We start from the raw sequence: 55,267 nt of genomic DNA, 5'->3' as shown, positions 1-55,267 counted from the left end.
GCCGGTCCTGCAGCGTTTCGACGACCAGCCGGAGCGCTGGATCGACGTGCGCTGGGATCTGGATGAGGCCAACAAGTCCCGCTTCACCGCCCGCATCCTGATCAACGCGTTGAACGAGCCGGGTACGCTCGCCAAGGTCGCGCAGACGGTCGCCGATATCGACGTCAACATCCGTCTCCTCAATACGGTGCGCGTTGCCGCCGACTTTACGGAGATGGCGCTGGATGTCGAAGTCTGGGATTTGCGCCAGCTCAATCAGCTTCTGGTGCAGCTCAAGGAACTTGATTGCATCGCCACCGTGAAGCGACTTTACGAATAGTTAGCTTTTCGGGCGTCAATCGCAGCCGATTGCATAGTTTATGATCATTTTGTGATCGAATTTGCCCAAATTTGGATGAAGGCATGCGTCATATGCATGGCTGCCTCTATTTAAGAGCTGTGGTAATTAACTTTTGTCATGCCTATCTTCTGGTCATCGAAGAAACGAAACAGAGATGAGAGAAGACAATGTTTGGTCCGATCAAGAAAGTCGCCCGCGCCTTGCGCGTTCCGAGTGCTGAAGAACGTGAAATGGCCTATCTAAATGGCTCGCACGACCGTTTTGACCTTGAATATCGTCAGCGTCAGGTCGATCGCGGCTTGTTCCGTCAGCGTTAATCGCTGACAATACTTCCGAAATGGGAAGGGCGTGCCTACTGCCGCGCCCTTGGAGCATCCCGCCGAAAGCAGACAGGATGTTCCGCGTCAGATAAAGCCAGAGCGGCCTATTCCTGTTCGTTGAACATGTGGCACTCTGGAGAGTGCCGGCGTTAAGGTCGGATAATCGATGCATGATGTGCTTGGCCGCCCTTGTCATGACGGCGTTCCCTGCACTAGATAAGCCGCATGTTATTTCGCCGCCGAAAACCACTGACCTTGAAGGAAAAACTGCGGGAGCACCTTTGGCCACGCAAGGGTTTCGTTCGTTCGTTCCAATATTTTGGAAAACGCCTGGTGCGTCTTGCTGCTTCGCCGCATTCGGTGGCGGCGGGCTTTGCCGCAGGGATCGTCGTGTCCTGGACACCGTTTATCGGCGTGCACTTCATCATGGCGATCATCATCGCCTATGCCGTCGGCGGCAACGTGATTGCGGCCGCACTCGGCTGCCTGGCTGCCGGCAATCCCATCACCTATCCCTTCATCTGGGGTCTCACCTGGGAAATCGGTCATCTGATCCTGGCGCGCGACAGCAGCGGCCAAAGCGGTGGCGTCGATCTGCCGGCGCTGTGGCATAAGGGCGATCTCCTGCAGCTCTGGGACCCGATCCTGAAGCCGATGCTGATCGGTGGCATTCCGCCGGCAATCGTCACCGGTGTCGTCGTCTATGCATTGACCTATTACGGCGTGAAGAGCTTCAAGAGCCGCCGCAAGGCCCGGCTCATGGAACGGGCGCGCGAACGGCTCGCCCTTGCCGAAAACGCATCGAGCGTTTGACGGACGCAACGTCGTAGCGGCCGGCTGGAGGGCCTTCTCATGATCATCGGGATAGGCAGCGACCTCATCGACATCCGCCGTATCGAAAAATCGATCGAACGCTTCGGCACACGGTTCACCGACCGCTGCTTCACCGATATCGAGCGCGCTAAATCCGAAGGACGCAAGAACAAGGCTGCGTCATACGCCAAGCGCTTTGCCGCCAAGGAGGCCTGCTCCAAGGCGCTTGGCACCGGTCTGGCGCAAGGCGTTTTCTGGCGCGATATGGGTGTCGTCAACCTGCCGAGCGGCAAGCCGACGATGCAGTTGACGGGCGGTGCCGCCAAAAGATTGGCCGCAATGCTGCCGGAAAATCATCGCGCCGCCATTCATTTGACGATAACCGATGATTTCCCTCTCGCTCAAGCCTTTGTGATCATCGAAGCGCTGCCGATTGCGGGCTAATGACGACTGTGTGTCGCTTTTAATACCTGCACCATTGCCGCCGTGGTATGAAGCGGATAGAGAGTGCCTGAAAGTGAAGTGCGCCGGTGGGGTGCGAAAAAGGAATAAGACTGCGTGTCCGAGAAAGCCGAAAAACAGCAGAATGTCCTGTGGGAAAACATAAAGGTCATCGTACAGGCTCTGGTCCTGGCCATGATCATCCGCACGGTACTATTTCAACCCTTCACCATTCCGTCCGGCTCGATGATGCCTACGCTTCTTGTTGGCGACTATATCTTCGTCAATAAGTTTGCCTACGGTTATTCCAAATATTCCCTGCCTTTTTCGCCGGATCTGTTCAGCGGCCGCATCTTCGGTAGCGAACCGAAGCGGGGCGATGTCGTGGTCTTCCGTTTCCCGCCGAATCCGGATGTCGATTATATCAAGCGCGTCATCGGCCTGCCGGGCGACCGTATTCAGGTGAAGAACGATATTCTCTACATCAACGGCCAGGCTGTTCCGCGTGAGCCGCACGGAACCTTCGCCTCGGACTACAGCCAGGAGCCGGGTGACGACATTCCCGTTTACAGCGAGCGCCTGCCGGATACCGGCAAGGTCTACGACACGCTGGACCTGTCGCAGACGTCGCGCGGTGACAATACGCAGGAATATGTCGTGCCTCCGGGCAGTTATTTCATGATGGGCGACAACCGCGATAATTCCGACGACAGCCGTTTCGACGTCGGTTATGTGCCGGCTGAGAACCTGATCGGCCGCGCCAGCGTCATCTTCTTCTCGCTCGGCCACGACACCTCGTTCCGCGAAATCTGGAAATGGCCGACCAACATGCGTTGGGACCGTCTCTTCAAGGTTGTCGAATGACGAAGACGCAGGCGCTCCCGCAGGCGGATCGTGTCAGGCTTGAAGCCGCAATAGGCCACGAATTCGCCGAGAAGGGGCGCCTCGAATGGGCTCTGACGCATGCCAGTGCCCGCACGCACAAGGCCGGCAACTACGAGCGGCTGGAATTTCTCGGCGACCGGGTTCTCGGCCTGTGCATCGCCGAACTCCTTTTTCGAACCTTCGGCACGGCGACCGAGGGCGAGCTCTCGGTGCGCCTCAATCAGCTTGTCAGCGCCGAGACCTGCGCCGAAGTCGCCGACGAGATGCAACTGCATCTCTTCATCCGCACGGGCGCCGATGTGAAGAAGCTGACTGGCAAGCGCATGCTGAACGTGCGCGCCGATGTCGTGGAAAGCCTGATTGCGGCGCTTTATCTCGATGGCGGCCTCGAAGTGGCGCGCAAATTCATTCTGCGTTATTGGGAGCGCCGCGCCATCCGTCCCGATGGCGCAAGACGCGATGCCAAGACGGAATTGCAGGAGTGGGCGCACGCGAAATTCGGCGTCACGCCCGTTTACAGGGTTGATGACCGAAGCGGACCGGATCATGATCCTCGTTTCACGGTAACGGTAGAAGTGACGGGAACCGCGCCCGAGACTGGTATAGAGCGCTCCAAGCGCGCCGCCGAGCAGGTGGCTGCGACGCGGATTTTGGAGCGCGAAGGTGTATGGCAGCCCCAGCCTGTTCAGAAATGAAAATGACTGCCTAGAAATGACGGAAAAAATGACCAATCAGGAAGACCTGGCCGGCGAAGGTGCGGCTGAAAATATCGGCCCCACGCATTCGGGTTTCGTGGCCCTTATCGGCCCGACCAATGCGGGCAAGTCGACGCTCGTCAACCGCCTCGTCGGCGCCAAAGTATCGATCGTCAGCCACAAGGTGCAGACGACGCGCGCCATCGTGCGCGGCATCGCCATCCATGACAATGCGCAGATCGTTTTCATGGATACGCCCGGCATCTTCAAGCCGCGCCGGCGCCTCGACCGGGCGATGGTGACGACCGCCTGGGGCGGCGCCAAGGATGCGGATCTCATCATGCTTCTGATCGACAGCGAGCGCGGAATACGCGGCGATGCCGAAGCCATTCTCGAAGGGCTGAAGGAGGTTTCCCAGCCGAAAATCCTCGTGTTGAACAAGATCGATCGCGTTCGCCGCGAGGACCTGCTGGCGCTTGCCGCCGCCGCCAACGAGAAAATTACCTTCGAGCAGACCTTCATGATTTCGGCCGAAAACGGTTCTGGCTGCGACGATGTCATGGACTATCTGGCAAAGACCCTGCCGGAAGGTCCGTGGTATTATCCCGAAGACCAGATTTCGGACCTGCCGATGCGCCAGCTCGCCGCGGAAATCACGCGCGAAAAGCTGTTTCTGCGCCTGCATCAGGAGCTTCCCTACTCTTCGCATGTCGAAACGGAAAAATGGGAAGAGCGCAAGGACGGTTCGGTTCGCATCGAGCAAGTGATCTATGTCGAGCGCGAAAGTCAGAAGAAGATCGCCCTTGGCAAATCGGGCGAGACGATCAAGTCGATCTCGACGGCCTCGCGCAAGGAGCTGTCCGAAATCCTCGAACAGCCGGTGCACCTTTTCCTGTTCGTCAAAGTGCGTGAGAATTGGGGCGACGATCCGGAACGGTTCCGCGAAATGGGGCTGGAGTTTCCGCGCTGACGGAACAATTTCCCGTTGAGTGTCTTACCTCACGACAGACGTCGGACAGATCGCTTCCGCAGGCGCGATCGAAGAGGCGCGAATGGTCAAGACCACGACGATCCACAGGGAGAAGACGCCGTGCCAACTCTGTCCGCTGCGGCGATTGCCACATTTTCGCGAATTTAGTCGCGAGGAACTGAGTTTCGTCGCGAATTTCAAGAAGGGTGAACTCGTCGTCGATCCCGGTGCGACGATCTTCCTGGAGGGTGCCCACAGCGCTCACCTCTTCACGATTCTGTCCGGCTGGGGCTTTCGCTATAAGACCCTCGAAGATGGGCGCCGGCAGATTCTCAACTATGTGATGCCCGGCGACCTCATTGGCCTGCAAGGCTCGATCATGGGCGAGATGCAGCATTCGACCGAGGCTTTGTCGCCGGTCTCTCTCTGTGTTTTCGAGCGTGCGGAACTGATGGCGCTCTATAACAAGCACCCGTCGCTCGCCTTCGATCTCACTTGGATCGCCGCGCGCGAAGAACGCATTTTGGACGAGCATCTGTTAAGCATCGGCCGCCGGTCCGCGCAGGAACGAGCCGCCTATCTGCTCGCCTACCTGCATCAACGGGCGAGGGCCCTGCATCTCTTCGATGGCAGCAATGTCATTCCCATTACGCAGCAGCACATTGCCGATACGCTCGGCCTTTCCATCGTTCATACGAACAAGACATTGAAAAAGCTGTCCGAACGCGGATTGATCCGCTGGCAGGAGCGCGGCTGCGACGTGTTGAACGGCAAGGGCCTTGCCGCTCTCGCCGAATGGGAAGGGTTGGATAGAGGCAGGCGGCCGTTCATCTGACAGGCAGCATCGACGTGGCTGCTACATGTCTTTTTTAAATGGTTATGGCGGGTGTATCAGCATAGACTACATTTTCGTCACTTTTCGACCAGTTTCACCTTTTACTAACCGCGGCGGCAAATGCGATTGGAGCATGATGACGAGCCCATAGTCCCGCGGGATAAAAAGTGCGAAGCGGGTCGGGGCAAGGTCATGTCACATGAGATCTAGCCAACACGGATGGGGGAATGCCATCCATTCAACACGGGCCGATGATCGGCGCCGGAGGGATAGATGTGGGAATGTTTACGGGGCTCGGCGCCGCTTGGCGCGCGCACGCGGGGATGGCGCTGATATGACGGCTCAGCGCGTTCTCATTTTGGAAGACAATCTGATCATTGCCATGGAGGCGGAGGAAATTCTTCGTCTCATCGGGGTCAAGGAGGTGGAAATCGCCTCCAATCTGGAGCAGGCGGTTAACGCCATTCATACAGATCGTTATGATTTCGCAATGCTGGACGTCAATCTGGGGGAGTCGATGAGTTTCGGCTTTGCCCGGTTGCTGGCAGAGCGCGGCATCGCCTTCGGTTTTGTCAGCGGCTATCCTGATACGCTCGATTTTCCACCGGACCTGCGGCATGTGCCGTTGCTCAACAAGCCTTTCGACGAGGCGGCGATGTGGGCATTCGTCGACAGGCTGATATCGGTAAGCGATCCCTCGAGCAGCCCGCCCTAAAGCCTGTCGCGCAAAAGTGTGTAGCGGTCTTGCGACAACGACAGGCGCAAGATCAACAATCTAGAGCGCACTGAGCGAATCCCGAAGGTCGCGACGCTTTAGGCGCATCGGCCAACATGTGACAGCGGCTGTCGTTTGTCCTAAACTCGAATCACGACATTCTGCGGAACGAACCAGCCGATGCAGTGGCAGGATCAGGCGATCATCTTGGGCGTCAAGCGCCTTGGCGAGACCAGTGTCATTGCCGAGGTGATGACGCGTGATCGTGGCCGGCACATGGGATTGGTGCGCTCTGGGCGGTCGCGCGCCATGCAGCCGGTGCTGCAGGCGGGCAATCTGGTCGAAGTGACCTGGCGGGCGCGGCTGCATGAGCACCTCGGCGAATTCCGCATGGAGCCGGTGCGGTTGCGGGCGGCAAGGCTGATGGAGACGGCGACCGCCGTCTATGGCGTGCAGGCCATGGGCGCGCTGCTGCGTCTGCTGCCTGAGCGCGACCCGCATCCGCATCTCTATGATGCGCTGAATGTCATTCTCGAAAACCTGCAGAACCCCATGGACGCCGGCGAGCTTTTCGTCCGCTTCGAGTTGGCGGTGCTCAATGATCTCGGCTACGGCCTCGATCTGACCGAATGCGCGGCAACGGGTGCGCGCGACGATCTCGCCTTCGTTTCGCCGAAGACGGGACGCGCCGTCTGCCGTGCCGCCGGCCTGCCCTGGGCCGACAAGATGCTGGCGCTGCCGCCCTTCCTTACCGCCGGCGCTGTCGAAGCGGCGGATGGCGAAAGCCTCGCTGCCGCCTTCCGCCTGACCGGCTTCTTCCTGTATCGCCATGTCTACGAACCGCGCGGCATAGAGATCGCCGCGGCGCGCGACGGTTTCATCCAAGCAGCATTGAAAGCGCTGAACGCGGCGTTGGAAACGCCGCAGGAGCGGCCGGCCGTCGCCGCCAAAAGATAGAGCATGATCCCGAAAGTGCGCAGCGGACGGGATCATGCCGAAGGTGTGATTCGGAGCTAAAAGTCCGCTCGCGTCAAACAGCCATATTCGACGCGGCCGACATCACCTCCCGCGGAGCGGGAATGCCGAACATATGGCGGCCGGCCTCTTCGACTTCCGTGAAGGACCAGCGAATGACGCCATCCCGATCGAGCAGGAATTCGCCGACAAGCTGGCCTTCGCCGGTGGCAATCATCCGCTTGTCATCCTCGGTGAATTCATAGCCGTCCGCCTTGTCGAGGAATTCCATAGCCGCGATCGGGTTCATGGGTTCCGGAAGTTCGCCCGGCATATCGATGCGCATCGACATCACAGCATCCATGCTGACCTTGTGCGGCCAGTTATTCTCCGCTTCGGTGAACTGAATATTCGGCAGACCGAAGGCCTTGTGCGATACCCGCTCCGGGTCCGATGCCGCCAGCAGATTGGGAAGCGGATGGTATCGGAAGTAGAGGCGGGCGCGCTCGATCGGCGTGTTGACGACGGTCAGGCTATCTATGCCTTTTTCCTGTAGCGCATCGGTGAGTTCGGCCATGGCGGCGATCTGCCGGCGACAGAAGGGACAATGCAGTCCGCGGAACAACCCGACAAACACCGGCCTCTGGCCGCGAAAATCGTCGATGGCGACCTTGCCCTGGCGGGTGATCGCATCCAACACGACATTCGGTGCCCGATCTCCAGGCTGCAATGGTCTTTCGGCCTGATTCTCCTGCATCTTCCTTCCTCCCTCTATGTGACTAGATTCTCCCAATGGATCCCCGACGAAGACAGTCAGTCGAGAAACGGCAATACGATGAGCGTACCTGGATCGAGGTTGTGACGAATGCACACATCCTGCGCCAGCGTGAAATACCGTTCCGCCTCGTCCATGTCGTCATGCTCAAGGCTCAGAGTTGCCAAGCCATCATAGCACGGAAAGAGCAGTTGCGGCTCGTCAATTTCCTTTGCTACCTCAAGGGCTTCCTCGTAATACTTACGGGCTAGCTTCGGCTGCCCGTGGCATTGATGAATCTGGCCAAGGACGATCAGGGGCACGGAAAGATGGTCGCGCTGATCGAGGGCCCGGTCGATTTCCACCGCCTTCTCCGCTGCCGGTACACCCTCGGCGGCGCAGCGGTCGGTGAAGGTACAGCAGGAAACGGCGAGGTTGGCGAGAAGGCGCGCCTGGAAGCCGAGATCGCCGATACGGGTCGCGACCTCCAGTCCGCGCCGGCAGATCTTGATGGCATGGGCAGGATCCACAATGGTGTAGAGCACGCCGAGGTTGGAATAGGCGCGACAGGCGGCACTTTGCAGATCGGCCTTTTCGGCAACCGTCAGGCTGCGCTCCACTTCCTGCACGGCATCGCGGCGGCGGCCGAGCCGCGCAAGTGCCGCGCCCTTGGTGTTCAGCGCCTCCGCCATCGCGCGCGCCGCCTCTCGTCCGGCTTCCGTCGTTCCGTCGATGGGAAGCGTTTGCAGCCGTTGCAGGGCCTGCGTCGCCCATTCGGCGGCAGCGGCCTGATCGCCCATGCGGAAGGCCAGATGGCCGCGTTCCTGCAGGAGATGCGCGTGTTCGACCGGCGCATCGATCGTCGCAATCATGGTTTCGGCCTCGGCGCAATGCGCCTCCGCCTGATCGCGGCGCCCCGCCTCGAGATACAGTCGGCCGATTTTGCGCAATATCCTCGCTGCCGCGATCCGATCGTCCCCGGTGCGATGGATCATCAGCGCTCGTTGATAATGGCTCAAGGCGGCCTCGCGGCGACCGGCAGGGCCGCAGAGATCGGCGAGACGCTCCAGGAGCGCCAATTGCTCCGGTCCTACCTCCGGCTCGTTCGCGAAGGTGGCCAATGCCTGGCGATAAAGGCGCATCGCATCGTCATTGGCGTAGGTCTTGCGCGCCAGATCGCCGGCGGCCATCAGATAGCCGGCTCCTTTCGCCTTCTCGGTGGTCAGGCTGAAGTGATGGCCGAGCTGGGCCAAATGCTCGGGCCGGTCGGGCGCCGAACCATATTGGCGTTCCAAAACCCGACCGATCCGACGATGAAGTTCCATGCGCCGTTGCAGCAGGAGATTATGGTAGATGACATCGTGCAGCAGGGACTGGCTGAAGCGATAGGTGGGAGAAGCGCCGGCATCCGGCCCGCGCAATTCCTCGATAATATTGGCATCGCAGAGATAATCCAACCCGGCATCGATGGCGGCGGGGTCAGTGGCGACGGTGCGGAGCAGCGCAGTGTCGAACTTCGGTCCGACCACCGCCGCCTCCTGCGCCAGCCGTCTAATCTCCTGCGGCAGACGATCGACACGGGCAAGCAACAGGGCCTGCAGATTGACCGGAATATCGACATCCGTGTCTTCCGCTGCAACTTGCCACCGTTCGCCGTCATTGTGCAGTCTGCCCATGTCGATCAATCCCCGAAGGATCTCTTCGATGAAGAGCGGATTGCCGCCGGCGCGATCGAGAATGCGCTTGCGCATCGCGACCGGTAGCTTGCCATGACTCTCGCCGAAAAAAGCCGCGAGGAGCTTCTGACCGTCGGCTGCATTAAGCGGGCCAAGGCGCTGAACGGTGACGCTGACGCGATTGGAGTCCAGCGGATCGATCTGCGATGTCGGCCGGTAAATCGCAAGCAGCATCAGCCGGCTGCGTTCCAGCCGATCCATCATGAAGCGGAGCACTTCCAGCGAGGCGGCATCCGCCCAATGCAGGTCCTCGATGACGAGCAGCAGGGGACCCTGCGCCAGACGCCGCTCGAAGACGGTACGGACTGCATAGAAGATCTGCCGCCGCAATTGCTCCGGCTCTATGTGCCGCAGCTCTCCGCTGAGATCACCGAGGCCGAGGACATGCAGAAAGAGCGGCAAAAGTCCCTCGACATCCTCTTGCGTGAGATCGAGCGCGCGGAATCCCGTTGCCAGCAATTGTCGGGTCCTGTCGAGATCATCCCGTTCGCCGATGCCGTAGGCGCTGCGCACGACCGCGGCAAGCGTACCATAAGATTGTTCGCCAAGAGGCGAGCAGGTTGCTTTGCGGATGGCGAGGCCCTGAAAGCGGGCGGCATTACCGGCGATGTCGATAAATTCGTTGACCAGCCGCGATTTGCCGATACCTGCTTCGCCGATGAGGCGGACAAGTTGCGCCGCACCGCCGCAGGCAAGGTCGAGGCAGGTCAGCAGCCGCGACAATTCCGTATCCCGTCCGATCATCGGCGCCTGAAGGCCGAAACTTTCGAGCCCGCGTGCCGTATGCGGCGCTTCGAGCGGTCCCGTCAGCCGATGGACGAGCACGTTGCCGCTCTTGCCGCGCAATGTTTGGGCGCCGAGGCTGTCGAAGGCGAAGGCATGGCGGGTGAGGCGATAGGTCAGCGGCCCGACGAGGATATCGTTTTCGCCTGCCATGGATTGCAGGCGTTGGGCGGTATTCACCGTATCGCCGGTGACGGAATAGGATTTGGTGCTGACGGCGCCGAAGCCGCCGGTGACGACGGGGCCGCTGTTGATGCCGATATGCAGACGCAGCGGCACGCCCGCGCGCGTTTGCCAGCGCTCGCCCACCTGCGTCGCACGATCGATCATGTTGAGTGCGGCATTGAGCGCCCTTACCGGATCATCCTCATGAGCAACCGGCGCGCCGAACAGCGCCAGCAGCGCATCGCCGACAAACTTGTCGACGAAGCCGCCATAGGCCTCGACCGCCTGCGTCATCTCTTCGAACAATTCGTTCTGCAGTACCCGCATGACCTCGGGGTCGATCTGCTCGCTGAGGGTCGTGAAGCCGCAGAGATCCGCAAAAAGCACCGTGACCGGCCGCCGGTCGGCATCATCCTCGGATTTTGTCGGTGCCGCCTCGATGATCGGCTTGGCAACAGGTTGGGCTTTGTCGGAAATTGCGGCGCCGCATTTGGGGCAGAAGGCAAAATCAGGCTGGCAGGGAAAGCCGCAGGCAGCGCAGGAGATAGGTTGCTTTGCGCCGCATCGCGGACAGAAAGCAAAGCCGCTCTGAATATCGAAACCGCAGCCCGCGCACTCCATCGCACGCACCTCGCGAAAGCCCGGTGCGCCACGGCTGCTTCAGCCGCAACTGACGGGTTCAAAATGAGCGCTCAGCATGCACCTGCTGCCTCGGCCCCGCAAGCGCTAAACAAGCGGCGAAACGGCTATCGCCGCTTGAATTCCCAGCCCTCCGGCCGTTCCTCGACCACAGTCACCGTATCGCCGATCTTCACCGAGCCTTCGCCGCGCGGCGCGGCATTCCAGCCGAACAGCGGACCGGGCACGCGGCGGTCGGCGGACATGCGGACGCGGCCCATGGCGGGCATCGGATTCGGAACATCGCGCGAGCCGGTCTTCTGGTCCTGCGTTGTCATGATGCAGCGGGCACAGGGCTTGACGAGATCGAGGCGAATGCCGCCAATCTCGATTGCCGCCCAGCGGTCCTCCGGCCATTCCTCATCGATATCGATGACGATGTTCGGGCGGAAACGGTCCATGCCGACCGCGCCCTCGCCATGGCTGGCAAGATTGGCGTTGAGCGCCTTCAGCGAGCCGGTTGTGGTGACGAGAACAGGGTATCCGTCGACGAAGGTGACCGGCGTTTCGCCGCCGGCCCATTCCGGATTGGCGCTGCGCTTGGCGAACCTGTCGAAGAAGACCATTTTGACATCGCGCGCGAGCCAGGCGGACAGAGCCTTGTTGGTTTCTTCATCGGCAACGGAGGCGCTGACCGTCGATTTCCAGACGACGACGTCCATGCGGTTGTCAGGCTGCGGCGGCGGCACGATGATGTCGGCCTTGCCGTCCATTTTCAGGCGCAGATAGGAGGGGCCGGGCTGGATGTCGATGCGGGCAAGATCCTGCACTTCGCGCTGCGTGATGAAATCGCCCGATGGTTCGACCAGCATGGCGCGACGATCGCCGATCAGGCCGAAAGCGTCGATCGAGGCAGATGGAATGGCAATGCCGCGCGCGCTCTTGAGCGGATAGATGAAGAGATCGCTGACCTGCATGATAGCCCTCAGATTTCGTCGATGAACATTGCCATGATCGTCTTCAACCGGTCATGCCGCTCGCCAGCAAACCTCCGGCCGGTATCGGTCTGGAACCCATCCGCCAGTTTGAACAGCTTTGTCTCGAAATGGTCAATGGCGAAGCGCTTGTCGTCCAGCGGCCGCTCCGTGGCGAGTGGGTCGAAAGGATCGTAGAGGCCGGAGCCCAGGCGACCCGCAATATAGAAACAACGGGCAGCGCCGACCATGCCGATCGCATCCAGCCGGTCGGCATCCTGCAGCATTTTCGCCTCCAGCGTTTCCGGCGGAATATTGGCGGAAAAGCTGTGTGTGATGATTGCATGCGCTACGGCGGCGATATCTTCGCGGGGCCATCCAAGCTCCTTGAGGATACCCGAAGCCTTCTCGGCCGCGAGCCTTGATGCCTGTGCACGATGCGGCGAATTCTTCTCCACAGAGACGCAGTCATGCAGCAACACGGCGGCCGCCAGAATGCGGGCATCGCCGCCTTCTTCGGCCTGGATGGACATGGCATTCTTGAAGACGCGCAGGATATGGGCGACGTCGTGCGAGCCGTCGTCGCCATCGGCCGCATGGGGAATAAGCTGGGCGGCCAGTGTCTCGAACGGGGCAAAGGCCCGCGCCATCTTGTTGATATCCATCTTCGGCCCCATGTTCGGAATGATGTGTCGGAATGATCTTGTGCGTTCCTACCGAGCGTAGAGATTCGCCGCAATCATTCCGTCGCTTTTCTCCCCGTCAGGACCTTCTGATAGAACAGGCCGATACCGATCAGCACTGCGCCGAGGCCGATGAAGGATAGGGCCCGCAAGAAGCCTTCGAGATTTGCCATGTCGATCAGAAAGACTTTCACGACAGCGACGAACACGAGCGCGGCCGAAGCAATACGCAGGCTGCGAGCGTCAAAACGCGCGCCAAGCCAGAGAAGGGCAATGCCGATCAGCAGCCAGACGACCGAATAGGAATAGACTTCCCCCTGGATGAAGTCGTTCCAGAACGGAATGTATTCGCCCTGCCAGAAGCGGCGCACTGACAGAGTCGCCCATGCAAAGGCCATGACCGCGCCGGCCACGGCCAACATCGTCACATAAAGCAGGGGCCGTTTGCCCCGCGCGTAAAGCGCCAGCCCGCCATAGGCAATCGCCGGCAGCAGATAGCCGAGCAGCAGCAGGTTGAAGAAGGGAATTCGGCCCGTGCTTTCGCCTGTCAGGAAGGGATTGAGCCCGAGCAGATGCAGCGTCAGGATCGAAATGACGGAGAGGACGCCCAGCGCCATGCCTCCATAACGAAACACAAGGCTCGATGCGCTGAGATCAAGCGCCATCAGCGTCGCGGAGGCGCCGATTGCCAGTAATGTGTAGATCGATTGTTCACCGAGCGCCGGAACGTTTGAATTCAAGACACCGCCGTTCATTGCATGGCGCACCAGGATGGCAATCGTCAGCAATACCAGGAAGCTCGCAAGCGCCTGCAGAGCGTTGCGCAGCCTGAGGTCCGGCGAATGGCGGAGCTTGAACGCGGCCCAGCCGGCGAGCGCCGCCGGGATGCCGTACCCGGCAAGCAGCATGTTGAAGATAGGCGTCGTGCCGAGCTGACCCGGATCGACGATGGTCGGTTGCCAGGCGATGCGCCCAAGAGTGATGATCAGCGCCGCGACCATCGTCCATGGCAGCGCCGGCCAGGTGCGGGCGCGCCCGGCTAGCAGAAAGGCCATGCCGAGCACCGGCAGCAACACCGTCGGAACGGCGTCATGGGCGAGCGTATGCAGGGCGAAGACAAGGGCGGCGAAGGAGCCGGCCGCGAGGATATTGGTCGGCAAGGCAAGATCCGTCGGAGATCGACGATGCTGCAATTCGGCGAGCACCAACAGCACAGCGGCAAGCACGATGCCATAGACCCCATGCAGCCAGTCACGCGTCCAGTTGCCGAAGGTGACATAGCTGATCACGGCGATCGTCAGCGGCGTGGCGACCATGATCACGCTCCACAGCGCCGCAAAGGGCTTCTCGCTTTCGCCAAAACGCCTGAGAAAGAAGAAGCCGAGGATGACGAAGGCCGCGCCGAGCCCGAGGCCGTCATAGACGACGAGACGGGACAACGCCGGAACGATCTGCGCTATATTCAGCTCCGCACCGATCTCCGGCTGCATCAGAGCGACGAACATGCCGAAGCCGGCGGCCAGCGCCGACAGGATTGCCGCCCAGGCCGCATATACGCGGCTGGCTCCGAAGGCGGCGATAGTTGCGACGATCACGGCAAAGAGAAGCGATGCGTCCGGCAGCGGATACCCGTACCTGAGGCTGTAACCAAGGAAGGCCATGGCTACCGTGGCGCCGCCGATGGATGCTGTCAGCGTCATGCCAAGCGGTGCACGCGCCAGGAACCTCGCCCAGTGGCTGGCCGGTGGCGAGGCGGACGAGTCTTCGATTTCGGCCGATCCGGCGGTGTTTTCTTGACGCGTTGCGGCTACTTCACGGCGCCCGGGCCAAACGAAAACCACGCCGGCCATCATCGCCAGAATGGTCAAGGTAACCGGTGTCAGATCGACCACGTCGCTGTTGAAGATGTAAAGCAGCGGCCAGATGCTGAGGAGGGCATTGGCAAAGGACGGCACGGTGTACCAACGACGCAGCCGCGATGCGGCAATGGTGGCGAGCCAGGTGAAGACGAGATAGCCAAAGAGCGTCCAGGGTCTTGGCGCCGTCGAGGCGATGAGCGCGGGCGTGATCATGGACGCCAGCAGCCCTAGCCCTGCAAGCGCCTGTCCATGCAGCAGCGACAGGCCAAGCGTTACGAGCGAAATCGGGCCAAGAAGGACGAAGGCGACGGCCGGCCCGATGAAGCCGTAAATCCCATGGGCGGCATAGGTCGCGCCGAACAGCGCGACGACACCCGCCGCCGTCAGCACGCCGGGGATCATCGCGTTCCGGAAGGTATTGGCCAGCACGGGCTCCGACCGGCGCCGGATGACTTCGCCGGCCGCCATGAGCACCAAGCCGAAGATGGCCGCAAGCACCAGCCGTACGGCAGGACTGAGCAGGCCGCTCTCGATCGAATATTTGACCAGGAAGATGCCGCCGAGCGCCAGCGCGATGCCGCCCACCCAGACGGCCCAACGGGCGCCGATGGTGCTTTCGAGGCTCTCCTCTTCCGGCGCAAGGGCAGGGACAGCCACATGCTCGGTTTGCTCCACGTTGTCGCGTGCAGTGACGGCGGCATCTTCCGCTTCGACGGTTGGTTCCGCGACAGCTTCGGTCAATAGTTCCGCTGCGTTTTCGGAAGGTTGGATGGCGTCTTGAACAGGCTCTGCCGTTGCTGCTGATTCGCTTGCGCCGACAGCTAGCACATGACCGGCAAGCGCGTTTTGCAGCTGCAGAACGCGGCTTTCCAGCCTTTGTAGCCGTAGATTGTAGCTGCGCAGGATCAAAATGCCCGCGACCACAATCACGATCAGCAGCAGTTCCGTCATGTCCCCTCCATGGGCTTTTGCCGTCACCTTATACGAAATGAGCGGGACAGTAAGGGGAAGGCAATCGATTTTCTCTATGATTTCAGCGAATTACGCGCGAGAAAAGCGGCGCATGCGACGTCGGCCGCCTTTTTGATTTTATTAGAAAATTACGATTTATAACTTGGGAACTATTGTTAATACTCATTAACAATTCGTCTTTACCCGCGCGGCAAATCAGCCTATGAACGCCTATAGTTAACCAGAACGTATTGCGTACAAACGACGTCGCATGAGGCGGCTCCTGACCCTAGGAGGTTTGTATGTCCCATGTATCTTCCACATCCAGTAGTACCTATCCCTATCGCGGTACGCTTTCGCGGCTCGATGCGAATGGCGACGGTGTTTTGAGTCAGGAAGAGCGCGAAGTTGACGAGCGTCCAGGCATTCTCGAAACTGACGCGGTCGATAGCGGTAGCGCGAATGGCGCAATGAGCAGCCTGATGGCGATGCTCATGCAAATGCCCAGCGGCGGTGCGACGACGAGCAAAATGCCCGAGGCCAGCAGCGCTTTTGACTTCGATATGCTGACGCCGATGGACGCCTATAACAGCACTTACGGTCAGTACGACGTCGACAATATGGCAGCCTGAGCGGCTTTTCTTGCCAAACCACCAAACGGCCCGCCGGACAAATAGCGGGCCGTTTTTGCGGCCGACGCCTGCTCATTTCCCTTCTTGCGGGAACACCCGCTCCGATGATGCGTTGCATCCACGACTCAAACGGGAGAATGTTCCATGAGGACGATCCTTATTGCTGCGGCTCTGGCCTTGACGGCAGTTCTATCCGCCGCTGCACAGGACAAACAGACGGCGATTGCCAATTTTGTCGGTCTCGACGGTAAACAGGCGGGGCGGGCGGTCCTGACTGAAGGAAAGGCGGGCGTGCTGATCGAACTGGACGTCTCCGGTCTGCCGGCCAATCGCTGGGTTGCCTTTCATATCCACGAGAACAATCATTGCGACCACATGCATGCTTTCGAATCCGCGGGCGGTCATTTCAATCCCGCCAATGCCGAGCACGGCCTCCTCGCGGCAAATGGCCCGCATGCCGGCGACATGCCCAATCAATATGTCGATCAGGACGGCAAACTCAGGGCGCAAGTCTTTAACAGCATGGTGTTGCTCGACGGCAAAAACGGCATTCGTGGCCGAACGCTGATGATCCATGCCGAGTCGGATGACTACCGCAGCCAACCCGTTGGCGGCGCTGGCAAACGGCTGGCCTGTGCGGTCATCGAATAGCCCTGCACAGCGTGTTCGCCCTATCCCAACGGCGTTTCAACGAGCGTACTGCGTCCCACAGAAAACGCCTCGCGGCGTTTATTTCAGGAGATTTGGATGAGTCGTATTTCTTCAGTTGGAAGCAGCATGAGCGCTGCCTCGTACAATCCCCTTGATAAAAATCACGGTGGCGTTGCGGAGGCCGAGGAGCTGCAGGAAGCGGCGCAATCCGGCGTTCTGGCTGAAAGCGCTCTTGCCGACGAAAACAGTGACGGCACCGCCGTCGGCGGCAAGACCGATCTGAACGCGTTGGAAGTCTTCATCCGCGAGATGGAGGCGTCGATGAATGTCTATCAGAATACCCACGGCCAATACGACACTGGTGCGTCGGATAGCGTTGCCGCTTGATCGGCAGTTTTCGAATGGACTGGAAATGGACGGAGATTGCGCAAGCGCAGTCTCCGTTTTTATACGACGGCAATTTCCGCTGACAGCGACAGGACGAAGGGCGCATTGCCATCCGCATCGGCGCCGCGGCCAATCGCCTTGACGGCGTCGACGAGCCGACCTTTGCGGTCAAGCATCTGGTCGCCGATCATGATCAGCCGCGCATTTGGCGTCGCATAGGGCGAGGCGGTGCGCAGGCGCCAGACAAGCGCCAGATCGTCCGTTTCGGGATGCACGGCAAGCGCAGCGATCAGCGCCGCCGCCGGTGAGCGCGACACGCCCATCCAGCAATGAATCAGCAGCGGCGCGGTGCGGTCCCAGCTCCGGGCGAAATCGATGATATCGCGGACATGCGTCTCCTGCGGCGCCACAAGATCGCCGGTTCCGATAAAGCTGATGTCGTTCATGCCAAGCAGCAGATGCCGTTCGGCCCTGATGACGGCCGGCCGGTGAAACGTTTGTTCCTTCGCCATCAGGCTGATCATTTCGGATGCGCCGTGGCGAACGGCCATTTCCGCGATGCGTGACAGGGGTGATACAACGATCGCGGTCATGCTTCGGCTCTCATAGTGGCGCGTTCGGCCTCGATCGCCTCGAAGCGCGCCAGGAAAAGCCGTTGTGCTTCGATCGCCGGCATCGGTTCGATTGGCAACATCTCCCCCGTAATGCTGCGCGGTTGGCCGAAGAATTTGCGCGCTTCCTGCGGCGTGAAACCGGCGAGCAACGTCGCCTCGAAATAGGCGGAGACCGTATCGGCCTTCTTGATCTTTTCCTTCAGCTCCGGACTGCAATGCGGCGGCAGGGCAAAACGTCTGTAGATCGCGGCTTCCAGGCGCTTCTCCACCGCCTTGTAGTCGCCGCCGACCACGGATTTAAATGGCGATATCATATCGCCGATAACGTATTCGGGGGCATCATGCAGCAGCGCCGCCAACAGCTCGTCCGGCGTTGTTTTGTTGAGATGACGGAAGATCGTCTCCACCACCAGACTGTGTTGCGCCACCGAAAAGGCATGATCCCCTGAGGTCTGGCCGTTCCAGCGCGCCACGCGGGCAAGCCCGTGGGCGATATCGCCGATCTCGACGTCGAGCGGCGAGGGATCAAGCAAATCCAGCCTGCGGCCAGACAGCATGCGCTGCCAGGCGCGCGCGGTATTGGCCGCTGTCATGCCGAAGCCTCATCGCTCTGCGTGGGGAAGGAGAGGCCGGACCAGGCGGGTAGCGCAAGAGAAACGTCGCGATCCGCTGCCAGAATCGCTGTGCCGGTGGCGATGGCTTCGCCGGCGCGGTCGATGCGAACGATGGCGAGCCCCTTGGAGCCTCCGGTGGAACCAAGTGTACCGATCGGCTTGCCGCCGACCGTCAATTCGGTTCCGGTGGCGGGCAGATCCGTGCTGCCAGACACGATGACGACGCGCCGGCGCGCAGTGCCGCGATGTTGCATGCGGGAAACCACTTCTTGCCCGACATAGCAGCCCTTGCGGAAGCCGAGACCGCCGTTGATATCCATTAGTACGTCATGCGGAAAAGCGTCCTGGAGGGCGAAATCCTCGCCGGAAACGGCAATGCCGTTGGCAATGCGCAGAGTCCGGTAAAGGCCCTCGGCATCATCGCCGTGTTGGCCGGGCGTGCGCGTCAGAGTGATCCCCGCCTTGGCGAAACGGCTATCCCTTCGGCTTTCGGCTATATGCTCGTCCCAGGCGACGGTGACGCCTTCCGTGTCGACCGCGACAAAATCAACGGGAGCGCGCAGCCGGTACATGGTCAGCCGCTTCAAAAGCCCGTCTTTCTGCGTTGCATCCGTCTCCAGCAGAAAGCCAGGACCATCCCGCCAGATCATGAAGTCGAACAGGATCTTGCCCTGCGGCGTCAGCAGCGCGCCCGGACGGGCCTCGTCTGCGCCGAGCGAGGCAAGATCGGTGGTGATAAGATTATGCAGGAAAGCTTCCGCCTCCGCGCCGGTGACGCGGAGAAAGGAGCGATCTCTGAGGAATACGGCTGGCATTGTGGACCCGCTAGAGCGGTTCAGCGCTTCACGGAATCGCTTTCCCGCTCTATCCCTTTGTTCTCTAATTGGCCTGTCGCTCAGAGGTAAGGCCTCCGGTCGGGAACCGCAAGTTCCGCGTCCGGATCATTCGCCCGAAGTGAAGAATTTCCACCTGCCATCGGGCGTGATGCCGACGCGATAGAAATTATAGCCGCCGAATTCCAGCATGTCGGAGAAATCGCCGGCGGTCACGATGCGCATCAAATCGACCTTTTCCGGTGCTGTCAGGGACTTAATGTCTTTTTCGGCGAAATAGGGCCAGACATACATTTCATCCGGCGTGCCCTGGCCGGTATGGGCAAAACCCGTCGACATGATGTCGAGCAGAATGGAAAGGATCTCGATGCCGTCGGGGTCGCCGGAAAGGTCATGCAGCGTCTTGATCGGGTCTTCAGTCGGATCATCCGCCGTCACCTGCGTCTGCTTGAGACCGCCACCGACATTCATCAGCGGACGCAGACGCTCGAGATCACCCGAAGCGGCCGCCTCGACAATCGCTTCGCGCAGCTTGCGTACCGGCTCCGGCGCCTTGCTGATATCGAAGAGGATCTCCGCCGGCTTGCCGCCATTTGCGGTATTGCCGGACGCGGGGTCGCTGCTCTGTCCGGCCTGGTTGTTGACCAGCGGATCGGGCATGGGAATCGTCTTTGAAGGCGCCTCCAGCGCCTCCTCGACCGGCTTGTCATTGCGCTGCTGCGCGGATTTCCCGGGGACGCTCGGCTGGGCGGCGGGCGGATTGAGCTGGGAGAAAGCGAGGGCCGGCAAAGGGAGGGCGAGGCTGCCGAAAAACATGGTCGCTACGGCTAGCGAGGCAATGGAACGTCGAAACTCATTGCCCGGTACGGTGTGCATAGGGATCTCTGGCTGTTATTGCAGGGTGCGGTTCGGAGAGAATTCACCAGCAAGCATGCGGTCCCTAAGTGATTCGAGCAAGGCTTCCGCGCCCTGTTCTCCTTGAATGCGAATAGTCTCGCGGATGGCATGGGCAATAGCGGCGTCAGCGATGATTTCCGGCTCGATTCCGTCAGCCATTCCGTCGGCCCAGGCTTCGTTCTGGTATTCCAGCGCCGCCTGCCTTTTTTCGTGGACAATCATGTCGTCGATGTCGTTCAGGCTTGGTTCCATTGTTTCGTTCCTCGAGACGTCCATGTCCTTACCGCTTGATTAACGACTTTATCAGCCTTTTCCTAAAACGACACGGCTCGGCGCGAAAAGGGGTTAATAAATCGTCAATTTCCAAAGCGAGCGGTTATTTCTGTGGCAAGTGTTGCACCTTCGTTACGGTAGCGCTCCTCAGCGACGATGGCCTGCGGCGTGCAATCCGTGTAAACCGATGCGAAGGATCTATATCCTCGGTTGAACGACGCGGTCAGCTTTTCCTTGCGTTTCGGCTCGTCTTTCGTCTCTGCGTCGAGCAATTGCTGCATATCGGCTCGCCAGGAATCTTCTTTTCCAGTGTTGCAGAGATTGCGCAGATAATGGATCGAGCCAAGAATTTCGGCGAGCCGCGACAGTTGATCGTCATAGGGAGTCGGCCGCTCGGCATTATCGGCGTCGCCAGGCGCCTGCACCTCCGGAGCAGTCGCCGCAGGCTGCGCAAAGGCTGGAAATGCAGCCGAAAGCACGGCGCAGACCGCAAGCAGGTTTATGAGGCGACGGTGAATCATACGCCTAGTTGATATGGCAAGCTTGTCGGTAACAAGGCGAAAACCCCGCTTTCCACCCTCTTATTGCTTTGCATCGTTAACGCCGGAGCGGCGAAAGCCTCATCGGACGCGAGCAGCGGTCAGCCGCTCGGCGCATTCGAGCACGCTCGCCGGAACGGGCAGGGCGCGGATCTCTTCCAGCGAATACCAGCCGATCGCCGCGGCATCGTCGGCAGCCTCGGCGATCATATCCTCGTCGGCATCGACCAGAAAAACCGATAGAACGAAATGGCTGACGAGCGTCCCGTCTGCTGCATGGCTCCTGAGTTCGTAAGTCTCAAATAGACGGGGGTTTCGAGCCGTTATCCCGGTCTCTTCCCTGAACTCCCGCAATGCCGTTTCCGCCGGCGTTTCGCCAGCTTCAGCCCGCCCGCCGGGAAAGGCATACATATCGGCAGATGGCGGATTGCGTCGCAGGACCAACAGGAATCGGCCATCACGTTCAAGGATGGCGGAAGAGGCGGGACGAGGGACGGAGGTCATTGGGCGAGGTCCGGTTCTGTTGAAGATATCGGGCGACGAATGATCTGTGGGGACGGGAGAGTTCTCAGCTCCATAGGATACGGCCCTTGTCGTGTGGGAGGGAAGTCCTTTTACTCGCAAAAGAGAATGGCGGCGATTCGGGTCCGCCAGCCAGGCTGCCGCAAATCATGATGACCTATGGACTTTACGCGCTCGCCGCGCTGGCAGAAATCGCCGGCTGTTTTGCCTTCTGGGCGTGGCTGCGGCTGGCAAGGCCGATCTGGTGGCTTGCTCCGGGCCTGCTGTCGCTGGCACTCTTTGCCTGGCTGCTGACGCTGGTGCCGAGCGATGCGGCGGGACGCACCTTTGCCGCCTATGGCGGTGTCTACATTGTCGCCTCCATTCTCTGGCTGTGGCTGGTCGAGGGACGGATGCCGGATCGTTGGGATCTCTTCGGCGCTGTCGTTTGCCTGGTGGGCGCGACGATCATTCTCTTCGGCCCTCGCAACTGACCTTCTCCTTGACCCCGCGCCTTGCGGGTGCAACACAAGCTGCATGTGCGGTCGATTTGCGTTGATGGAAACGGAGATGAAGGTGCGGGAATTGCTCGGTTATCTCGAGCATGAGGACTTTCCCGCGCGCTATAACATTGCCCCGACGCAACCGATCTTGGTCGTGGTTTCAGGCGATCGGCAGGAGCGCGGCAGCAACTTGCCGGATCGTCGCGCGCTGCTCGTCCGCTGGGGTTTTACGCCGGCCTGGGTGAAGGATCCCAAGGAATTTCCGCTGCTGATCAATGCCCGGGCGGAAACTGCGATCGGCAAGGCCTCGTTCCGCGCAGCCATGCGACACCGGCGCATCCTGATCCCCGCGTCGGGCTTTTACGAATGGCACCGCCCATCGAAGGAGAGCGGCGAGAAATCGCAGGCTTATTGGATTCGTCCGCGCCACGGCGGCGTCATCGCCTTTGCCGGCCTGATGGAGACCTGGTCGTCGGCCGATGGTTCCGAAGTCGATACCGGCGCGATCCTGACGACAGCAGCGAACCGAGCGATGCGGCCTATCCATGACCGAATGCCTGTCGTCATCAAGCCGGAGGATTTTACGCGCTGGCTCGATTGCAAGACGCAGGAGCCGCGTGAGGTGCTGGACCTGATGGTGCCGGTTCAGGAAGATTTCTTTGAGGCGATCCCAGTTTCCGACCGCGTCAATAAGGTCGCCAATATGGGGCCGGAACTGCAGGTGCCGGTTGCTATCGAACCTCCGGCCAAACCGTTAAAGAAGACGGATCCGGGCGATGGCCAGTTGAGCTTCTTCTGACGCTTTTATTTCGAATCGGCACTGCCATGAACCCCGGTGTTCGGGCCAGCGGGGTCGTTGGCAGATGTAGCAGGCTTAAGCGATCTTCTTCTTCAGCGGCTTGGTTTTCAGCATCAGATGTGCTGCCAAGACGGCCTTGAGGCCAAGCGGACGATAGAGCGCAGTCGGATCGATCTTTGCTTGCGGTTGTATCGTTTCGTCTTTTTTCGTGGTCATGTGTTACTCCTCAACGTGTTCCCTAGGGTGTTTTTGATCACGGCCCCTGCCTCGTGGTTTTGCCATAAATCATGACAAATCAAAGGCATTTGCCGATCAGCTTTTGTAAACACCGACCATATTTCGCGAGGACGACGCGAAATTTAACGCAACACATATCTAATTTAGTTGTTTATTTTTCGTTAATTAGTTGCGTTCGCGCAGCAGAATTTGGACGCGGAGGCGATGGGGGCATGACCTTTTGTCGCGGGTGCGTCTTAGCCGGACCCTGCCCGATTGCGGCTAGATATGCCGGCCGATGTCGTCGTTGGAATCGTCCACGTCCGGATCGGCAGGGCCATTGATGGTGTAGGTGCCGTATTTGCGCGTCCAGGAACGGGCGCCTAAGGGCAGGGACAGGAGATAGGCAACGACAGTAACCACCATGACATGCCAGGTATAGCTCATCAGCAGCGCCACGTAGACGACGAGGGCAAGCATGATCGGCAGCACGAGATCGCGGCGGATGCGGCTGCTTTCCGTTTTCCCGGACCAGACGGGAAGGCGGCTGACCAGCAGGAAGCCGATCAACACGGTGTAGGCAGCACCCCAATAGGCGAATGTCTTGGTGGGCGTCAGGCCCAGGAAGCCGAGATAGACGGGCAGCAACACCAGCATCGCGCCGGCTGGCGCCGGGACGCCGACAAAATATTCCGATTGCCAGGACGCCTTGTTCTCGCGCTCCGCCATGACATTGAAGCGCGCGAGCCGCAGACCGGCCGCAATGGTATAGATCAGCGCTGCGATCCAGCCGAGCGAGCGCGCCTGATCCAGCAGGAAGACATAGACGACAAGCGCCGGCGCGACGCCGAAATTGACGATGTCGGCAAGCGAATCCATTTGCGCGCCGAACTTGGAGGTGGCCTTCATCAGCCGCGCCACCCGCCCGTCGATGCCATCGAGGAAAGCGGCCACCAGCACGGCCACCACGGCGAGTTCGTAGCGGTTTTCGAAGGCGAGACGGATGCCGGTCAGGCCGGCGCAGATCGCCAGCACGGTGATCATATTCGGCACCATCAGCCGCAGCGGAATTTCCCGCAGGCGCGGCCCGCGCGCCTCGTCATTTGGACCATGCGGCTCGAAGGGCGGAAAAGGCGTCTTCATCTCGCTCGTCTTCTCCCGGCTTAGCTACGGCGGCTAACGATAGGGCCCTTCAACGAGCCGAATTCGGCAATGACTGTTTCGCCGGCGATCGCCCTTTGCCCGACCGCGACGCGCGCCGCCGCTTCCGCCGGCAGGAAGACATCGAGGCGCGAACCGAATCGGATCAGGCCGATGCGCTCGCCAGCGTCGATCGGTTCGTTCTCATTGACGAAGCAGAGGATGCGGCGGGCGACGAGGCCGGCAATCTGCACGACGCCGATCTCGCCATGTTTCGTCTCGACGACGAGACCGTTGCGCTCGTTCTGCTCGCTTGCCTTGTCCAATTCCGCATTGAGGAAGCTGCCCTGGCGATAGGCGATATTGGTGATGCGGCCGCGCATAGGCGAGCGGTTTACGTGGCAATCGAAGACGTTCATGAAAATCGAGATGCGCAGCATGGGCTCGTGGCCGAGATTAAGCTCGGCGGGCGGCGTCACCATCTGAACGCCGGAGACCCTGCCGTCGGCAGGTGATACGACGAGATCGTCGTCCTGCGGCGTCATTCGTTCGGGATCGCGGAAGAAATAGCCGCACCAGAGCGTGAAGATCAAGCCGATCCAAAAAAGCGGCTTGAAGATCCAGCCAAGAACCAGCGACGCAACAAAGAAACCCCCGACAAAGGGATAACCTTCCTTGTGCACCGGGACGATCGTGTTGCGTATGCTATTCAACAAGCTCATCGATGGCGGACTCCTGTGATTACCAGTTGACGGTGACTACAGGCAAAAGTCGTTGCGAGCAATGCTGGCGCCGCTTTCACCAACACCCTTGATGCATTCTGGCAACGTGCGGCTGCAAGGAACAGACATAGATGCCCGCCTTGCATGAAAAGGCCAGCCCGGCTCGTTGGGGTGTGCGCAAGGGTAGGCGCGAATATATCAGTCGCACAGGCGCAATGGTTGCGCCCTTCTCGATCGGCACGAAACCGAACAGCGGATGAGCAGGACGGAATGTCAGTTCGCAGGCGCCAGCCGGTTGACCACGCCGAGTTCGTCGCTCTCGCGCACCTGCTTCAGATGCTCTTCCGCCTGCGTAGCCTCGCGCTGACGATTCCACATAGAGGCATAAAGCCCATTCTGCTCCAGGAGGGCGGCATGCGTACCGCGCTCGGCGATTTCGCCGCTTTTCAAGACGATGATCTCATCGGCTCCGATGACGGTGGAGAGCCGATGGGCGATGACCAGCGTCGTACGGTTCTTGGAGACGACATCCAGTGCCGCCTGAATTTCCCGTTCGGTCGTCGTGTCCAGCGCCGAGGTGGCCTCGTCGAGGATAAGCACGGGCGGAGCCTTGAGGATGGTGCGCGCGATGGCGACGCGCTGCTTCTCGCCGCCGGACAGTTTCAGGCCGCGCTCGCCGACTTTCGTCTCGAAGCCCTCGGGCAGAAGGCGGATGAAGTCGCCGATCTGGGCGATTTCTGCCGCAGTCGTCACCTCGTCCTCGCTCGCAGCGGGCCGGCCGTAGCGGATATTGTAGGCGATGGTATCGTTGAAGAGCACCGTGTCCTGCGGCACCATGCCGATCACCTTGCGCAGGCTCTTCTGTGTCACCTTACGCAGGTCCTGGCCGTCGATGGTGATCGTGCCGCTCTGTACGTCGTAAAAGCGGTAGAGAAGCCGCGACAGGGTGGATTTGCCCGCTCCCGAGGGCCCGACGACGGCGACCGTCTTGCCGGCCGGCACCTCGAAGGAAATGCCCTTCAGGATCGGCCGGGCAGAATCATAGGCGAAATACACATCCTTGAAAGAAATGGCGCCGTTGCCGATGGCCAATTCCCGGGCGTCGGGAGCGTCCGTCACCTCGGGCTTGACTTCCAGCAGATCGAACATCTCCTCGATGTCGGTCAGGCCCTGGCGGATTTCGCGGTAGACGAAGCCGATGAAGTTCAGCGGCACCGAAAGCTGCAGCAGCATGGAGTTGATGAAGACGAAGTCGCCGACCGTCTGATGCCCATTGAGCACGGCCCAGCCGGAAAATACCAGCATGACCGTGGTGCCGAGGCCGAAGATCAAGCCTTGACCGAAGTTCAGCCAGCCGAGCGACGTCCAGACATCGGTAGCGGCCTTCTCATAGCGCGACATCGACTGATCGAAGCGCCTGGCCTCCATCTCCTCGTTGCCGAAATATTTGACGGTTTCGAAGTTCAGAAGCGAATCGATCGCCTTGGTGTTGGCGTCGGTGTCGCTCTCGTTCATCGAACGTCGGATGGAGATGCGCCAGTCGCTCGCCCGGACAGTGAACCAGATATAGAGCCAGACCGTGACCGCCGTAATGGCGAGATAGGAAAAACCGTAGCCCCGCCAGAAGATAACCGCGGTCAGAAGGAATTCGACGAAGGTCGGAACGGTGTTGAGAATGGTGAAGCGGACGATCGTCTCGATGCCCTTGGTGCCGCGCTCGATAATGCGCGACAGGCCGCCGGTCTTGCGCTCGAGATGAAAGCGCAGCGACAGTTCGTGCATGTGCACGAAAGTCCGGTAAGCGAGCTGGCGCACCGCATATTGGCCGACGCTGGCAAAGAGCGAATCGCGCAACTGATTGAGGCCGAGCTGAATGAGGCGCGTAATGTTGGTGGCAACGATGAGGGCGATGGCGCCCACCATGAAGGCGGGCAGGATGCCCTGCATGTCCAGCTTGCCGTTGAGGGCATCGACGGACCATTTGAAGAAATAGGGGACCAGCAGCAGGAAGAATTTCGAAACCAGCAGGTAGACGGTCGCCCAGACGACCCTCATCTTCAGGTCCATCCGTCCCGCCGGCCACATGTAGGGCCAGAGATTGACGATCGTGTTCAACGGATTGCTGGAATCCGCCGATATTGTCTTCTTGCGGTCTGCCATGTCCGTCTCCGGCGAATATCTGTGCCAGCCGGGCTAAAGGGTGCGCTCGCGCAACCTGGCTGGACTGCCCCTCAGGTAATGAGCAGGGCAATGGGGGTCGGCGGGAGGCTTATACTATTTTTATGTCGGGTAAAAGCAGCGGCCAGGCGTAGATTGCGCCTGGCCTCCTGAGGTTGCAGCGTCGGTCTTAAGGGTGATTGCCCGAAAGCCGCTTGCGGTGCAGTTCTTCCGCATTGGGCAGCGCATCTTTCGGCAGGCCGAAGACCTGACCGGGCAGGATCCGATCCGGATTGTGGATCTTGTCCTCATTGGCGAGATAGATCGTCGTGTAGCGCACGCCGGCGCCGTAGGTGCGGCGGGAGATCTGCCAGAGCGTATCGCCGCGGCGGATGATAACCGCATTGCTGTTCTGCGAAAGCGGTGCCTGCTGCAGAGTCTTCGGGCCGCTTCCGTTGGAGGAGGTTTCGGCGTTCGCGGGCGCCGGGGCCGCATTTTCGGGCTTGGTGACGGCGACGATCATCTTTTCGAGATCGGGCAGCGCATCGCCAATCGACTTCGGGTCCTTTGGCAAAGCTTGCAGCACTTTTAGCGCCTGGGCGGCCGCATTCGCGGCATTGGCAGCGGCTTGTTTCAGCGCCGCACTGGCATCGATTGCCGGACGGAATTCCGAGAGTGACTTCAAGGCAATTTCAGTCCCCGAGCGCGCGGCGGCGAGTTGTTCCGCATTCGGCTGCTTGCCATTCGCAAAAAGGTCCTTCAGCAGGGCGAAAGCCTTGGCGGTATTCTCCTTCAGCTTGCCCAGTTCGCCTTCGTCGAGCGGCACCATGGTGGCGGCTGGCGCATTGCCGCTGCTGCCGGAAGCCGCCGGTGTTTGCGCCGCGACCGTCACCTGGTTGCCCTCTGGACGGGTGAAATTGACGCTGGTGCGAACCGTGACCTTGCCAGCGCCGTCGAGAACGTCGACGCGGATCTTGTGGTCGCCGACCGCCAGCGGCATCGTGCCGTCGACGACGAAATGCCCGTCGGCTCCCGCGACGATCTCGCCGATCAGCTTGTCGTCCGCGTAGGCACGAACCTTGGCATTCGGCTTTGTCGTCCCGGCAACGAAGATATGGTTGTTTTCGATCTCGACTGCATTGACCATGACTTCGGGCTGGCCGCCGGTCATCGTTGCGGGAGAGGTCGCCGCGTTGTCAGCCGAATTGGCGGAAGCAACGGCGGTGTTGTCCTGCGGCTTAGTGCCGGCGGCGTCGTTGGCCATCGCGCCGGTGCCATTCGCGGGCGTGTTGGCCGCCGTCTGTTCGCCGGACGCTACGCGCCCTTGCTTGGCTGATGGTGCGGTGATGATGCGGCTTGCCGCGCCGGGCTTGGAAACCATGGCGAGAAGCTGGCTCTTGTCGTCCTTCGGTACCGAGACGGTAGCAACTTCCTCTGAAGTGACGGCCTTGCCGTCCTTGCCCGTCGCACGCAGCACCAGTTCATGATCGCCGGGCGGAAGCGGGTCGTCGAGGACTGCCGCGAAATCGCCGCTTGGCCCGACATCGGTCGTCGTCACCACCTTATCGCCGTCGACGATCTCCAGCTTGGAATTGGGCTCCGCCGAGCCCGCGATGACGGTGGAACCATCGGGCTCGACACGCAGCACGTCAAAAGATGGCGTGACCGGTCCCGCGGCTTGCGTCTGCGGCGCCGCCTCGCCGGTAAGCGCTGTCCGCGCCTTGTCGATCGCCGCGGCGGCATCGGCGATGTTTTCCGGAAGCGACTGGATGATGGCAAGTGCCTTGCCGGCGCTGTCATGTGCCTTGTTGACGAGGGCGGTCGTCGTGGCGTCGGCGCCTTGGGGAGCGGCAAAATCGACGATCGCCTGCAGCGCGGTGATCACCTTCGTCTTGGCTGCGGTGAAAACGTCCTCCGTCGGCCCCTTGCCATCCTTGAAGAGAGCCTTGAGATCGGCAAGGGACGTAACGGCCGTGCCACTAAGTTCGGTAAGCTTCTTCGTGACATCGGCAGCATTGGTTGCGGTCGCGACCGCCCCTTCAGTGACTTCACCGACCTTCTTCACAGAATCGCCGGTTTTCGGGCCATTCTCCGTAATGGTGTTCTTCACCGCGTCGCTCGCCTGATTGATGGCATCGCCGATCGACTTCTTATCGCCGTTGATGCGCGGCATCACAAAGAAGACCATCAGGACGGTCGCAACTACCAGCACCAACAGAGCCAGCAAGCCGGCACGGTTCTTCATCATCATTCATCTCCAAGCGGCGGAGTCGTCTCCACTCTTGAAATTGCTAACGATTTCGCCTGCTTTTACAAGCTTTCTCAGCCATTTCCGCATGCTCGGGCACAAGTTTTCTTTTGAAATTTCTTGACTGAGCATTTGCAGCATAGTTGTTTGCATTCATGACTGACGATTCTGTGCCAATTCGATCCATCTGTGTCTATTGCGGCTCCAGGCCAGGGCGCGATCCTTCCCACATAGCTGCGGGCCGAGAGCTTGGTAAGAACATCGCCGAGAGCGGGTTACGCCTTGTCTATGGCGGCGGAACGAAGGGCATCATGGGCGCTGTGGCGAGCGGCGTCCTGTCGCATGGTGGTCAGGTCACCGGCATCATTCCGGAGTTCCTCGTCGATATGGAAGCGACGCGCCATTCGCTCGGTCAATTGGACGAGCTGATCATAACCCCGGACATGCATACACGCAAACACACCATGTTCGAGCGCGCCGATGCCTTCGTCGCGCTGCCAGGCGGCATCGGTACGCTGGAGGAGATCGTCGAGATCATGACCTGGGGTCAGCTCGGCCGCCACGAAAAGCCGATGGTCTTTGCCAATATCAATGGTTTCTGGGATCCGATGATGGAGCTGATCCGCCACATGACGGAAGAAGGCTTCATCCACACCGCCCACCGCGTGCAGCCGCTGGTCATTGATCAGATCGCCGATATCATTCCGGCAATCCGCAAGCATGCCGCCGAAACCGTGGGTTCACGCGACGGCGAAGAGGACGTCATCGCAAAGCTCTGATTAGAGATTTGCTAACCATGTCCAGTCGTTAGCGCGATCGGCTCTGACTCAGCATCGACCAACTATAAAGCGCCAGCCCCGCCCAGATCAGCGAGAACGCGATCATCTGCGTCGTGCCGAAAGGTTCCTTGAACAGGAAGACGGCGATGAGGAAGACCATGGTCGGCACGATATACTGCATGATGCCGATGGTGGAGAGCTTGAGAAGCTTCGCTCCATTGGCGAAGATCATCAGCGGCAGGGCGGTCACCAGCCCGCAACCGAGCAGAAGTGCGGTATCCGAGAGGCCGGTCTGATAGAAGTGCCCTTCGCCGCGCGCCTCAAGATAGAGAATGTAAAGCGTTGCGGGAATGCAGAGCAGCAGCACCTCGAGGAAGAAACCCTGGTTGGGTCCGACCGGGAGCGTCTTGCGGAAAAAGGCGTAAAAGCCCCAGGAGAACGTCAGCGACAGCGCCACCCACGGCAGGGTGCCCGCTTCGACGGTCAGGATGACGACCGCTGCTCCCGCAAGCCCGATCGCAACGATCTGCGCCGGCGCAAGCCTTTCCTTCAGCAGCAAAGCGCCGAGCGCGATGCTGAACAGCGGATTGATAAAATAGCCGAGGGCTGCATCGAGCGAATGTCCTGCGCCGATCGCCCAGACATAGGTGCCCCAATTGATGGTGATCAGCGTCGCCGTCAGCGACGCCATGGCGACCGTGCGCGGGTTGCTGAGCGCGGCCTTCACATCACCCATGCGGCCGAGCGCCAGAAGCACTGCGCCCGCAACAGGAACGGACCAGAAGATGCGGTGGGCAATCACCTCCATGGCCGGGATATGCGCCATGGCCTTCATGTAGAGCGGCAGGACGCCCCACAGCAGATAGGCCGTCAGCACAAAACCGAACCCGCGCGGACTGTCCTCGTTCTTGATCTCAGGTGCGAGCGTATCGGTGGCCATTGGCATTTCCCGCCGTGCTATTTTCTTTTAACGACGGGCTTACTCCAATGCGGGTTGTGGTGCCAATTCATTTCCTTGACGGCATCGTCAAGGTTTTTGATGAGCGGCGGATCATTCCGCCGCGATCTTGCCCGCCATGTGCCGGTTCTTCATCAGCTTGTAGATGACGGAATCCATCAGCGCCTGGAAGGAGGCGTCGATGATGTTTTCCGAAACCCCGACCGTCCACCAGCGCACGCCGCTGCTGTCGGTGGATTCGATCAGAACGCGGGTTATGGCCTCCGTGCCGCCGTTGAGGATACGGACCTTGAAGTCGGCAAGCACCAGATCGTCGATCTCGTGCTGGTATTTGCCGAAGTCCTTGCGCAGTGCCAGGTCGAGCGCGTTGACCGGACCATCGCCTTCGGCGACGGACATGACGGTCTGGCCATCGATGATGATCTTGACCACCGCTTCCGAGACGATCTTCACTCGGCCGTGGGAATCGAAGCGGCGCTCGACCATGACGCGGAAGCCATCGATCGCAAAAAATTCCGGAATGGTGCCGAGGGTGCGGCGCGCCAGCAGCTCGAAGCTGGCATCGGCGCCCTCGTAAGCGTAACCGGATGCTTCGCGCTCCTTGACGATCTGGATCAGCCGGTCGAGCTTTGGGTCGTCCTTGCCGACGTCGATGCCGCGCCGCTTCAGCGCATTGATGAAATTCGACTTGCCGCCTTGGTCTGATACCATGACCTTGCGGAAATTGCCGACGCTTTCCGGCGGCACATGCTCGTAGGTGCGCGGGTCCTTCAGCAATGCCGAGGCATGGATCCCGGCCTTGGTCGCAAAGGCCGAGGCGCCGACATAGGGCGCCTGATGGTCGGGCGACCGGTTCAGCAGCTCATCGAAAGCATGCGACAGCGTGGTCAAACCTAGCAGCCGTTCGCCGTCGATCGCCGTTTCGAAGCGCTCGCTATAGGCCCTTTTCAGCGCCAGGGTGGGGATCAGCGTAATCAGGTTGGCATTGCCGCAGCGCTCGCCGACGCCGTTCAGCGTGCCTTGGATCTGCCGTACCCCCGCTTCGACCGCGGCGAGCGAATTGGCGACCGCCTGGCCGGTGTCGTTATGGGCGTGGATGCCAAGACAGTCGCCGGGTACGCCCTCGGCGATCACAGCCTCGACGATGGCGCGCACTTCCGGCGGCTGCGTGCCGCCATTGGTGTCGCAGAGCACGACCCAGCGCGCGCCAGCTTCATAGGCCGCCTTGGCGCAGGCCAGCGCATAGGTCGGATTGGCCTTGTAGCCGTCGAAGAAATGCTCGCAGTCAACAAGCGCTTCCTTGCCGGCGTCGACAGCCGCTTTGACGCTTTCGGCGATGCGTTCGAGATTTTCCTCGTTGGTGCAGCCGAGAGCGACTTTGACGTGATAGTCCCAGCTCTTGGCGACAAAACAGATCGCATCGGCCTTTGCCTGCACAAGGCTGGCAAGGCCCGGATCGTTGGACGCGGAAACGCCGGCGCGCTTGGTCATGCCGAAGGCGACGAAGGAGGCGGTCTGCGTCCGCTTTTCGTTGAAAAAAGCGGTATCAGTCGGATTGGCGCCGGGATAGCCGCCCTCGACATAGTCGAGGCCGAATTCGTCCAGCATGGTGGCGATGGCAATCTTGTCCTCGACCGAAAAGTCGATGCCGGGCGTCTGCTGCCCGTCGCGCAAGGTCGTGTCGAAGAGATAGATTTTTTCGCGTGTCATTCGTTTCCTCCGGCGAACCGGTTTGATAATGGGGCGTCCCTCATCTGTCCTCTCTCGGTTTCGCTCTGCTAAACCGTTCGAGTCCACCTTCTCCGCGTTTACACGGGGCGAAGGGGCTTGTGAGGTCGTTCCCTCTCCCCGTGCGCGGGGAGAGGGCTAGGGTGAGGGGCCTTACTCGAGCTATGCTTTCCCGGCAAACTTATCCGTCGCGCGAATGAGCTGATCGAGAATGCCTGGTTCAGAAAAGGCATGGCCTGCCCCTTCGATCAGATGAAATTCCGCCTTGGGCCAAGCCTTGTGCAGTGCCCAGGCGTATTTTGCCGGGCAGGGCATGTCATAGCGGCCGTGGACGATGACGCCCGGAATATCCTTCAGCTTGTGGGCATCGCTGAGGAGCTGGCCTTCCTCCATCCAGCCGGCATTGACGAAGAAGTGGCTTTCGATGCGCGCGAAGGCATGCGCATATTCCGCGTCTTCGAACTGCCCGCTGGTCGCAGGGTCAGGCAACAGGGTAATCGTCTCCCCCTCCCAAATGGCCCAGGCCTTGGCGGCTTTGAGGCGCACGGCCTTGTCCTCGTGTGTCAACCGGCGGTGATAGGCCAGCATCATCTCGTGACGCTCTTCCGGTGGGATCGGCGCGATGAAGCGCTCCCACTTGTCCGGGAACATTTCCGAGACACCGAACTGATAATACCAGTCGAGTTCCGCCTTGGTCAGCATGTAGATGCCGCGTATGACCAGTTCGGAAACACTTTCGGGATGCGTTTCCGCATAGGCAAGCGCCAGCGTCGAGCCCCAGGAACCGCCGAACACCAGCCACTTGTCGACGCCGGCCATTTCGCGCAAACGCTCGATGTCAGCGACCAGATGCCAGGTCGTGTTGGCATCGAGGCCGGCATGCGGCGTCGACTTGCCACAGCCGCGCTGATCGAACAGGGTTACGTCGTAAAGCGCCGGATCGAATTGACGGCGATGCGTCGGCGAGATGCCGCCGCCGGGGCCGCCATGCAGGAAAACGGCAGGCTTCGCCCCGGGCGTGCCGACACGCTCCCAATAGACCAAATGGCCGTCACCGACATCGAGCTGACCGGAGGCATAGGGTTCGATCTCCGGATAAAGCGTACGCAATATTTCCGTCATATTTTCAATCCCTCGGCGGGCCAGACGTCCGTATCGTGATCGGGATGCTGGAAGGAGATGATCTGCTCCTGCCGCGCGTAAAAATCCGGATCCTGATGGACCGGCTGCTCGAATATGGTGTCGACCCAGGGCAGGCGCGAGGCGTAATTGACCTGGATCTGCGGCGCCAAATCGTCGCGCTCGTCGAAGGCGCCGATAGCGATCTCCAGACCGCCGGGATGGCGGTAGGTCAGCGGCGTGCCGCAATTCTTGCAGAAGCCGCGATCGATGTTGACGGAAGATTGGAAGTAGGTCGGCTCCCCCCGCGTCCATTCAAGACCCTCATCGGGCGCCGTGACCAGGGCTGAGAAGAAGTTGCCGAACTGCTTCTGGCACATGCGGCAATGGCAGATCGAGGGGCGGCCGAGCTGGCCGCGGATGCGAAACCGCACGGCGCCGCATTGGCATCCTCCGCTTCTGATGACTTCAGTCATGGCTCTTCTCCTGTGGCCAGGTTTGGGTATCGTGATCGGGGTGCTGGTTGGATATGATCTCCAGCACGAAGGGCGCCTGCTCCGCGTCCTCTTCGGTGCGGTGTCCCGGCAGCAGATGCAGCCTGTCGACGAAGTCAATCTTGCCTTCCACGCCGAACTGCACAATCGGCGGCAGCTTTGACGGATCGTCAAAGGCACCCGCCGCCACCGCCACGCCGTCCGGCGCCTCATAGGTCAACGGCGTACCGCAATCGCCGCAAAAACCACGCTCGACGAAATTGGACGACCGGAACTTCTTGGGCTCGCCCCGCGTCCATGTGAGCGCGGCGCCGCGGGTCGAAACAAGCGGCGCATAATAGGCACCGAAGGCTTTCTGGCACATGCGGCAATGACAGATCGATGCATCCTTGAGCTCGCCATGGACACGGAAACGGATTGCGCCGCATTGGCAGCCGCCGGTGTAGGTGGGGGTCATGCTTTATCCTTTCCCAGGACGATGAGGATATGCATGCAGACGTTGTCAATATCCTTCAGGACATCGTTGTTCCAGAATCTGAGAACAGTCCAGCCATCTGCTTCGAGGCGGCGAGTGCGTTCGCGATCATATGCTTGATCGTGCTCGCTGGCGTGCTGCAAGCCATCCACCTCGACGATAAGCTTTTCAGCCGGGCAGGCAAAATCGACGATATATCCGGCAATTGGCAATTGGCGGCGAAAGCCAAGACCCATAAGGCGATGAGCGCGCAATTCGTTCCAGAGACGTAGCTCCGCATCTGTCACGGTTTTACGCATGCGACGGGCATTATTCCGGATTCTCGATGGGACCGGAGTATGCGGCAAGACACCCCCCTCTGTCACTTTCGTGACATCTCCCCCACAAGGGGGGAGATCGTTAACCCGTGGCGCGCGATCAACCCAAAGACAGATTGAATCTGCAGAAACGAAGCTTAATGATGCTTTGAGGACGGGCGGCAAACTCCCCCCAATCTCCCCCCTTGTGGGGGAGATGTCACGAAAGTGACAGAGGGGGGTATTCACACTCACCGCTTGACCTCCCAAGTCGTCGTCCGCTCACCGGTCACCGGGTCCTTGCCGTCCTTCAACTGAATGCCCTCGGCCAAAAGCACCTCGCGGATCTTGTCGGCTTCGGCGAAGTTCTTCGCCTTCAGCAGTTCCAGCCGCGCCCGCACGCGCCTGTTGATTTCCGCAACGACGGCATCATCCATTTCCACCTTCTCGGGCAATAGGCCGAGAAGTGCCGCGCTTGCCGCGAAGGTAGGCAGGATGCTCGGATCGGCATTGGCAGCTTGCGCTAGGGCATGCAGTGCCTGGATGGCGGCGACGGTGTTGAGGTCGTCGGCAAGGGCGGCCACGATGGTGGCGTCCGGCGCTGCGTCGCCGATGTCAGCCGCCGGCCATTTCGCCAGAAGCCGTTCAGCCTCCTCCAGCCGCTTGACGGAAAAGTCGATCGGCTCGCGGTAATGCGTCATCAGCATGGCAAGCCGCAGCACCGCGCCCGGCCACACGCGTCCGCCGAGTCTTTCGGTGTGCAGCAGCTCGTAAATGGTGACGAAATTGCCTTCGGACTTCGACATCTTGCGGCCTTCGACCTGCAGGAAGCCGTTGTGCATCCAGACATTCGCCATCACATCCGTGCCATGGGCGCAACGCGATTGGGCGATCTCGTTTTCATGGTGCGGGAAGATCAGGTCCAGCCCGCCGCCATGAATGTCGAAGACATCGCCGAGATAGCGCCCGCTCATGGCGGAGCATTCGATATGCCAGCCCGGACGGCCGCGGCCCCAGGGGCTTTCCCAGCCGGGCTCGTTCTCGTCAGACAGCTTCCAGAGCACGAAGTCGCCCGGGCTCTTCTTGTGCTCCTCGACGGCAACGCGGGCGCCGGCCTGCTGCTCATCGAGGTTGCGCTTGGAAAGCTGGCCGTAATCCGCCATCGATTTGGTGTCGAACAGCACTTCTCCGGCCGCCTGATAGGCATGTCCCTTGGCGATCAGCTTTTCGATGATCTCGATCATCTGCGGGATGTTTTCCGTCGCCCGCGGCTGCGCCGTCGGTTCAAGGCAGCCGAGCGCGACCGCGTCCTCGCGATACTGCGTCTCGGTCTTCTCGGTGACGAGGCGAATCGCTTCGTTGAGCGGCAGGCCGGGATGGTCCCGCAACGCGCGCGCATTGATCTTGTCGTCGACGTCGGTGATGTTGCGCACATAGGTGACGTGGGTTTCGCCATAGACCCGCCGCAGCAGCCGGAAGAGCACGTCGAAAGCGATCGCAGGCCGGGCATTGCCGATATGAGCGAAGTCATAAACCGTCGGGCCGCAGACATACAGGCGGACGTTCTCGCGGTCGATCGGCTTGAAGTCGACCTTTTCGCGCGTCAGCGTGTTGTAAAATTTCAGGTGCGGCTCGGTGCCCATTTCACTCTCCCAAAAGCATAAATCCGAAAAAATATCGTCACCGGCAGGCCGGGACGTTTGTCATCTTGGATTTTGGGAGACGAAAACGGCCAGGCCAGCGGAACGCTAGCGAATAATCTTCCGGCAGATAATGCAGATAACCGTTTTCATGGGCGGCTTTATCGCGCGACTACGGTGATTGGTCAAGGGGGAAGTAATCCCCTTCTCCCCTTGAGGAGAAGGTGTCCGAAGGGCGGATGAGGGGGCTCTCGAGCATAGCGAACAGGCTTGAGCGCTAAGCAAAGGCATCCCTCCCGTCGCCGGGGAGAAGTGATGTTATTCCGGCATCCGATAATCGACGAGCTTGTTCTCGCGGATGACAAAGAGTTTACCGGTTTCGGTGACATCCGGGCCGGCGAGCGGCAGGATGGCTTGCGCCACGTCGCGCGGATGCGGCAACGTGTCCGGGTCTTCGCCAGGCATTGCCTGCGCGCGCATCGCCGTGCGGGTGGCGCCGGGGTCGACGCTGGTGATCCGCAGTGCGGTACTCTGGGTTTCGCCGGCCCAGGTGCGGGCAAGCGCCTCGACCGCCGCCTTCGATGCCGAGTAGGGACCCCAGAAAGGCCGGCAGCGATGGGCTGCAGCCGATGAGAGAATGATGGCCCGGCCCGCATCTGCGCGCATCAGCAGCGGCTCGACCGAGCGGATCAGCCGCCAGGTCGCGGTGACGTTGATGGTCATCACCTTTTCGAACACTTTGGCTTCGACATGGCCGATCGGCGAGATGACGCCGAGCACCCCGGCATTGGCGACGAGGATATCGAGCTTGCCCCAGCGCTCGAAGATCGACCCGCCGAGCGCATCGATCGCGTTCATGTCGGCAAGATCGAAGGGCACCAGCGTTGCCGATCCGCCGACAGTCTTGATGGCATCGTCAAGTTCTTCAAGACCGCCCACCGTACGGGCGCAGGCAATCACATGCGCGCCGGCCTTGGCTAGCTCCAGCGCGGTGAAATAACCAATACCGCGCGACGCGCCGGTCACGAGGGCGATTTTGTCCTTGAGGTCTATGCTCATACTGTCTTGGTCCGAATGCGCTGGAGAGGGAGAACGGCGAGACGTCCCGTGTCAGCCATTGCTGGCGAGCACGGAAAGCTTGCGCACATTGCTGGTGCTTTCCCGATCGAGCAGGCGTGTCGGATAGTCGCCGGTGAAATAGTGGTCGGTGAACTGCGGCTGCGCATTGTCGCGCGGGGCGCCGCCGACGGCACGGTAAAGACCGTCGATCGACAGGAACTCCAGCGAATCGGCGCCGATGAAATCGCACATCGCCTTCAGGCTGCTGTATTGATTGGCGAGCAGCTTGTCGGCGTCCGGCGTGTCGATGCCGTAGAAATCCGGATGATAGATCATCGGGCTGGCAACGCGGATATGCACCTCGCGGGCGCCGGCATCGCGGATCATCTGCACGATCTTGACCGACGTCGTGCCGCGCACGATGGAGTCATCCACCAGAACGACCCGCTTACCCTCGATGATGGCGCGGTTGGCGGAGTGCTTCAGCTTGACGCCGAAGGCACGGATCTGCTGCGTCGGCTCGATGAACGTGCGGCCGACATAGTGGTTACGGATGATGCCTAGCTCGAAGGGAATGCCGCTTGCCTGGGCATAGCCGATCGCCGCCGGCGTGCCGCCATCCGGCACCGGCACGACGACATCGGCCTCGATCGGTGCTTCCTTGGCGAGATTGATGCCCATATTCTTGCGGGCAACGTAAACGTTGCGGCCGCCGACCACGGAATCCGGGCGGGCGAAGTAGACATATTCGAACAGGCAGAGACGTTCAGGCTGGGAAACGTCGGACTTGCGGGCATCGATGGTGATCGATCCGTCCGGCTGGATCTCGCAGATGATGACCTCGCCGTTTTCCACGTCACGGATGTATTTGGCGCCGATGATGTCGAGCGCGCAGGTTTCGGAACAGAAGATCGGCTTGCCGTCGAGCTCGCCCATCACCAGCGGCCGGATGCCGATCGGATCGCGCGCTGCGATCAGCTTGGTGCGCGTCATCGCCAGCATCGAGTAGCCGCCTTCCATCTGGCGGATCGCGTCGATGAACCGATCCGAGGAGGAGGAATGCTTGGAGCGGGCGATGAGATGAAGAACGACTTCCGTGTCCGACGTCGACTGACAGATAGCGCCGTCTGCAATCAACTGCCGGCGCATGGTCAGGCCGTTGGTGAAATTGCCGTTATGGGCGATGGCGATGCCACCGACTTCCAGCTCTGCAAACAGCGGCTGGACGTTACGCAGGATGGTTTCGCCCGTGGTCGAATAGCGTACATGCCCAATCGAGCGGTCGCCTGGCAGCCGCGCTAGCGTGGCCGGGTCGGTATAGTGGTCGCCGACGAGACCCATCTGCCGTTCCGAATGGAAGCGCTGACCATCGAAGGAGACGATGCCGGCTGCTTCCTGACCGCGATGCTGCAGGGCATGCAGGCCGAGCGCCGTCAGCGTTGCCGCGTCGGGATGGCCGAGAATGCCGAATACGCCGCATTCCTCATGCAGCGTATCGCCGTCGATATCATCCTCGATGGAAAGGGAATGGTTCATGGTTGCAGGCCTTTGCTCTCAACATGGGACCGGTCAGGCGGCGTCGCGACTGAATGCAAAAATAACTGAAAATCCGGCCGGAAAGAATATCGGGCCGGATCTTCACATTTCGTGCCGCTCACATGGCGATTATCGCCCCGCGGGTCAAGCCTGTAAACGCACTGTTAATTGTTCGTCTGCGGCGCGGGCGCGTCATCGGACGGCGCCGCGTCGTTCGTCGTGCCGCTGTCGCCATCCTGCGGCTGCGATTGTTGCTGCTGGTTCGGGGCGATCTTGTTGATGATCTCGGCGGGCAGCATTGCCTGAATGTTTTCCGGAAGCGCGGATTTGAGCTTCTCGACCATCGAATCGAGGAAAGGTTTCGATTTGGCGTTGTTGACCCAATCGGGACGCGCGGGCGGTGCGACCAACCAGTTCCAGAAGGCCACGACGACGACCATCAGCAGCAGGCCACGGGCGGCGCCGAAGAGAAAGCCGAGCGTGCGATCGAGCGCGCCGATGCGGCTATCGATGATGAAATCCGCGATCCTGATGGTGATGAAGGAAATGATGATCAGCGCGATCAGGAAGATGACGGCGGCCGACGCGATGGTCGCGATACGGACATCTGCCGTGTAGTGCATCGCATAGGGCACGAGCAGCGGATAGAAATAATAGGCGGCGACGGCCGAGCCGCCCCAACTGACGATCGAGAGAATTTCGCGGGAAAAGCCGCGGACCATGGCCAGAACGGCGGAGAACAAAATAACGCCGATAACAATACCGTCAAAAATCGTAATGGGCATGTATAATCCACTCCAAGACTTGCCATGCCGAGCATGGCTGCCATCGGCCTCAAATATGTGCCTCTCTCCCCGTCAAGAACGGTTTAAGTAAGGCTCAGTCTTCGTCTTCTGCGCGCTTGAGCGCGCCCCTCGATCCGGCTATGCGCGCCACCAGGTCCGGCAGGCTTTCGATCTCGTTCCAGCGTCCGCCATTGCCTTTCGGCAGGTCGGCGGAGGCGGTGGGGAGAAGCGCTGCAGAAAATCCCAGCTTCTCGGCTTCCTTGAGGCGCTGAGCGGTGTGCGCAACCGGCCGGACGGCGCCCGACAGGCTGACTTCGCCGAAATAGACGCAATCTGCCGGAAGGGCAAGACCGGCCAGGGATGAAACCAGTGCAGAGGCGACTGCGAGGTCCGCAGCCGGCTCGGAAATGCGGTAACCGCCGGCAATATTGAGATAAACGTCGTGCTGACCGAGCCGAACGCCGCAATGCGCTTCCAGCACGGCGAGAATCATCGACAGCCTCGCCGAATCCCAGCCGACGACGGCGCGGCGCGGCGTGCCGAGCGATGTCGGAGCAACCAGAGCCTGTACTTCGACCAGCACCGGCCGGGTGCCCTCCATGCCGGCAAAGACCGCCGCACCCGGCGATTTGGCATTGCGCTCGCCGAGGAAAAGTTCGGATGGATTGGCCACCTCGCGCAGGCCCTTGTCGGACATTTCGAAGACGCCGATCTCGTCGGTCGGGCCGAAGCGATTCTTCACCGTACGAAGGATGCGGTAGTGATGGCCGCGATCGCCTTCGAAATAGAGGACGGCGTCGACCATATGTTCGACGACGCGCGGTCCGGCGATCTGGCCGTCCTTGGTGACGTGACCCACCAGCACCATCGCCGCGCCCGTCTGCTTGGCGAAGCGGATCATCGCCTGCACGCCTGTCCGCACCTGAGTGACCGTCCCCGGTGCCGATTCGGCAAGTTCGCTCCACAATGTCTGGATGGAATCGATGATGACGAGGTCCGGCCGCTTGCCTTCGGCGAGGGTCGCCAGGATGTCCTCGACATTGGTCTCGGCGGCAAGCATCACGTCCGTATTGGCGGCGTTCAGCCGCTGCGCGCGAAGTCGAACCTGCGCTACCGCCTCTTCGCCGGAGACATAGACGATCTTGTGCCCGCGTCGGGAAAGGGCTGCAGCCCCCTGCATCAACAGCGTCGACTTGCCGATGCCGGGATCGCCGCCGACCAGCACCGCCGAGCCCCGCACGAAACCGCCCCCAGTCGCCCGATCGAGTTCGGAGATGCCGGTGTGGATGCGCGGCGCTTCCTCGATTTCGCCGGAAAGCGCCGTCAGCGTCACCGGCCGTCCCTTCCTCGGCACCTTGGCGGGGCCGCCACCGATGCCGCCCATCGGGTCTTCCTCGACAATGGTGTTCCACGCGCCGCAACCATCGCATTTGCCTGCCCAGCGGTTATGGACGGTGCCGCAGTTCTGGCAGACGAATTGTGTACGGGCTTTTGCCATCAGATGCTGTTCTCAATTTCAAGTGTTTCGCTGTTCGAAGCGAATCGCGGCTGGCTCTCAGATAATGTCTTTCCAGGCCTATCAAAACTAATGATTTCCACATCAAGGGCGATTGTGTCAGCCTTTATGCCGGGTTTTCGATCGATGGTGACGAATGTTCGACTACACGCTTGCGCATTGGATCGCGTTTCTTTCGGCCGCCGCGCTGCTCAATCTGTCGCCGGGGCCGGATATCGCCTTCATTCTCGGCCACACGATCAGAAGCGGCAGACGCTCCGGCTTTGCCGCACTGTTCGGCATATGGAGCGGCGCCTGCCTGCATGTACTGATGGCTGCAGCCGGGCTGTCGGCGATATTGGCGGCCTCGGCGGTTGCGTTTTCGACGGTCAAATGGGCGGGCGCTGCCTATCTCATCTGGCTTGGCATACAGGCGCTGCGCTCGAAAGGTGAAGGCGCCTGGATCAAGGAGGCAGGCAAGGCATTGCCCTGGAGCCGCATCTATCGGCAAGGCATTCTTGTGTCGCTGCTCAATCCGAAGGTGGCCATTTTCTTCCTCGCCTTCCTGCCGCAATTCGTCGTTGACGGGGCAGGCCCGGTCTGGGCGCAACTCCTGCTCCACGGCAGCCTCATCATCGTGGTCGCCGCCTTCATAGAACCGCCGCTCATTCTTCTCGGAGGTCGCCTCGCCGAGGCGCTACGGCGCAATCGAAACGCTGGCCTGTGGCTGGACCGGGGGCTTGGAACATTGTTCGTGGCGCTGGGCGTCCGTCTGGCGGTCAGCACGCGCTGAGCTGCGGGGGTGCCCTGCTATTCGCCGGCCTCTTCCGAGCGATACCGGCGCTCATGTCTCAGCCCCAGGCCGGTCAGCATCTCGTAGCTGATCGTCCCGGCCGCGCGCGCCGCCTCGTCAACGAGAATATTTTTGCCGAAGAGCTCGATATAGTCGCCGGCGCGGACCAGCTTTTCGGGGACGTCGGTGACGTCGAAGATCGTCAGGTCCATGGTGATGCGGCCGGCAACGGGCACCTTGTAGCCTGCGATGAAGCCCTGGCCGCCGGCAATTCCAGTCTGGCGCAGTGGCACGCCGTCGCTCGACTGGCTGCGCATGTAGCCGTCGGCATAGCCGGCCGAAACAATGGCAAGCCGGCTGTCGCGGGTGAGCTGCATCGCCCGGCCGTAGCTCACCGTCTCGCCGGCTTTAACGGAGCGGGTCTGGATGATCCGCGCCTCGGCCGTTGCGACCGGCCGCATCGGATTTGCCGTTCCGTTGACGGCTTGGCCGCCATAGAGAGCGATGCCTGGACGGGTAAGGTCAAAATGATATTCGGAGCCGAGGAGGATGCCGGCGGAATTGGCGAGGCTCGCCTCGATGCCTTCGAAGGCGGCGGTGACCTTGCGGAACGCTTCGAGCTGCTGCTTGTTCATCGCATTGGCCGGCTCGTCGCCACAGGCGAGATGGCTCATCACCAGGACGGGCGCAAAACTCGCCGGACGCGAGACATCGTCGGCAAGCGCAATAGCATCCTCTACCGTTAGCCCCAGCCGATTGAAGCCGGTATCGACCTGCAGCGCGCAGGGATAGTCGCCGTAATCCGCCAGCACAGACATCCAGAAGGTCAATTGCTCTTCGGAAGCGATGACGGGCACAAGGTCGTTTTCGAAGAATAGTCGCTCCGTCCCTGGCCAGACGCCGCAAAGCACGAAAATGCGGGCATCGGGTGCGTAGAGCCGAAGCGTCACGCCCTCCTCGGCGGTGGCGACGAAGAAATCGCGGGCGCCGGCGAGATAAAGCGCCTCGCCGACATCTTCGATCCCCAGGCCGTAAGCGTCGGCTTTCACCGCGGCCCCGGTGCGGGCCTTGCCTGAGCGGCGGGCCATGTCCTGCCAGTTCTCGACCAGGGCGCCCAAATCGACTGTCAGCCGAAGGCCGGCGGAAGCGAAAGCGTCAGTGTCTTCGAAACTATCTGTCATGGCGCCGCCTGAATAAAAAAATAGCCGGAGGGGATGCTGCTCCGGCCAGAATACTGATCATCGACGCAAAGAGAAAGTGCTGCACTGCACATAAGCGCCGCGGATGACCTTCATCAGTGCTCTTCATACTGCAGGAAGGACGAGTCGGCGAGATCGGCGAAGCGTGTAAATTCCGACTGGAAGGCGAGCTTCACGGTGCCGGTCGGTCCGTGACGCTGCTTGGCGATGATGACGTCGGCCGTGCCTTTCACCTTGTCGAACAGGGCTTCCCATTCCGCATATTTCGGATCGGCAGGATCGCGCGGTTCGGAGTTCTTGACGTAATATTCCTCGCGGAACACGAAGAGCACCACGTCGGCGTCCTGCTCGATCGAACCGGATTCGCGCAAGTCCGAGAGTTGCGGCCGCTTGTCGTCACGACTTTCGACGGCACGCGAGAGCTGTGAGAGGGCGATGATCGGCACGTTCAGCTCCTTGCCGAGCGCCTTCAGGCCGGTGGTGATTTCGGTGATTTCCTGAACGCGGTTTTCGCCGGATTTCTTGGAGCCGGTCATAAGCTGCACGTAGTCGACCACCAGAACGTCGAGACCGCGCTGGCGCTTGAGACGCCGCGCGCGGGCGGCGAGTTGGGCAATGGAGATGCCGCCGGTCTGGTCGATATAGAGCGGCACCTTCTGCATCATCATCGAGCAGGCAACGAGCTTTTCGAAATCGGCATCGTTGATGTCGCCGCGGCGGATCTTCGACGAGGAGACTTCGGTCTGCTCGGAAATGATACGGGTGGCGAGCTGTTCGGACGACATTTCCAGCGAGTAAAAGCCGACGACGCCGCCGTTCTTCGCCTTTGTGGAGCCATCCGGCTGTACCTCGCCTTCATAGGCAGCAGCGATATTATAGGCGATATTAGTGGCAAGCGAGGTCTTGCCCATGCCGGGACGGCCGGCGAGGATGATCAAGTCCGACCGCTGCAGGCCGCCCATCTTGCTGTCGAGCGAATGAATGCCGGTGGAAATGCCCGACAGACCGCCGTCGCGCTCCTTTGCGACGGCCGCCATGTCGATGGCGAGTGCCACGGCGTCGTTGAAGGCTTGGAAGCCGCCATCGTAGCGGCCGTTTTCCGCAAGTTCGAACAACCGGCGTTCGGTATCCTCGATCTGGGTCTGCGGCGGCATGTCGAGCGGCGCGTCGTAGGCGATGTTGACCATGTCCTCGCCGATGGTGATCAGCGCGCGGCGCAGCGCCAGATCGTAGATGGCGCGGCCATAGTCCTCGGCATTGATGATCGAAACGGCTTCTGTCGCAAGACGGGCGAGATATTGTGCCACCGTCATGTCGCCGACCTTCTCTTCGGCCGGCAGGAAAGTCTTGATCGTCACCGGATTGGCTGTTTTGCCCATGCGGATGATGTCGCCTGCCACCTCGAAGATCTTCCGATGCAGCGGCTCGTAGAGATGAATGGGTTTCAAAAAATCGGAGACACGGTAATAGGCGTCGTTGTTGACGAGGATAGCGCCGAGCAGAGCCTGTTCGGCCTCGATATTGTTGGGCGCTTCGCGGTAGTGCGGTTCGGCGGGAGCAATGGCGGCGATCTTTCGCGCAGCTTCGTTCATTTTTCCGTCTCTTCGTATTCTTGAGTGTCGATCGGTTTGCGACGATCCCGTGTCACGGTCAATTGCAGAAGGGCCACGGTGCGTCGCAGGGCGCTGGTTCGCCCAAGCTATTCACAGTGTTCCACTCGTCCACAGGGACAAACGCTGCGCGCTAAAAAAAGCCCTTGTCGCCACTTTGCAACGCAATGTCCGACACACGAATCACATACGAAAACTTCCATGGATGATTTTAGCCCGATCTGTCCCGGCTGACACCCGGCAAGGCGGCAATCGCGCTTGAAAAGATGTGAGAACCCCGCTATTTCAATGAAATAGGGTAGGATACTAATAGTATAAAGTAGCAATAATGTCTGGTGCGCCATCACGCCGAGAACTGTTCGACGAGCTTTCCGCTTTCAATCGGAAGCTGAGGGCGGCGTTCGACGGCCTGGTGCGTGAGCATGGTATGACATTGGCCAGAGCCCGGGTTTTCCATAAGCTTTCCAAGCGCGACGGCATCAATCAGCGCGAGCTCGCCGATGAGCTGGAACTTGAGACTCCGACCCTGGTGCGTATCCTCGACGCCATGGAAGCGCAGAGCTTTATCGAGCGCCGTGCGGTGCAGTCGGACCGACGCGCCAAGCAGATATTCATGACCGAATCCGGAAAAGTCGTCGCTGCCGAAATCGAGGCTCTTGCCACCGGCGTGCGTGCGGATATCCTGCAGGGGATTTCGGACGATGATGTCGGCATGGCCCTCAAGGTCATCCGCGCCATGACCGCCAATCTACAGAATGTAGGCAAGTCATGAGGTAGCTTATGAGCGGCGAGCCGGCACCGATCAATGCGGAAGCCAATGCCGCCGCGCCTGCCGCTCCATCGCCGGTGCCGCGCTGGAAGGTGCCGCTTTACATCGGGGCCTCCGTCTTGTTCTTCCTGACGCAGGGCCTCGGTCTCAATCTCGCCTTCGCCAATCTCACGCAGATCCAGGGGACCATCGCCGCCACCACTACCGAATCCGCGTGGTTGTCGGCGGCCTATATGGCGCCGAATGTCAGTCTCGCCATTGCACTGGTGAAGATCCGCCTGCAATATGGCGTGCGCAATTTCGCCGAGGTCAGCATTATCGGCTTCGTCGTTGCGTCGCTGCTCAATCTCTTCGTCTCCGACTTGCAGTCGGCGATCGTCGTGCGCTTTTTGAGCGGCATTGCCGGAGCACCGCTGTCGACGCTCGGTTTCCTCTATATGCTGGAAGCCTTCGAACCGGCCAAGAAGCTGACGATCGGCGTCAGCCTGGCGATGACGAATACACTTCTCGCCGCGCCCGTCACCCGTCTCGTCTCGCCCTCGCTCCTCGATTACGGCGAATGGCGTGGCCTCTATACCTTGGAAATGGCGCTGGCGCTGCTGGTGATCCCGATCATCTATCTGTTGCCGCTGACACCGCCGCCAAGGGTGAAGGTCATCGTCTTCGGAGATATTATTGTCTATCTGCTGGTCGCTATCGGCTTCGGCTGTCTTGCGATCGTTCTTTCCGTCGGGCGGCTTTATTGGTGGCTTGAGGTGCCGTGGCTCGGCGTGCTGCTGGCAGTCAGTATCGCCACGCTGACGCTCGCGATCGTCATCGACTTGCGCCGGTCGACGCCGCTGATCGATGTCCGCTGGCTGCTGAGCCCGGAAATATTGCACTTGACCGGCATTCTCCTGGCCTTCCGGATGATCGCCGCCGAGCAAACCTCGGTCATCATGACTTTCTATCAGAATGCTGTCGGCCTGCTCTACGATCAGCTCGCGATGCTCTACTGGATCATCCTTGCTTTCTCCATCGTCGGGGGTCTCGTCTGCACGGTGCTGATGAGCTATGGCCTCAGTTGGCAGATCCAATTCGTCGCTCTCGTCATGATGGCCGCCGGCTCCTTCATGGATGCCCAGGTGACGACGTTGACCCGGCCCGAACAGATGTATCTCAGCCAGGCGCTGGTGGCCGCGGGCGCCGCGCTTTTCCTGCCGCCATCCATGTCCGTGGGCTTCAAGGCGGCTTTTGCCAGAGGTGCACCTTATCTGGTGACCTTCTTCGTGGTCTTCACCTTCACTCAGAGCGTCGGCGGCCTGATCGGCTCGGCCTTTTACGGCACGCTGATCACCATCCGCGAAAAATTCCATTCCGCCGTCCTGACGGAACATGTGTTGCTGAGCAACCCCGATGTCGCTCGGCGCGTCGGTCAGCTCTCTTCGTCTTATGGCAGAGTGATCGGCGACAGCGTTCTGCTGAAGGGCGAGGGATTGGCTTTACTTGGCGTGCAGGTCAGCCGCGAGGCCAATACGCTCGCTTACGGCGATGCCTTCTTGGTGGCCGGTATCATCGCGGCTGTGTCGCTTGCCGTACTTTCGCTGCATGTATTCTACCGTTTCATCAAAGCGCGGCTCGCCGACGATCGGCCGCCGACCATGGCTTCCAACCCGTAAGGATATGAAATAGCTCCATGTCGAGGCTCGTTCGTTCCCCCATCGAAGTTATCGCCGTCCTCGCTGGTGTGGGCGGTGTCATGCTCGTGCTTTATGCCTGGCACCTGCCGCCGTTCCAAAGTTCCGTCGAGACAACCGATGATGCCTATGTCAAAGGCTACGTCACGACGATCAGCCCGCAGGTCAGCGGCTATATCACCGACGTTCCGATCAAGGACTACAAGCTCGTCAAACAGGGCGACGTACTGACCAGGATCGACGATCGCATCTATAAGCAGAAAGTGGCGCAGGCGCGCGCGACGCTGGACGGCCAGAAGGCGGCGCTTGCCAATTCGCAACAGCAGGAGCAGGCGGCGCGAGCCGGCATCGCTTCCAGCCAGGCGCAGATCGATAGCGCCAATGCTGCGCTGAAGCGTGCCCAGCTTGCCTGGGATCGCGTGGCAACGCTGGTAGCCAAGGGCGTGTCGACGACGAGCGATTCGGAACAAGCGCAGGCGACGCTGGAACAGGCAAAGGCTGCCGTCAATCAGGCGAAGGCCGGCCTCGACGTATCGCAACAGAATCTGACGACGATCATCGTCAATCGCGCGTCATTGGAAGCTGGCGTCAGTGGCGCGGAAGCCGCCGTGCAGCTTGCAGAGATCGATCTGCAGAATGCGACGATCGTCGCGCCGCGCGATGGCCGCATCGGCGAAGTCGGCGTACGCCTCGGCCAATATGTGACGCCGGGCACGCAGCTTATGGGCCTCGTTCCGAAAGATGTTTGGGTCATTGCCAATTTCAAGGAAACCCAGCTCGACGGCATGAAGGTTGGCCAACCCGTGGCGATCTCCGTCGATGCACTCGGCCATCGCGAACTCAAGGGCCATATTCAGCGCTTTTCGCCGGCGGCGGGCTCGGAATTCGCCGTTATCAGGCCCGACAATGCCACGGGCAATTTTACCAAGGTGGCGCAGCGCGTCGGCGTACGCGTCAAGATCGACGAAAATCAGCCCCAGGCGGAAGATCTCGCGCCCGGCATGTCGGTGATCGTCTCCGTCGACAAGAATTCGGCGCCAGTGCAGGATACGGCGGAGAATTGAGACGCAGGTCGGCGGGGGCAGTCAGCCGTTGCAGTCAAACAAAAAGCCTGGGTCGCGAGACCCAGGCTTTCTCATATTCGCAACCGATGCGAAGGCTTGGATCAAGCTTCGTCTTCGGCGTTGCCGTCAGCTTCCGGATCGAAGAAGTCTTCCGGACGCAGGGCATCTTCGTCAACGCCGTAGATGGCGTCAGCGGAGGTGAGCGTTTCGCCCTTGGCCTGACGCTCGGCTTCTTCAGCGGAACGGGCAACGTTGAGCTCGACGCTGATTTCGACTTCGGCGTGAAGCGCGATCGCAACGTTGTGCAGGCCGATAGCCTTGATCGGCGTGTTCAGATGAACCTGGTTGCGGCCGATGTTGAAGCCTTCTGCGGCGAGGATTTCAACGACGTCACGAGCGGCCACCGAACCGTACAACTGGCCGGTTTCGCCAGCCGAGCGAACGACGATGAAGGACTTGCCGCCGAGAACGTCGGCAACTTTCTGAGCTTCGCTGCGGCGCTCGAGGTTGCGGGCTTCCAGCGTTGCGCGTTCAGCTTCGAAGCGGGCCTTGTTTGCGGCGTTGGCGCGCAGCGCCTTGCCGAGCGGCAGCAGGTAGTTACGGGCAAAGCCGTCGCGAACCTTGACCACTTCGCCCATCTGGCCGAGCTTGGAGATGCGCTCGAGGAGAATGACTTCCATTTTGTTGTTCCTTTCTGATGTCAGATTTTCGTGTCTGGTTGTTTGGAATGATCGGTATTTTTGTTCGGGGTCAGGGCGATCGCTTTGCGCGTATCGGCAAGACCGAGAATGAGGATGATGAACAGCGGCAGCGTCAGCATAAGCGACGTCAGATAGCAGAGGATGAGCACGGGCACGCGCCAGTCCTTGCCGCGTGTGCGGTAGTGGAGCGCCGCAAAGCCGGAGACGAGAAAGCCTGCCCCGAAAGCGCCAACCGCAGCCGCGCCGATCAATGCCGGCGTGCCGCCGAAAAAGAGGGCGACGATAGCGGCGAGAAAGATGAAGATTGCATTGCGATTCATGCGCAATGACGAAGGGATATCCTCCCGCGGGCGCAGACCATGCTTTGAGGCCGCAACAATGCGGATTGCCACATAATAGGTGGCGAGTAGCATCATGACCCAGATTATGCCCCAGGCGATGGGGATCATGTAAAGCATCAGCGACTTCATCTTTGCGATCGCAATCGGATCGAGCTGAAGGTCGGGGGACTGTTGGCTCACGGCGCCGACATAGGCGTCGACAACCTGGCCGACTAGATCGGCATTGTAGCCCATGATCGCGCCGACGATGATGACGGTCGCCGCCGTGAGGCCGCAGAGATGCAGCATGATGTCGGAGAGCGGATACCAAGCCATCAGGTGGTCTGGGCCGCCGAGTTCGGAAGCCGGACGCGCTAGATTGGCGAGATGGCTGAGCCAAGCCGGGATCAGCGTCAGCACGAGTGTAAATACGCCGAAATATACCGACTGCCAGATTGCGCCGATGACGCCTGCCACCAGGACGGCGGTGATGACGGCCGCGTTGCCCCAGCCAAGACCAACAATCAGGATCGGAAGAACGGAAAGTGCGCCGAACAGGATGAACAGCAATGGCTGCACCGTCGCGCCATACACAAGTAGGGCGGCGGTAAGACCGGCGAGGGCGCCGATACCAAGCACTTTCGGGTTCATCTGTTTCACGTCGCTGTCCTGCTTCGTATCGAGCAGTTAGAGGATGCTTCCGACACTCCGGTCTGAAAGCCGTCCCCAACATGGGGTTTTAAGGTTCCGGTCCGCGCCCACCGCGGAAGGAGAGGGGAAGGCAGACTGCCTTCCCCGCATTCATTCAAGCAGCGCCGGCGCGATTAAGCGACGACGTAGGGCAGCAGGCCGAGGAAACGGGCGCGCTTGATCGCCTGGGCGAGTTCGCGCTGCTTCTTCTGGGAAACGGCCGTGATGCGGGACGGAACGATCTTGCCGCGCTCGGAAATGTAGCGCTGCAGGAGGCGGACGTCCTTGTAGTCGATGCGCGGCGCATTGGCGCCCGAGAACGGGCAGGTCTTGCGACGGCGGTGGAACGGACGGCGGACCGGTGCGGAGGAAACTTCAGACATTCTCAGATCTCCTTATACGCGGTCTTCGCGCGGACGGCGCGGACGATCTTCGCGGTCACCACGATCCGGGCGCGGACCACGATCGCCGAAGCTGCGCTCCGGACGGTCGCCATCGCGGCGCGGACGGTCGTCTCGGTCGCGCTTCTGCATCATGGCGGACGGACCGTCTTCATGCTTCTCGACAGCGATCGTCATGTAGCGCAGGACGTCTTCGCTGATGCGCATCTGGCGTTCCATTTCCTGGATCGCAGCGGCCGGCGCATCGATGTCCATCAGGGCGTAGTGAGCCTTGCGGTTCTTCTTGATGCGGTAGGTGAGGGACTTGAGGCCCCAGTTTTCGATACGCCCGACTTTACCGCCGTTAGCTTCGATAACACCCTTGTACTGTTCTACGAGGGCGTCGACCTGCTGCGCGGAAATATCCTGCCGGGCAAGGAATACATGTTCGTAAAGAGCCATGATAGCTTTGCCTTTCTTGCGTTGGTCTGAACCCGGGATCTAGCGGCTAAGCCTCAACGACTGCTCCTGAGAGGGGTGACCCCAAGCAAGAAAAGCGTTTCCGAGACGGTCGAGAGCGGAGACACGGGAGGCTGGAACGCTTCCGTTCCGAACGATTTTCAACGAAGAAAACCGGCCCTCCGTTCAGCCACCAGCCAGAAGACCGGGTTGCGAACAGGGCGGCTTATACGGATTTTTCTGCGAAAGGCAAGGGGCGAATTGGTTGTCCGGCAGCGGACACCTGCGTGGACTGGGGCGCACGAGCTCAATCCTCCGGCAAGGTGAAGACCGCGCAGGGGTCGGCGATGCCGCGCAACGGGTGCTCGCCCAAGGGGATCAAAGTGGCTGTCGTCTGAGCTGCAACGGCGCCAGAGATAAGTACACTGCGACCAAGGGGCTTGCATAGGCCTTCGAGCCTGCTCACCAGGTTGACCGCGGGGCCGATCGCGGTAAAGTCCAGCCGGTCGGCTGCGCCGATATTGCCCCACAACATCTCGCCGAAATGCAATGCCGCACCAAAGGGCAGCGGCGGCAGCCCCTGCGCTTGCCGCACCGTATCGAGATGAACCATGCCGGCGCGGGCGGCGGCGACCGCGCGCAGCGCCGCCTCGCAGGCATCGCCCGGTGTGCTGGTGACCGGGAAAATCGCGAGCGCGCCGTCACCGATGAATTTCAGCACCTCGCCTCCGAAAGCGTGCACCGCGCCGGCAACGCGGTCGAACCAGGCGTCGAGGGAGGCAATCATCGCTGCCGGCTCGGTCGCCTCGGACAAAGCGGTGAAATCGCGCAGATCGGCGCAGAGCAGTGCCGCGCGGATCGTTTCCCCGGTGCCGCGTTGAAGCGCGCCGGCTTGAACCCGCGCTGCGCTGCGCCGGCCGAGATAGGCCTCGAGCAACGCTGCCAATGCCGCCCGCGAGGCCAGGGCGCCCAAAGGCGCTGCGGCGAAGCGCGCCGCCTGCCGCAATCGGTCGGCTTCGGCAGGATCGAACGGCCGAAGCCCCGCCCAGCCCAGCACCGGACTATCCGCAGCCGAACCGACCGTGTCTTCATGTACCGGACCAAGCCCGGCGAGCCACTCGCGTCCGGCTTGGCTGGGTGGCCCGCCGACGAAGCCGAATGCCTCGATAACGGTCCCGGTTTCCGCCCGCCATAGCCAAATGCGCCGCGCGATGATCGGATGCGGCACCGCAAGCGACAGGGCGCCTCCGGCAAGCGGCAGGCCATCGGCGAGCAGGCGACCGCCGAGCTCGGCCAGGAACCGTTCAGGGTCGGGAGAGGCATCGGCCTCGTCAACCAGCCAGGCAAGGGGGAGGGGCAAATCCATGTCTGATCATGCCACGGCAGCCGCAGGCTGTCATCCGCCGTTGGGCTGGTGCTTCTGCGTGTGACGCCAGTTTCCAGGTGCGCCGCCGCAACGCCGAAAGGTTCGCCGGGAACTGCGATCGGCTCAGGACCGATGAATTCGGGAACGGGCAATGATTATTTTCTGCCAGCCATGATATCCGGACCGGGATCACGCCCGGCTGCAGCCTCGGCCAGCCGTCCGAGATAGTGGTTCCAGCCTTCCGCATGGCCGGCGCATTGTTCGGCATTGGGCAGGCCGGTGTGAGTCAGGCGCAGCAGCGTTCCGTCCGGCTGCTCGATCAGGTCGATCTCGACCAGGCTCGATCCCGGCGGAACCACCTCACTGCCATCCCAGCCGAAGCTGTAGGCCAGGCGGTGGACCGGTACCACCTCGCGAAAGGAACCGCGGGCAAAGCGAGCGCCGGTGACGTTGACGAGATAAAGCCCCTCGGGCTTCGGCTCGACCTGCGCCTCCGTACCCATCCAGCGCAAAATCTTCTCCGGATCGGTCAGGAGCGCGAACACTGCGGCTGGCGGTGCCGGGATGCGCCGTTCCTGGCGGACGACGAGGGGCTCTTGCATCGGTCTCTCCTTTGGTTGCATGGCCTGCCTTACAAGCGGCGGAGAATGATGGGCGCATCCTATCGCGGAACGTCCTTACGCGACAGCATGTAAATGGCGGGCCCGCCCTCAACAAGGACGGTGCCGACGTCTGCGGACAATGGATTCATTAATGATCCGCAGGGAATACCGGCATCGGCGCAATCTCCACCATTTCGGCATAGAGACGTTCGCTCTGCTGATCCGTGGGGAACATGCATTCGAGCCTGAGTTCCTGCGATGCGATGGTCATCGGGGTGCCGACCGTCGTTACCAATGAAAAGAAGCCAAGGTTCTTGCCGTTTTTCACAAAGGTCAATGGAACGACGGGTGTGCTGATTGGCGCGGCGAGCGCTTTCCAGTCGACATCGACATCGGGATAAGCAAGCAGCGTTCTCAGCAGTTCCCGGGTCTTATCGTCGACGACCCGGCCGACGGACTCGCGATGAACGCGCGCTAGCAAGCTTCTGGAAGTCTCCGCCCAGTTGTGAATGAAGGGACGCATCCCCGCAGGGTCGAACATCAAATGCAGCAGGTTGCGCGGCGATTTGCGCGCTGCCATATCGATGAAACAGTTGAAGAAGCGGAGCGTGGCGGAATTGGACATCAGAACGTTCCAATAGCGGTCCATGACAACAGCGGGGAAAGGTTCATGCTGGCGCAACATGCGCCGCAGAGCATCGGCGACCGGCTGCATTTCCGGCGCGTCCCAGGAATCGTCCGAATAGATCGGCGCGTAACCTGCGGCGAGCAGCAGCGTGTTGCGCTCCCGGAACGGCACATCGAGCGCCTCCGCAACCGTCAGCAGCCGGTCGCGGCTGGGAACGCTGCGGCCGCTTTCGACGAAGCTGATGTGACGCTGCGAAACGCCCGTATCCATTGAAAGATCGAGCTGGCTTTTGCCGCGCACCTCCCGCCAGTGGCGCAGCAACGGGCCAAGCTGTTTCGAGACCGATAAGGCTGCATCGCTGTTGGTCATGGAGGTCTCCGTAGGGATTATGCCGTGGCGGCCTGATCAAAAAAACGGCCGCCCACGGCATCTACGTCTTGCATGGAAGTGTTAGAATTGCACTGGCCCTACAGAACCAAACCAGTGACGCACCTTAGTGTGATCGGCCTCGTCCATGTAGAAGAAGTGCGTCATGACGGGCTTGACGACCGGCCGGTTCGGATCGTCCGGCGTCATGGTAACGAAGCCGCGGAAGACCTTGAGGAGCCCGCCGTCCCAATATTCCGTCACATCATGAAGGGCGGTAAATCCGGTGTCGATGAACGCGCGCAGACTTTCGCGGATCGTCTCGCAGCCCTTCCATTCGGCGACGCCCAGGTTGGCGGTAGCATCTTCCGCAAAGCAGTCGAAGCCGCTGCCGAACGTCTTGTCGTCAATTTCCTTCCAGAAGGCCAGCAGCCAGTCTGGCGCTTCACGCTTGGTGAAAATCATCTCATTCATTGTCTGTCTCCGGACGTGTTGCTTAGGGCAATAAGCGGCTGCAGCTCCCGGCGTGAAACCGCCGGTGCTTGATGCCTGTACTTCCTGCGACACCAATTCAGTGTCTATCTCTTGTGGAGATGCCCAGAAGTTACGGGCCGGTGCGACGTATCTCAATTACATCTGAGGTCATATTTCGCGGCATGTTCCGCCGCACGTGTGCCGACTGCCGATGTCGGACGATGCATTGTCGCAAGTGCGGTTGGAAAGATATTTCGCTGGCCGTCGCGCCTTGCCATTGAGGCAAGGCGCTTTCGGGGAACATTACATCGGCATCGGATATAGCCGGTGTACCTTTTCGATCTCGGCAATCGCCTCTTCCGGCAGCGTGACATAGGCCGAAGCGATGTCGGTTTCGAGCTGCGCCATCGAGGTCGCGCCGATGATGACGGAAGTCATGAAGGGCTTGGTCAGGCAATAGGCGAGCGCCAGCTTGGCCGGATCGAGGTGATATTTGGCGGCGATTTCCAGATAGGCTTTGACCGGCGGCTCCTGCAGCGGCTGCAGACGGCCCCCGATGTCGGTATTGATCGACCCGAGCGAGCCGGCA

Annotated in this window: 59 protein-coding genes (2 of these 59 running past the window's edge); 20 read left to right on the top strand and 39 right to left on the bottom strand. The window is 60.7% G+C overall.

Annotated elements, in window-relative coordinates:
- The 10 genes from QDY28_RS04155 to recO form a co-directional block, all read left to right on the top strand.
- Positions 1–319, top strand: the final stretch of a protein-coding gene (locus QDY28_RS04155; RefSeq protein WP_028753430.1) for a RelA/SpoT family protein. 1,907 nt of this gene lie to the left of the window's left edge; only the last 319 of its 2,226 coding nucleotides appear in the window; its start codon lies off the left edge, out of view; the stop codon is at positions 317–319.
- Between the two features lie 188 nt (positions 320–507).
- On the top strand, positions 508–657 hold the full coding sequence (locus QDY28_RS04150; RefSeq protein ID WP_331380397.1) for a DUF3563 family protein: 150 nt from the start codon (positions 508–510) through the stop codon (positions 655–657).
- Positions 658–885: 228 nt separating this feature from the next.
- Positions 886–1,473, top strand: coding sequence for a DUF2062 domain-containing protein (locus QDY28_RS04145; protein WP_331380396.1), 588 nt, complete (start codon positions 886–888; stop codon positions 1,471–1,473).
- 39 nt (positions 1,474–1,512) lie between these two features.
- The gene (gene acpS, locus QDY28_RS04140; RefSeq protein WP_331380395.1) at positions 1,513–1,917 is read left to right on the top strand and encodes a holo-ACP synthase; all 405 of its coding nucleotides are present in this window, start codon (positions 1,513–1,515) and stop codon (positions 1,915–1,917) included.
- Between the two features lie 114 nt (positions 1,918–2,031).
- Complete coding sequence (gene lepB, locus QDY28_RS04135) at positions 2,032–2,778, top strand: signal peptidase I (RefSeq protein WP_028753427.1); 747 nt, start codon at positions 2,032–2,034, stop codon at positions 2,776–2,778.
- A complete protein-coding gene (rnc, locus tag QDY28_RS04130) occupies positions 2,775–3,494 on the top strand; it encodes a ribonuclease III (RefSeq protein ID WP_331380394.1) in 720 nt (239 codons plus the stop codon). Before lepB ends, rnc begins: the two co-directional genes overlap by 4 nt.
- Before the next feature lie 28 nt (positions 3,495–3,522).
- Positions 3,523–4,464 carry a GTPase Era gene (era, locus tag QDY28_RS04125; protein ID WP_331380393.1) on the top strand — a complete coding sequence of 314 codons (942 nt, stop codon included), beginning with the start codon at positions 3,523–3,525 and terminating at the stop codon, positions 4,462–4,464.
- 82 nt (positions 4,465–4,546) lie between these two features.
- Entirely contained in the window at positions 4,547–5,299 is a 753-nt protein-coding gene (locus QDY28_RS04120) for a Crp/Fnr family transcriptional regulator (RefSeq protein ID WP_331380392.1), read from the top strand.
- A gap of 199 nt (positions 5,300–5,498) precedes the next feature.
- Positions 5,499–6,014 (top strand): response regulator, encoded by a 516-nt coding sequence (locus tag QDY28_RS04115; RefSeq protein WP_331380391.1) that lies wholly within the window; start codon positions 5,499–5,501, stop codon positions 6,012–6,014.
- A 180-nt stretch (positions 6,015–6,194) separates the two neighbouring features.
- Positions 6,195–6,971 carry a DNA repair protein RecO gene (recO, locus tag QDY28_RS04110; RefSeq protein WP_331380390.1) on the top strand — a complete coding sequence of 259 codons (777 nt, stop codon included), beginning with the start codon at positions 6,195–6,197 and terminating at the stop codon, positions 6,969–6,971.
- Positions 6,972–7,044: 73 nt separating this feature from the next.
- Here the strand turns inward: recO and QDY28_RS04105 are convergent, their stop codons facing one another.
- The 5 genes from QDY28_RS04105 to QDY28_RS04085 form a co-directional block, all read right to left on the bottom strand.
- Positions 7,045–7,725 (bottom strand): peroxiredoxin-like family protein, encoded by a 681-nt coding sequence (locus QDY28_RS04105; RefSeq protein WP_331380389.1) that lies wholly within the window; start codon positions 7,723–7,725, stop codon positions 7,045–7,047.
- A 56-nt stretch (positions 7,726–7,781) separates the two neighbouring features.
- Entirely contained in the window at positions 7,782–11,027 is a 3,246-nt protein-coding gene (locus tag QDY28_RS04100) for an adenylate/guanylate cyclase domain-containing protein (RefSeq protein WP_331380388.1), read from the bottom strand.
- A gap of 125 nt (positions 11,028–11,152) precedes the next feature.
- Positions 11,153–12,001 carry an MOSC domain-containing protein gene (locus QDY28_RS04095; protein WP_331380387.1) on the bottom strand — a complete coding sequence of 283 codons (849 nt, stop codon included), beginning with the start codon at positions 11,999–12,001 and terminating at the stop codon, positions 11,153–11,155.
- An 8-nt stretch (positions 12,002–12,009) separates the two neighbouring features.
- Entirely contained in the window at positions 12,010–12,663 is a 654-nt protein-coding gene (locus QDY28_RS04090) for an HD domain-containing protein (protein WP_331380386.1), read from the bottom strand.
- Positions 12,664–12,737: 74 nt separating this feature from the next.
- A complete protein-coding gene (locus tag QDY28_RS04085; protein ID WP_331380385.1) occupies positions 12,738–15,491 on the bottom strand; it encodes a DUF2339 domain-containing protein in 2,754 nt (917 codons plus the stop codon).
- A 302-nt stretch (positions 15,492–15,793) separates the two neighbouring features.
- Between QDY28_RS04085 and QDY28_RS04080 the strand changes: the two genes are divergently transcribed.
- From QDY28_RS04080 to QDY28_RS04070, 3 genes are all read left to right on the top strand, one after another.
- Positions 15,794–16,123, top strand: a complete 330-nt coding sequence (locus tag QDY28_RS04080) for a hypothetical protein (RefSeq protein WP_331380384.1) — start codon at positions 15,794–15,796, stop codon at positions 16,121–16,123.
- A gap of 144 nt (positions 16,124–16,267) precedes the next feature.
- The gene (locus QDY28_RS04075; protein ID WP_331380383.1) at positions 16,268–16,774 is read left to right on the top strand and encodes a superoxide dismutase family protein; all 507 of its coding nucleotides are present in this window, start codon (positions 16,268–16,270) and stop codon (positions 16,772–16,774) included.
- Positions 16,775–16,900: 126 nt separating this feature from the next.
- The gene (locus QDY28_RS04070; protein WP_331380382.1) at positions 16,901–17,161 is read left to right on the top strand and encodes a hypothetical protein; all 261 of its coding nucleotides are present in this window, start codon (positions 16,901–16,903) and stop codon (positions 17,159–17,161) included.
- A 59-nt stretch (positions 17,162–17,220) separates the two neighbouring features.
- Here the strand turns inward: QDY28_RS04070 and QDY28_RS04065 are convergent, their stop codons facing one another.
- The 7 genes from QDY28_RS04065 to QDY28_RS04035 all read right to left on the bottom strand — a co-directional run bounded on the left by QDY28_RS04065 (position 17,221) and on the right by QDY28_RS04035 (position 21,435).
- Positions 17,221–17,754: a tyrosine phosphatase family protein gene (locus QDY28_RS04065; protein ID WP_331380381.1), complete on the bottom strand. Its 534-nt coding sequence runs from the start codon at positions 17,752–17,754 to the stop codon at positions 17,221–17,223.
- Positions 17,751–18,368, bottom strand: a complete 618-nt coding sequence (locus tag QDY28_RS04060) for an HD family hydrolase (protein WP_331380380.1) — start codon at positions 18,366–18,368, stop codon at positions 17,751–17,753. The genes QDY28_RS04065 and QDY28_RS04060 overlap by 4 nt, the downstream gene beginning before the upstream one ends.
- Positions 18,365–19,204, bottom strand: a complete 840-nt coding sequence (gene ygfZ / locus QDY28_RS04055; protein ID WP_331380379.1) for a CAF17-like 4Fe-4S cluster assembly/insertion protein YgfZ — start codon at positions 19,202–19,204, stop codon at positions 18,365–18,367. The genes QDY28_RS04060 and ygfZ overlap by 4 nt, the downstream gene beginning before the upstream one ends.
- Before the next feature lie 126 nt (positions 19,205–19,330).
- A complete protein-coding gene (locus tag QDY28_RS04050) occupies positions 19,331–20,098 on the bottom strand; it encodes a hypothetical protein (RefSeq protein ID WP_331380378.1) in 768 nt (255 codons plus the stop codon).
- A 15-nt stretch (positions 20,099–20,113) separates the two neighbouring features.
- Positions 20,114–20,371, bottom strand: coding sequence for a hypothetical protein (locus tag QDY28_RS04045; protein ID WP_028753410.1), 258 nt, complete (start codon positions 20,369–20,371; stop codon positions 20,114–20,116).
- 104 nt (positions 20,372–20,475) lie between these two features.
- Entirely contained in the window at positions 20,476–20,913 is a 438-nt protein-coding gene (locus QDY28_RS04040) for a TIGR02301 family protein (RefSeq protein WP_331380377.1), read from the bottom strand.
- A gap of 99 nt (positions 20,914–21,012) precedes the next feature.
- Positions 21,013–21,435 carry an NUDIX hydrolase gene (locus QDY28_RS04035; RefSeq protein ID WP_331380376.1) on the bottom strand — a complete coding sequence of 141 codons (423 nt, stop codon included), beginning with the start codon at positions 21,433–21,435 and terminating at the stop codon, positions 21,013–21,015.
- A 170-nt stretch (positions 21,436–21,605) separates the two neighbouring features.
- Here QDY28_RS04035 and QDY28_RS04030 point away from each other — a divergent pair, with 170 nt between their 5' ends.
- Entirely contained in the window at positions 21,606–21,926 is a 321-nt protein-coding gene (locus QDY28_RS04030; RefSeq protein ID WP_331380442.1) for a YnfA family protein, read from the top strand.
- A gap of 43 nt (positions 21,927–21,969) precedes the next feature.
- Positions 21,970–22,734, top strand: a complete 765-nt coding sequence (locus QDY28_RS04025; RefSeq protein WP_331380375.1) for an SOS response-associated peptidase — start codon at positions 21,970–21,972, stop codon at positions 22,732–22,734.
- Between the two features lie 75 nt (positions 22,735–22,809).
- Here QDY28_RS04025 and QDY28_RS04020 read toward each other — a convergent pair whose 3' ends face one another.
- From QDY28_RS04020 to QDY28_RS04000, 5 genes are all read right to left on the bottom strand, one after another.
- Positions 22,810–22,950 carry a hypothetical protein gene (locus QDY28_RS04020; protein WP_283057689.1) on the bottom strand — a complete coding sequence of 47 codons (141 nt, stop codon included), beginning with the start codon at positions 22,948–22,950 and terminating at the stop codon, positions 22,810–22,812.
- 282 nt (positions 22,951–23,232) lie between these two features.
- On the bottom strand, positions 23,233–24,093 hold the full coding sequence (gene pssA / locus QDY28_RS04015; RefSeq protein WP_331380374.1) for a CDP-diacylglycerol--serine O-phosphatidyltransferase: 861 nt from the start codon (positions 24,091–24,093) through the stop codon (positions 23,233–23,235).
- A gap of 20 nt (positions 24,094–24,113) precedes the next feature.
- A complete protein-coding gene (locus QDY28_RS04010; RefSeq protein WP_331380373.1) occupies positions 24,114–24,812 on the bottom strand; it encodes a phosphatidylserine decarboxylase in 699 nt (232 codons plus the stop codon).
- 273 nt (positions 24,813–25,085) lie between these two features.
- Positions 25,086–26,972 carry an ABCB family ABC transporter ATP-binding protein/permease gene (locus QDY28_RS04005; protein WP_331380372.1) on the bottom strand — a complete coding sequence of 629 codons (1,887 nt, stop codon included), beginning with the start codon at positions 26,970–26,972 and terminating at the stop codon, positions 25,086–25,088.
- A gap of 187 nt (positions 26,973–27,159) precedes the next feature.
- Positions 27,160–29,217 (bottom strand): LysM peptidoglycan-binding domain-containing protein, encoded by a 2,058-nt coding sequence (locus QDY28_RS04000; RefSeq protein WP_331380371.1) that lies wholly within the window; start codon positions 29,215–29,217, stop codon positions 27,160–27,162.
- Positions 29,218–29,372: 155 nt separating this feature from the next.
- On the opposite strand from QDY28_RS04000, the gene QDY28_RS03995 reads away from it, so the two are divergent.
- A complete protein-coding gene (locus QDY28_RS03995) occupies positions 29,373–29,996 on the top strand; it encodes a TIGR00730 family Rossman fold protein (RefSeq protein ID WP_331380370.1) in 624 nt (207 codons plus the stop codon).
- A gap of 28 nt (positions 29,997–30,024) precedes the next feature.
- On the opposite strand, the gene rarD is transcribed toward QDY28_RS03995, so the two are convergent.
- The 11 genes from rarD to radA form a co-directional block, all read right to left on the bottom strand.
- Positions 30,025–30,936 (bottom strand): EamA family transporter RarD, encoded by a 912-nt coding sequence (gene rarD / locus QDY28_RS03990; RefSeq protein WP_331380369.1) that lies wholly within the window; start codon positions 30,934–30,936, stop codon positions 30,025–30,027.
- A 111-nt stretch (positions 30,937–31,047) separates the two neighbouring features.
- Positions 31,048–32,664: a citramalate synthase gene (gene cimA, locus QDY28_RS03985; protein ID WP_331380368.1), complete on the bottom strand. Its 1,617-nt coding sequence runs from the start codon at positions 32,662–32,664 to the stop codon at positions 31,048–31,050.
- A gap of 180 nt (positions 32,665–32,844) precedes the next feature.
- On the bottom strand, positions 32,845–33,804 hold the full coding sequence (pip, locus tag QDY28_RS03980; RefSeq protein ID WP_331380367.1) for a prolyl aminopeptidase: 960 nt from the start codon (positions 33,802–33,804) through the stop codon (positions 32,845–32,847).
- The gene (locus QDY28_RS03975; RefSeq protein WP_331380366.1) at positions 33,801–34,277 is read right to left on the bottom strand and encodes a GFA family protein; all 477 of its coding nucleotides are present in this window, start codon (positions 34,275–34,277) and stop codon (positions 33,801–33,803) included. The genes pip and QDY28_RS03975 overlap by 4 nt, the downstream gene beginning before the upstream one ends.
- Positions 34,270–34,752 (bottom strand): GFA family protein, encoded by a 483-nt coding sequence (locus tag QDY28_RS03970; RefSeq protein ID WP_331380365.1) that lies wholly within the window; start codon positions 34,750–34,752, stop codon positions 34,270–34,272. The genes QDY28_RS03975 and QDY28_RS03970 overlap by 8 nt, the downstream gene beginning before the upstream one ends.
- On the bottom strand, positions 34,749–35,117 hold the full coding sequence (locus QDY28_RS03965; protein ID WP_331380364.1) for an endonuclease domain-containing protein: 369 nt from the start codon (positions 35,115–35,117) through the stop codon (positions 34,749–34,751). Before QDY28_RS03965 ends, QDY28_RS03970 begins: the two co-directional genes overlap by 4 nt.
- 200 nt (positions 35,118–35,317) lie before the next feature.
- On the bottom strand, positions 35,318–36,709 hold the full coding sequence (cysS, locus tag QDY28_RS03960; RefSeq protein ID WP_331380363.1) for a cysteine--tRNA ligase: 1,392 nt from the start codon (positions 36,707–36,709) through the stop codon (positions 35,318–35,320).
- Positions 36,710–37,024: 315 nt separating this feature from the next.
- The gene (locus tag QDY28_RS03955) at positions 37,025–37,765 is read right to left on the bottom strand and encodes an SDR family NAD(P)-dependent oxidoreductase (RefSeq protein ID WP_331380362.1); all 741 of its coding nucleotides are present in this window, start codon (positions 37,763–37,765) and stop codon (positions 37,025–37,027) included.
- Positions 37,766–37,816: 51 nt separating this feature from the next.
- Positions 37,817–39,301 carry an amidophosphoribosyltransferase gene (purF, locus tag QDY28_RS03950; protein ID WP_331380361.1) on the bottom strand — a complete coding sequence of 495 codons (1,485 nt, stop codon included), beginning with the start codon at positions 39,299–39,301 and terminating at the stop codon, positions 37,817–37,819.
- A 164-nt stretch (positions 39,302–39,465) separates the two neighbouring features.
- Complete coding sequence (locus QDY28_RS03945) at positions 39,466–40,086, bottom strand: CvpA family protein (protein ID WP_331380360.1); 621 nt, start codon at positions 40,084–40,086, stop codon at positions 39,466–39,468.
- Between the two features lie 94 nt (positions 40,087–40,180).
- Positions 40,181–41,584, bottom strand: a complete 1,404-nt coding sequence (gene radA, locus QDY28_RS03940) for a DNA repair protein RadA (RefSeq protein ID WP_331380359.1) — start codon at positions 41,582–41,584, stop codon at positions 40,181–40,183.
- Positions 41,585–41,738: 154 nt separating this feature from the next.
- Between radA and QDY28_RS03935 the strand changes: the two genes are divergently transcribed.
- Entirely contained in the window at positions 41,739–42,374 is a 636-nt protein-coding gene (locus QDY28_RS03935) for a LysE family translocator (RefSeq protein ID WP_331380358.1), read from the top strand.
- A gap of 17 nt (positions 42,375–42,391) precedes the next feature.
- Here the strand turns inward: QDY28_RS03935 and alr are convergent, their stop codons facing one another.
- Positions 42,392–43,555, bottom strand: coding sequence for an alanine racemase (gene alr, locus QDY28_RS03930; RefSeq protein WP_331380357.1), 1,164 nt, complete (start codon positions 43,553–43,555; stop codon positions 42,392–42,394).
- A gap of 113 nt (positions 43,556–43,668) precedes the next feature.
- On the bottom strand, positions 43,669–45,165 hold the full coding sequence (locus tag QDY28_RS03925; RefSeq protein ID WP_331380356.1) for a replicative DNA helicase: 1,497 nt from the start codon (positions 45,163–45,165) through the stop codon (positions 43,669–43,671).
- A 346-nt stretch (positions 45,166–45,511) separates the two neighbouring features.
- On the opposite strand from QDY28_RS03925, the gene QDY28_RS03920 reads away from it, so the two are divergent.
- From QDY28_RS03920 to QDY28_RS03910, 3 genes are read left to right on the top strand one after another with little or no spacing between them, the layout of a single operon-like run.
- Positions 45,512–45,955 carry a MarR family winged helix-turn-helix transcriptional regulator gene (locus QDY28_RS03920; protein ID WP_331380355.1) on the top strand — a complete coding sequence of 148 codons (444 nt, stop codon included), beginning with the start codon at positions 45,512–45,514 and terminating at the stop codon, positions 45,953–45,955.
- An 8-nt stretch (positions 45,956–45,963) separates the two neighbouring features.
- Positions 45,964–47,610, top strand: a complete 1,647-nt coding sequence (locus QDY28_RS03915) for an MFS transporter (protein ID WP_331380354.1) — start codon at positions 45,964–45,966, stop codon at positions 47,608–47,610.
- A gap of 17 nt (positions 47,611–47,627) precedes the next feature.
- Complete coding sequence (locus tag QDY28_RS03910; RefSeq protein ID WP_331380353.1) at positions 47,628–48,692, top strand: HlyD family secretion protein; 1,065 nt, start codon at positions 47,628–47,630, stop codon at positions 48,690–48,692.
- Positions 48,693–48,793: 101 nt separating this feature from the next.
- Here the strand turns inward: QDY28_RS03910 and rplI are convergent, their stop codons facing one another.
- From rplI to QDY28_RS03865, 9 genes are all read right to left on the bottom strand, one after another.
- Positions 48,794–49,372 carry a 50S ribosomal protein L9 gene (gene rplI, locus QDY28_RS03905; protein ID WP_331380352.1) on the bottom strand — a complete coding sequence of 193 codons (579 nt, stop codon included), beginning with the start codon at positions 49,370–49,372 and terminating at the stop codon, positions 48,794–48,796.
- 20 nt (positions 49,373–49,392) lie between these two features.
- Positions 49,393–50,373 (bottom strand): DUF2232 domain-containing protein, encoded by a 981-nt coding sequence (locus QDY28_RS03900; RefSeq protein ID WP_331380351.1) that lies wholly within the window; start codon positions 50,371–50,373, stop codon positions 49,393–49,395.
- Positions 50,374–50,537: 164 nt separating this feature from the next.
- The gene (gene rpsR, locus QDY28_RS03895; RefSeq protein ID WP_004122103.1) at positions 50,538–50,786 is read right to left on the bottom strand and encodes a 30S ribosomal protein S18; all 249 of its coding nucleotides are present in this window, start codon (positions 50,784–50,786) and stop codon (positions 50,538–50,540) included.
- A gap of 12 nt (positions 50,787–50,798) precedes the next feature.
- Positions 50,799–51,245 carry a 30S ribosomal protein S6 gene (gene rpsF, locus QDY28_RS03890; protein WP_112506918.1) on the bottom strand — a complete coding sequence of 149 codons (447 nt, stop codon included), beginning with the start codon at positions 51,243–51,245 and terminating at the stop codon, positions 50,799–50,801.
- 304 nt (positions 51,246–51,549) lie between these two features.
- Positions 51,550–52,608, bottom strand: a complete 1,059-nt coding sequence (locus tag QDY28_RS03885) for an adenylate/guanylate cyclase domain-containing protein (protein ID WP_331380350.1) — start codon at positions 52,606–52,608, stop codon at positions 51,550–51,552.
- A 155-nt stretch (positions 52,609–52,763) separates the two neighbouring features.
- Positions 52,764–53,210, bottom strand: a complete 447-nt coding sequence (locus QDY28_RS03880; protein ID WP_331380349.1) for an SRPBCC family protein — start codon at positions 53,208–53,210, stop codon at positions 52,764–52,766.
- Positions 53,211–53,358: 148 nt separating this feature from the next.
- Positions 53,359–54,207 (bottom strand): helix-turn-helix domain-containing protein, encoded by an 849-nt coding sequence (locus QDY28_RS03875; protein ID WP_331380348.1) that lies wholly within the window; start codon positions 54,205–54,207, stop codon positions 53,359–53,361.
- Positions 54,208–54,288: 81 nt separating this feature from the next.
- A complete protein-coding gene (locus QDY28_RS03870) occupies positions 54,289–54,678 on the bottom strand; it encodes a nuclear transport factor 2 family protein (RefSeq protein WP_331380347.1) in 390 nt (129 codons plus the stop codon).
- A gap of 303 nt (positions 54,679–54,981) precedes the next feature.
- Positions 54,982–55,267: the 3' end of an aldo/keto reductase gene (locus QDY28_RS03865; protein ID WP_331380346.1), read on the bottom strand. The gene runs 758 nt beyond the window's last position; the window shows 286 of its 1,044 coding nt (coding positions 759–1,044); the start codon falls outside the window, past its right edge — the gene reads right to left on this strand; its stop codon occupies positions 54,982–54,984.

It is taken from the genome of Rhizobium sp. BR 362, from assembly GCF_036528765.1.
Taxonomy (GTDB): domain Bacteria; phylum Pseudomonadota; class Alphaproteobacteria; order Rhizobiales; family Rhizobiaceae; genus Rhizobium.
Note: the sequence above shows the minus strand (reverse complement) of the source record. Positions and strands in the feature narration are given on the sequence as shown.

Bases quoted from the DNA above. Each gene is read 5' to 3' on its own strand.
- QDY28_RS04150 (WP_331380397.1), top strand. From the start codon at position 508: ATGTTTGGTCCGATCAAGAAAGTCGCCCGCGCCTTGCGCGTTCCGAGT.
- QDY28_RS04145 (WP_331380396.1), top strand. From the start codon at position 886: ATGTTATTTCGCCGCCGAAAACCACTGACCTTGAAGGAAAAACTGCGG.
- acpS (WP_331380395.1), top strand. From the start codon at position 1,513: ATGATCATCGGGATAGGCAGCGACCTCATCGACATCCGCCGTATCGAA.
- rnc (WP_331380394.1), top strand. From the start codon at position 2,775: ATGACGAAGACGCAGGCGCTCCCGCAGGCGGATCGTGTCAGGCTTGAA.
- era (WP_331380393.1), top strand. From the start codon at position 3,523: ATGACCAATCAGGAAGACCTGGCCGGCGAAGGTGCGGCTGAAAATATC.
- QDY28_RS04120 (WP_331380392.1), top strand. From the start codon at position 4,547: ATGGTCAAGACCACGACGATCCACAGGGAGAAGACGCCGTGCCAACTC.
- QDY28_RS04115 (WP_331380391.1), top strand. From the start codon at position 5,499: ATGAGATCTAGCCAACACGGATGGGGGAATGCCATCCATTCAACACGG.
- recO (WP_331380390.1), top strand. From the start codon at position 6,195: ATGCAGTGGCAGGATCAGGCGATCATCTTGGGCGTCAAGCGCCTTGGC.
- QDY28_RS04105 (WP_331380389.1), bottom strand. From the start codon at position 7,725: ATGCAGGAGAATCAGGCCGAAAGACCATTGCAGCCTGGAGATCGGGCA.
- QDY28_RS04100 (WP_331380388.1), bottom strand. From the start codon at position 11,027: ATGGAGTGCGCGGGCTGCGGTTTCGATATTCAGAGCGGCTTTGCTTTC.
- QDY28_RS04095 (WP_331380387.1), bottom strand. From the start codon at position 12,001: ATGCAGGTCAGCGATCTCTTCATCTATCCGCTCAAGAGCGCGCGCGGC.
- QDY28_RS04090 (WP_331380386.1), bottom strand. From the start codon at position 12,663: ATGGATATCAACAAGATGGCGCGGGCCTTTGCCCCGTTCGAGACACTG.
- QDY28_RS04085 (WP_331380385.1), bottom strand. From the start codon at position 15,491: ATGACGGAACTGCTGCTGATCGTGATTGTGGTCGCGGGCATTTTGATC.
- QDY28_RS04080 (WP_331380384.1), top strand. From the start codon at position 15,794: ATGTCCCATGTATCTTCCACATCCAGTAGTACCTATCCCTATCGCGGT.
- QDY28_RS04075 (WP_331380383.1), top strand. From the start codon at position 16,268: ATGAGGACGATCCTTATTGCTGCGGCTCTGGCCTTGACGGCAGTTCTA.
- QDY28_RS04070 (WP_331380382.1), top strand. From the start codon at position 16,901: ATGAGCGCTGCCTCGTACAATCCCCTTGATAAAAATCACGGTGGCGTT.
- QDY28_RS04065 (WP_331380381.1), bottom strand. From the start codon at position 17,754: ATGACCGCGATCGTTGTATCACCCCTGTCACGCATCGCGGAAATGGCC.
- QDY28_RS04060 (WP_331380380.1), bottom strand. From the start codon at position 18,368: ATGACAGCGGCCAATACCGCGCGCGCCTGGCAGCGCATGCTGTCTGGC.
- ygfZ (WP_331380379.1), bottom strand. From the start codon at position 19,204: ATGCCAGCCGTATTCCTCAGAGATCGCTCCTTTCTCCGCGTCACCGGC.
- QDY28_RS04050 (WP_331380378.1), bottom strand. From the start codon at position 20,098: ATGCACACCGTACCGGGCAATGAGTTTCGACGTTCCATTGCCTCGCTA.
- QDY28_RS04045 (WP_028753410.1), bottom strand. From the start codon at position 20,371: ATGGAACCAAGCCTGAACGACATCGACGACATGATTGTCCACGAAAAA.
- QDY28_RS04040 (WP_331380377.1), bottom strand. From the start codon at position 20,913: ATGATTCACCGTCGCCTCATAAACCTGCTTGCGGTCTGCGCCGTGCTT.
- QDY28_RS04035 (WP_331380376.1), bottom strand. From the start codon at position 21,435: ATGACCTCCGTCCCTCGTCCCGCCTCTTCCGCCATCCTTGAACGTGAT.
- QDY28_RS04030 (WP_331380442.1), top strand. From the start codon at position 21,606: ATGACCTATGGACTTTACGCGCTCGCCGCGCTGGCAGAAATCGCCGGC.
- QDY28_RS04025 (WP_331380375.1), top strand. From the start codon at position 21,970: ATGTGCGGTCGATTTGCGTTGATGGAAACGGAGATGAAGGTGCGGGAA.
- QDY28_RS04020 (WP_283057689.1), bottom strand. From the start codon at position 22,950: ATGACCACGAAAAAAGACGAAACGATACAACCGCAAGCAAAGATCGAT.
- pssA (WP_331380374.1), bottom strand. From the start codon at position 24,093: ATGAAGACGCCTTTTCCGCCCTTCGAGCCGCATGGTCCAAATGACGAG.
- QDY28_RS04010 (WP_331380373.1), bottom strand. From the start codon at position 24,812: ATGAGCTTGTTGAATAGCATACGCAACACGATCGTCCCGGTGCACAAG.
- QDY28_RS04005 (WP_331380372.1), bottom strand. From the start codon at position 26,972: ATGGCAGACCGCAAGAAGACAATATCGGCGGATTCCAGCAATCCGTTG.
- QDY28_RS04000 (WP_331380371.1), bottom strand. From the start codon at position 29,217: ATGATGAAGAACCGTGCCGGCTTGCTGGCTCTGTTGGTGCTGGTAGTT.
- QDY28_RS03995 (WP_331380370.1), top strand. From the start codon at position 29,373: ATGACTGACGATTCTGTGCCAATTCGATCCATCTGTGTCTATTGCGGC.
- rarD (WP_331380369.1), bottom strand. From the start codon at position 30,936: ATGGCCACCGATACGCTCGCACCTGAGATCAAGAACGAGGACAGTCCG.
- cimA (WP_331380368.1), bottom strand. From the start codon at position 32,664: ATGACACGCGAAAAAATCTATCTCTTCGACACGACCTTGCGCGACGGG.
- pip (WP_331380367.1), bottom strand. From the start codon at position 33,804: ATGACGGAAATATTGCGTACGCTTTATCCGGAGATCGAACCCTATGCC.
- QDY28_RS03975 (WP_331380366.1), bottom strand. From the start codon at position 34,277: ATGACTGAAGTCATCAGAAGCGGAGGATGCCAATGCGGCGCCGTGCGG.
- QDY28_RS03970 (WP_331380365.1), bottom strand. From the start codon at position 34,752: ATGACCCCCACCTACACCGGCGGCTGCCAATGCGGCGCAATCCGTTTC.
- cysS (WP_331380363.1), bottom strand. From the start codon at position 36,709: ATGGGCACCGAGCCGCACCTGAAATTTTACAACACGCTGACGCGCGAA.
- QDY28_RS03955 (WP_331380362.1), bottom strand. From the start codon at position 37,765: ATGAGCATAGACCTCAAGGACAAAATCGCCCTCGTGACCGGCGCGTCG.
- purF (WP_331380361.1), bottom strand. From the start codon at position 39,301: ATGAACCATTCCCTTTCCATCGAGGATGATATCGACGGCGATACGCTG.
- QDY28_RS03945 (WP_331380360.1), bottom strand. From the start codon at position 40,086: ATGCCCATTACGATTTTTGACGGTATTGTTATCGGCGTTATTTTGTTC.
- radA (WP_331380359.1), bottom strand. From the start codon at position 41,584: ATGGCAAAAGCCCGTACACAATTCGTCTGCCAGAACTGCGGCACCGTC.
- QDY28_RS03935 (WP_331380358.1), top strand. From the start codon at position 41,739: ATGTTCGACTACACGCTTGCGCATTGGATCGCGTTTCTTTCGGCCGCC.
- alr (WP_331380357.1), bottom strand. From the start codon at position 43,555: ATGACAGATAGTTTCGAAGACACTGACGCTTTCGCTTCCGCCGGCCTT.
- QDY28_RS03925 (WP_331380356.1), bottom strand. From the start codon at position 45,165: ATGAACGAAGCTGCGCGAAAGATCGCCGCCATTGCTCCCGCCGAACCG.
- QDY28_RS03920 (WP_331380355.1), top strand. From the start codon at position 45,512: ATGTCTGGTGCGCCATCACGCCGAGAACTGTTCGACGAGCTTTCCGCT.
- QDY28_RS03915 (WP_331380354.1), top strand. From the start codon at position 45,964: ATGAGCGGCGAGCCGGCACCGATCAATGCGGAAGCCAATGCCGCCGCG.
- QDY28_RS03910 (WP_331380353.1), top strand. From the start codon at position 47,628: ATGTCGAGGCTCGTTCGTTCCCCCATCGAAGTTATCGCCGTCCTCGCT.
- rplI (WP_331380352.1), bottom strand. From the start codon at position 49,372: ATGGAAGTCATTCTCCTCGAGCGCATCTCCAAGCTCGGCCAGATGGGC.
- rpsR (WP_004122103.1), bottom strand. From the start codon at position 50,786: ATGTCTGAAGTTTCCTCCGCACCGGTCCGCCGTCCGTTCCACCGCCGT.
- rpsF (WP_112506918.1), bottom strand. From the start codon at position 51,245: ATGGCTCTTTACGAACATGTATTCCTTGCCCGGCAGGATATTTCCGCG.
- QDY28_RS03885 (WP_331380350.1), bottom strand. From the start codon at position 52,608: ATGGATTTGCCCCTCCCCCTTGCCTGGCTGGTTGACGAGGCCGATGCC.
- QDY28_RS03880 (WP_331380349.1), bottom strand. From the start codon at position 53,210: ATGCAAGAGCCCCTCGTCGTCCGCCAGGAACGGCGCATCCCGGCACCG.
- QDY28_RS03875 (WP_331380348.1), bottom strand. From the start codon at position 54,207: ATGACCAACAGCGATGCAGCCTTATCGGTCTCGAAACAGCTTGGCCCG.
- QDY28_RS03870 (WP_331380347.1), bottom strand. From the start codon at position 54,678: ATGAATGAGATGATTTTCACCAAGCGTGAAGCGCCAGACTGGCTGCTG.